We start from the raw sequence: 50,554 nt of genomic DNA, 5'->3' as shown, positions 1-50,554 counted from the left end.
GCCGAAGTTAACATTCCTGAATACGGGGTCGTTAACTTAAACGAATTACAATTAGTGGTCTTTCGTGACCCACAAAACGGGGAGTACAATTCAAAACAAATCTTGACAAGCAGAACAATTCAGCCCTTAGCCTTTTTTGATATTGCCATTTCCATCGATTTGATTCTTAACAGTTAGTTGATTAAAGATGGCAATCCTAAATGATACTAAATCTAATTAAAAAAACTTTTAAAATGAACCGCAGAGGCACAGAGGACGCAGAGGAAAGAGGGAGAAAATATCGAGGTTGTAATAAAACTCCTCCTTCTTCTCTCTGTGTCCTCTGCGTCTCTGTGGTTCCAAAAAATCCCCCGGTATTACTACCAGGGGAAACTTAACAGTGCAAAGCTTTAACCAACAGGTTGCAGCACTAAATCATGCTGTTTCTCTGCGGTGACGACTACCTCGCCAGCTTCGCCAATATCAATAACAGCAGTATCACCTTCTTGAACGCGACCTGATAGCATTGCTTCCGCTAAACTATCTTCTAAAAGTCGCATAATTACCCGGCGTAACTCTCTCGCACCGTAAGCAGGATTGTAACCTTCTTGAACTAAGCGATCGCTAAATCTCTCAGTCACATTCAAAGTAATTCCCTGTTCACTTAACCGAGAAGAAATCTCGCGCAACATAATCTCAGCAACTTGCTTAATTTCATCCTTAGTTAGCTGACGGAAGACGATAATTTCATCAACCCGATTCAGAAATTCAGGACGGAAATATTGCTTGAGTTCATCATTTACCAAATTGCGAACTCGATTATAATTCGCTTCACTTTGATTTTCCGCAAACTCAAAACCTAATCCACCACCACCTTTTTCAATCACCTTAGAACCGATGTTCGAGGTCATAATTAACAAGGTATTCTTGAAGTCTACCGTGCGACCTTTAGCATCAGTTAAACGACCATCATCTAACAGTTGTAACAAGGTATTGAAGACATCGGGGTGAGCTTTTTCGATTTCATCAAACAACACCACCGAGTAAGGTCTGCGGCGTACTGCTTCAGTTAATTGTCCCCCCTCGCTGTAACCGACGAAACCTGGAGGCGAACCAATTAATTTAGAAACAGTGTGAGATTCCATATATTCGGACATATCGACGCGAATCATCGCTTCTTCTGATCCGAATAAATAGGCGGCTAATGCTTTGGCTAATTCGGTCTTGCCAACTCCAGTAGGGCCTGAGAAAATGAAACTTGCGATCGGGCGATTAGCATTTTTCAACCCAACTCTGGCGCGACGAATGGCGCGAGAAACTGCCGTCACCGCTTCATTTTGACCGATCAACCGCTGATGCAATGTATCTTCTATATGTAACAGCAATTCCGATTGAGTTTCCGTCAATTTGCTAACAGGAACACCAGTCCAAGCGGCAACAATTTGAGCGATATCTTCTTCATCAACGATCGGCATTGCTTCAGGATGAATTGGCGCATTTTTATTGTCAGCGATCGCTTTTAGTTGAGCTTCTAACTCTAATTCGCGATCGCGCAATTCGCCAGCTTTCTCAAAATCTTGCTGCTTAACCGCCTCTTCTTTCTCTTTGGTAACTTGACGCAACTCTTGCTTCAATTCCTTAGTTCCAGAAGATTGACTATTTCTCAATCTAACGCGAGAACCAGCTTCATCAATCAAATCAATTGCTTTATCGGGAAGAAAGCGATCGGAAATATAACGATCTGAGAATTTCGCAGCAGAAACCAAAGCTTCATCCGAGATTTTTACCTTATGGTGTTGTTCATAAGCAGAACGCAAACCATATAAAATCTCGATCGTTTCTTCTACAGAAGGTTCACCGACCATTATTGGTTGGAAACGACGTTCTAAAGCAGCATCTCTTTCAATATGCTTGCGATATTCATCTAAAGTTGTCATTCCCATACATTGCAATTCACCTCTCGCCAATGCAGGTTTCATTAAGTTAGCAGCATCCATACCGCCTTCTACACCACCTGCACCAACTAAAGTATGAACTTCATCAATTACTAAAATGATATTTCCAGCTTGACGAACTTCATCAAGAATTGCTTTAATGCGTTCTTCAAAATCACCGCGAAAACGAGTTCCAGCAACTAAAGAACCCATATTGAGACTATAAACCTGCTTGTCTTGCAGCATTTCCGGGATATCTTCGTTAGCGATGCGTTGTGCTAAACCTTCTGCGATCGCAGTTTTACCAACTCCCGGTTCTCCAATCAATACCGGATTATTCTTAGTCCGACGACCTAGAATTTGAACAGCCCGTTCAATTTCCTTTTCCCGACCCACAACTGGATCTAATTTACCTTCTGCCGCTAACTTCGTTAGATTACTCGCAAATTCATCCAAGGTTGCAGTCTTCGTTCTACCACGAGAAAATCCTTGCTGTCTACCACCAGGAGCAACGGTAGCTACATCTCCCAGCATCTTGATAATCTCGCTGCGAAGCATGGCAATGTCAACACCCAAATTTTCCAACACTTTAACTGCAACTCCAGCTTCTTCCTGAATAATTGCCAGCAGTAAGTGTTCAGGGCCAATGTAATTATGTCTTAATTGACGAGCTTCTTGATAAGCTTGCTCAAAAACCCGCTTAACCTTTGGGGTGAAGGGAATTTCTCTGGGGACGAAACGACTACCCCGACCAAGAATACCTTCTACTTCTTTACGTGCTTTTTCCAGAGTAACGCCATTATCTTTCAGGACTATAGCAGGTACTCCTGTTCCTTCTCCAATCAACCCCAGGAGAATTTGCTCGGTTCCCACGAGGTTGTGTCCCAGGCGACGTGCTTCTTCCTGAGCTAGCATTACCGCTTTAACTGCTTTGTCTGTAAAGTACTCAAACATAAGTGGGCTTACCTCGCCGAGCGTTCAATAATATGGATGAATCCTCATCCTGATGTGAACTTTTGTGTACTGATTAAAGGTTAGCTCTGTAGGGTGAGGAATAGCAGTGGTGAGAACCGTATGTTATCAGGGTAGTTGCCGCAAGGGGAAGGCTGAAGGCTGAAGGTAGGAACAATATCTTGCATTAGTGTCAATACCCGCCTGCGAATCAATTCGCAGGCTAATAGCTCAAGTCCACTCAAGTGGACTAAAGCTTTTTAGGACTTACGCAAAGCCTCTACAAGTAGAGTGCGTATAGCCTACGGCATTCAAGAAAAGTGTTACTACATTTAGCTTCACTGCGTAAGTCCTGGCTTTTGATTGTAGATATTTAGTCCTCTTCAGAGGAGTTTCGCTATTAGCCTGCGAATTGATTCGCAGGCGGGTATTGATACTGATGCAAGATCTAAGTAGGGAAGACAAGAGAGGCTAAACTGAGGAAAAAGATTAAAGTTAAGTTTGTTATGAGTTATCGCAACATCATTACTATTGAACCAGGCAAGCGTGGTGGAAAACCCTGCATTAGACAAATGCGAATTACAGTTTATGATGTTTTAGGTTGGTTAGCAGCAGGGATGTCTCATGCAGAAATTTTAGATGATTTTCCTGAGTTGACTGAAGAAGATATCAGAGCGTGTTTAGAATTTGCTGCTGACAGAGAACGTCGTCTAATTGCTGTGGTAGGTAACAATTGAAACTGCTGTTTGACCAAAACTTGAGCCGGAAATTAGTAACTCGCCTTGCAGATATTTTCCCTAACTCTAGTCATGTTCAGTTTCATAATTTAACTCAGGCAGAGGACATCGAAATTTAGGAATTTGCCAAGTCTCAAGATTTTTGTATTGTGACACAAGATGTTGATTTTGCCGATCGCAGTCGTCTTTATGGTTCACCCCTTTTACCAATCAACTATGGCATAGAAGCTATTTTACAGACAGAAAAATTAACAGCAAAATAACTAACAAATATTGCCCTAGTCTATGAAATCGTTGAAGACTGGGGCAATAAGTTAACACTATACCCTGAGTAAGAGCTTGGTTTTTCCATGAATCAATTGAGTCAATAAGCACAAAATTCTATAGAGTTGTAGTTAGTAGTTGACTCAACATAGATGTAGTAATTTCCTGTTACAGGGATAGCATAATCAATTTGAGAAGGTGATACTTTTGTACCAGGAACGCGCCCTCCGGGGCCACGAACATATACATCATATTGAGTTCCGCTGCCAGTATTACGACTTGTGAAATTTTGCCCCTTTCTTAGATGTAAGACAAATTCACGTCCACTAGAAAAATTACCAGAATAAACTCCACAATAACTACCCCGTGCGAATTGAATACGAGTTGCAGCTAAAGCAGGGGATATATTAGTGTAAGCTAAACCGCCAATTAAAACTGCTAAATGTACAGCCCTGACTAGTGACATAGCAAAATATCCTTAATAGTGGTAGTTACTAAAACAGTCTCAATGCAAACCAATTAAATCTTACCAATAAATATGTTTGCAAAAAAGCAAATACTTATTTTATTTACATATAAACATTATTCTTAAACATTCAAAATAAATGGAAATTTTAAAATCATATATTATCTCTACATTCTCATTTTATAAACCGTTTTAATCTAAGAAAAGTTTCCAATCTTAATAATTTCTTCATGAGTCAAGTAGTAGAACAAGTGGTGTTTTTAAGAAAATAAGGAATACTCTAATTTCAGAGATAAGTTCCTTTATCTAGTAGTGAAGTCACAACTCTAGCCAGATAGATACAATTAGGAGAAGAAACTCACTAACAAAGGTGTTACCCAGTGGCTCGAATTATCCTAGAAATACCTGATGAACTTTCCCAACAATTAGCACAACTAGGAGATAGACTCCCAGAACTGCTTACCCTCAGTTTGCAACAGCCACCATTATCAGCTAACATCTATCGTTATATTCTCAACTTTCTTGCCAGCAATCCCACACCTGAACAAATTACCGCTTTTAGTCCCACACCGGAAATGCAAGCACGTCTGCGTGTTCTTTTAGAACGCAGTAAAATGGGTGAATTAACTACACAAGAACGTCTGGAATTAGATGAGTATGAGCAAATCGAACATTTAGTGATTATGCTCAAAGCTGGTAGCTTCTCTTATACGTAGGGTGCGTTACGTTATCACTAACGCACCATCTCTCCTGTGTAACTCCTGATTATTTGTAAAGGTTATATTTCTTTTACCACTCCAGATGCTTCAGAACGCAGAGGAAAGAGAAAGAAGAGTTAATAACTTAAATAGGATTGCGATCGTTAATTAACTATCATTAAGCGAGAATGGTGCGGGCTCTTTCGGGTTGATGGGGAAAATGTTCATTCGTGGTAATGGTGCGTTACGTTGCACTAACGCACCCTACGTTTATCTGTTTTCTAAATACTTTAATCCCCATTCGTGCATTGCATCAAGAATTGGCTTTAAAGTTTCCCCTAATTCCGTCAGCGAATACTCAACTTTCGGCGGAACTTGCAAATAAACATGACGATTAATAATCCCATCTTGCTCTAATTCTCTTAACTGCTGCGTTAACATTTTCTGAGTAATTCCATGCAAAGCTCGGTGTAGTTCTCCGAACCTTTTGATCCCAACAAAAAGTTCTCTTAAAATCAATACTTTCCAACGTCCGCCTATCACTTTTAAAGTGATTTCTACCGAACAAGTCAATCTTTCTGAAGTATCAAACTTTTCCATAGTAACTTTTTGGGAACTATCTTACTTTAAAGTGCATACTTTTCATTTTAGCCTTATAGGTTCTAGAGTAGATATAGAAATAAAACGCAGTAAGTAACAGGAAAGTACTATGATTATCATCCGTCCAGCAGAAGAAAGAGGACACGCAAATCACGGCTGGCTTGATAGTTATCACTCATTTTCTTTCGCTTCTTACTATGACCCTAATTTTATGGGATTTCGTGATTTACGAGTGATAAATCAAGACCGAGTTGCACCGGGAAGGGGTTTTGGTACACATCCTCACAAGGATATGGAAATTGTTTCTTATGTGGTTGAAGGTGCATTAGAACACAAAGATACGCTGGGTACTAGTTCGGTAATTCGTCCGGGTGAAGTGCAAAGAATGAGTGCGGGAACTGGAATTGCTCACAGTGAGTACAATCATTCTGAAACTGAGCCTGTGCATTTTTTACAAATCTGGATTTTGCCGAATGAAAAAGGTATAAAACCAGGTTATGAACAAAAAATGTTTGCTGATGAAGAAAAGCGTAGTCAACTGCGCTTAGTTGCTTCTGGCGATGGTCGCAATGGTTCTGTTACCATTCACCAAAATGTGGATCTCTACGCTAGTTTACTCCAGCCAGGGGAACAGGTGGTGCATACCCTGGAACCGCAACGCCATGTTTGGGTACAAGTAATTAAAGGGCAAATTATGCTTAATGATTTACCTTTGAAAGCTGGCGATGGTGCGGCTATCAGTGAAGAAAATCGTGTGGCTATTGAGGCAACAAATTCTGCTGAATTTTTGTTATTTGATCTAGCCTAAGATTAGACTGGATGCAATAAGGGCGAAGCATTCGGGCAAGAAATTTAGGTTTTAGGTTGTAAATTTTGACCCGAATGCTTCTCCCCTACAAAATCTGCAAACAGTTCACTAATTTTCGCTGGATTAACAAAAATGATGCAACTTACCAAGTTAGGTTTAACTACTGTTTTGGCGGGAAGTTTTTGGGGTTTTCTGAGTTTAGGAAATTTCGCTAAGGCTGATTTAATTGCTCAAACTACTGATTTACAAGAAGTACAACAACTAATTCAACAAAATCCCGCTTTGACTCAACAAGCGCAACAGTTATTACTCGAAAATCCAGAGTTAGTCAAGATGTTGGTGCAACAATTGGTAGAATCAAACCCACAGTTGCTTGACCAAATTCAAAGTAATCCGCAACTTGTGCAACAGGTAGGAAGACAAAATCAACAACTAATTCAGCTATTGCAAAAGAACCCTCAGTTGGTACAACAATTGCAACAAATTATCCAAAATTCTCGCCAAAAGCGATGATTTGATTATATTATGATTGCGCTGAGTAATTAAAAATTGTTCGCACACAAATTGAACAGAAGGAAATAGCATTTATGGCTTACACTCCGAAAATTTTGGCATTTGCAGGCAGCACTCGCAAGGATTCTTATAACAAAAAACTTGTCCAAGTTGCTGCTAATGGTGCGCGTGCAGTGGGTGCCCAGGTGACTTATATAGATTTGCGTGATTTTCCGATGCCTCTGTTTGATGAAGATTTAGAAAAGGAAGAGGGAACACCGGAAAGTGCGCGAAAGTTTAAGGAGTTGATGATTGCTCATGATGGTCTTTTGATTGCTTGTCCTGAGTATAATAGTTCGATTACTCCGGTTTTGAAAAATGCGATCGACTGGGCTTCCCGTCCTGGGGAAAATGAGCCACCTTTGGCAGCTTTTGCTGATAAGGTAGCAGCGATTATGAGTGCTTCTCCTGGTGCTTTGGGGGGTTTGCGGGGGTTGGTGACTGTGCGATCGATCTTAGGTAACATCAAAGTAATTGTCCTCCCCGATCAAATTGCTGTTCCTAAAGCTTATGAAGCTTTCAATGCTGATGGCAGTTTGGTAGATCCAAAACAACAAGAATCAGTGGAAAAACTCGGCGCAAATGTAGCGAATGTTGTCGCAAAATTAAAAGCATAATTGGTGTATGTTGTTGCGCTTTAGCGCTAAAGCGCTGAAGCGCAACAACATACTAATATTTAAACTTAGCTATAATTAATTTACTGAAATTATCTCAACATTAGTACCATGACTGCATCAATTACCACAGTCAACAAAACAATTCTGCATCATTGGCAACCCGCTACTTGGGAAGACTATTTAGTTTATCGGGACGATCGAACTAATAACAGAATGCGGCTATTTTTTCATGAAAACTATATTTTGGTAATTGATATGGGTTGGGAAGGAATTAATCACGCTACTATCAACGAACTGTTCACTTTGATATTCGGTTTCTGGTTCTTCACAAAACCAGAACAAATATACAGCTTGCTAGGCGGTTGCTTGTTAGAAAAAGCGCCAAAACAAGCAGGTGCGCCAGATTTACTGCTTTATTTGGGTGATGATTATCCTCGATGGCAAGAAGGTGAACCGCGTCGAATTGATTTGAATCGGTGGCGAGTACCTAATTTAATTGGTGAGGTTTCTGATACGACTTTGGCAACTGATTTGGATGAGAAGAAAAGGCTTTATGCTGATATGGGAATTCCTGAATATTGGGTGATTGATGTTCAATGTTTAAGGGTTTTTGCGTTTCAGTTGGATGCAAATGGTAAGTATCAGGAATGTGATTCGTCTTTGGCGTTAGAAGGTTTGCCTATTTCTTTGTTGGAGCAAACTTTGGGGCGGTTGAAAGAGGGAACTAATGGTAGTGCTGCGGCTTGGTTTGCTCAACAAATTGCTAGTTTCAAAATAGAATAGGTTATGCAGGGAGAATGGTGCGTTACGCTGTCGCTAACGCACCCTACGAAATAAAAATAGGATAGACTTTGCCTATCCTATTTCTATGCTGCTAAAAGTTGTGGTTGGTTTTTTGAGGTTGGGATTCTTTTGCCGATCGCTTCAGCTACAGGTCTTATACTTTTTACTAGTTGTACCATGTCTTCTAGGGAAAGGGCTTGACGGGCATCGGAAACGGATTTTTCTGGTTCTGGATGACATTCTATGATTAATCCGTCTGCACCACAAGCGATCGCAGCTTTCGCTAAAGGTGCCACTAATTCCCGTTTACCAACGGCGTGCGATGGGTCTACAATTACGGGCAAGTGTGTTAATTGTTTCAGTGCTGCTACTGCACCTAAATCTAAGACATTTCTAGTATAATTATCGAAGCTGCGAATACCTCTTTCACAAAGTACTACATCGGGATTTCCGTGACTTAAAATGTATTCGGCAGCGTTGATAAACTCTTCAATAGTTGCTGCTAAACCTCGTTTGAGTAAAATTGGTTTACCAGCTTGTCCTAATGCTTTTAATAAGTCGAAGTTTTGCATATTTCGGCTGCCAATTTGCAGCATATCGGCATAAGCGGCGACGGTTTCTATTTGACTAATTGACATTACTTCGGTGACTACTGGTAAATTATAACGCTCTCGAATTTGTGTGAATATTTTCAATCCTTCTTCACCTAAACCTTGGAAAGAGTAGGGGGAAGTTCGAGGTTTGTAAACTCCACCGCGTAATGCTTGCACTGAGTTAACTAAATGACTGGCGACTTGTTCCATTTGGGCTAAACTTTCGACGGCACAGGGTCCACCAATAATTACTAAGTCTTTGCCACCTATTTGGACTTCATCTGAAAGTTTAACGATCGTTTGTTGGTTGAGTTCGGTTTGGGATGCTAGGGTTGCGTTGAACATTGGTGTTTCTCCTTCGTGAAAAAGTGTGGTTAATAAAAAACCCGGAACCTTGTTTCATGTTCCGGGGGTGGTTGTCAAGTTGGCGACAGGACATATTTACCCGGAACTGTTTCTGGGCCAAAAATAAAATCCGTAATACCAACTGAAAAGTGATGTACTCATTGTTGTTGTCCTGAAATAAACAAAAAACCGCAGATTTTGTTATCTGCGGTTCACCGATTTGGTTCCAAGCGTTCTTGGATCACTCTCGGTGAACCGCTGGATACCAAAAATAAAAGTAATAAGACTTGGTTAACATTTTGTTTGCTTTTTAGATAGAATGCTTGAGATTGACTATATCTACTTAAATACAACCTTAGCAGAGATAGCTGTTAGCGTCAAGCTCTAATTTGGGATTTATTCATTTTGGCTGAAATTGGTTTGATTTCCGGGAATAGCGGGATGTGAGGGGAATAATTTACGATCGCTCTAAGGTTAACCAAATATTTCTGGATCGCCGCTTTAGTCTTGTTTCCCAATTTCGAGTAATTTTGTGCCAGGATGCCGGATTTTTCGGTAAACAATAGCAGCGACACAGATGCTCAATCTTCTGACTCATAACTCTCATTTTCAGCAGAAAAACCCTCAAATTGCACAAATTTAAGCACTGATTAAAGAAGGTTTTAAAGAAGCAATCAGCAAATCTTTACCCAAAGATGGAATTAAACTGGGAACTTTTCGTTCTAGTAGGGGCATTTCTTGCCAGCAGTGGCGACAAAACCAATAAATTTGATGGTGTCGGATGTGGCGGAGCATTTGATGGGAGCAGCAAGGGCAGTTATTCATAGTAGTTTTTCACCTAAGAGATTAAAGCAACTGATGAGTTGGAATGGAGCTTCCTGAACGATCGGGCAATAAAAAAATTTGATAACGGTTTAAGGGTCTAAAAAATTAGTGAAATATTTGTGAATTTGTAACATTCTTATACAAAAGTTTAATAGCTGTAATTTTACCTAGTCGGCTCCCGGCAAAAATAAAAAGTACGTAATTACAACGGTTTGGCGATTTTGAGTAATTATTATTGATTTTCACAAAAATCACATAAATTTCTTACATCTTTTTGTTAACTTTGAATCATTTAAAACTCTTAACTACTTTTATTCAGTAAGCAGGAAGCTTGGTAGATTCTTATACTATATGCTTTGCCACTTGCGTAAAAACCGAATTAAGGCAGAAAACTTTAACAAAACAAGCGTTTAGCTACTGAATCAAGCAGACAAATTGGAGTAAATAAATTTATGAAGATTCTTTTAGTAGAAGATGATCGAAGCTTGGCGAACTTGCTACAAACAACGTTGAATTGGCAGCACTATCAAGTTGATACTGCTATTGATGGTCAACAGGGATGGGAGTTAGCTGAGGTGTTCCAGTATGACGTGATTTTACTGGATGTAATGTTGCCTAAACTTGATGGTATATCTTTTTGCCAGCAGTTACGGACGGGAGGACATTATGCCATTCATCTTCCCAATCAAGAAACTCCGGTGTTGTTAATGACCGCAGTAGATACTGTAACGAATAAAGTTATGGGTCTAGATGCGGGAGCAGATGATTATCTGGTAAAACCGATTAATTTAGACGAATTGTTAGCACGAATTCGGGCTTTGGGGCGGAGAACTCAGGTGCAGCGATCGTCTAAATTAGAGTGGGGAGAGTTGCAGCTGCATCCGAAAAATTGTGAGGTGACATTTGCCGGAAAGCCGATTTCTCTGACTTTAAAAGAATATCAATTGTTAGAATTATTTTTGCGTTATCCTGAGCAAATATTTAGTCAAGGCAGATTGAGCGAACAACTTTGGGCGCAGCATGAAACGCCAACGGAAAATGCTGTTAGGGCGCAAATTAAAGGACTGCGGCAGAAGTTAAAACAAGCCGGAGTTAAAGATATGATTGAAACAATTTATAAGCTGGGATATCGACTGCGACGACCAAATCAAGAAAGTGGTAATCGGCAGAAATCTTTATCTTTAGATACTGCTGATCCGGCGGCTTCTTCCTTGATGCTTCCTGCCTCAGATCTTTGGGAAATTTGGCAGGAGTGTCGGCAATCTTATGTCGATCGCCTTACTATTATCGAACAAGCAATAAGTGCATTAAATAGAGGTGATTTGACAAGAGAACTACAACATCAAGCGGAACGAGAAGCACATACTTTAATTGGCTCTTTAGGTAGTTTTGGCTTAGAAGAAGCTTCCCAAATCTCGCGTCAAATCCAGCAAATTTTCAAGCAAGAATTGTCTTTGGGTAACTTTGAAGTTAAACAATTAAGACAATTATTTGAAAAATTATGCCGGGAAATATCAGGAGAATGCCAGATAGATAAGCCCCAAGAAATCCCAGAAAATAAAGCTATTTATCTGAATTATACTGACTCTAATTTGCTGATAGTTGATGATGATTTGGTATTAGCGGAACATTTGGCGACAGAAGCGGTTGTTTGGGGTATTCAGGCGGAAGTAGCAACTAATTTGCAGCAAGCCAAGCAGTTAATTTTAAAGCAACAACCTAATGTGGTATTGTTGGATTTAAGCTTTGGGGAAATTGGCGAAAATGGTTTAGAATTTTTGGCTCAATTGCACAGAGAGTATCCAGAGATTGCGGTTTTGGTGTTTACAGCTAGAGATAACATGAGCGATCGCGTCCAAGCTGCTAGATTAGGAAGTAAGGGTTTTTTACAAAAGCCGATCGCGCCTTCTCAAGTACTAGCAGCAATTAGCCAAACTTTGCAACAGTCCCATCAAACTTTATCCAAATTATTAATTGTTGATGACGATCCGCAAATTCTGAAACTGCTAGAAAAGGTTTTAGAACCAGAAGGTTATCATTTAATACTATTGGACAAGGCTCAACAATTTTGGGAAGTTTTGGAACAAACTGCTCCCGATTTGTTGATTCTCGATGTAGAATTGTATGGCTGTTCCATAAATAATGGAATTTCTTCCACCTCGGAATTAAGTGGTTTTGACCTTTGCCAAATTATCCGTAACGATCCTCAATGGCACAATTTGCCGATTCTGTTTTTATCTGCCCATACTGATTCGGAAACGGTTTTACAGGGATTTGAGGCGGGAGCAGATGACTTTTTGCATAAACCAATTGTGCCTACAGATCTGCTAATTCGGGTTAGAAAAAGATTAGAACAGGGAAAAATTCGCCGTCAAACAGAATTAGACTCATTAACAGGAGTGAGTAATCGGGGTAAATCGATGTTGGATATTACTCGATTATTGCGCTTAGCTGTTCGTCAGCAACAACCTTTTAGCTTGGCTGTATTAGACTTAGATCAATTTAAGTTAGTAAACGATCGGTATGGACATCAAATGGGCGATCGCGTTCTCAACTATTTTGGGCAATTACTTAATCAATCATTCCGTATGGAAGATGTCGTAGGGCGTTGGGGAGGAGAAGAGTTTGTGGTGGGAATGTACGGAATTTCTAAACAAAATGGAGTCAAACGATTGGAGGAAATGCTAGATTCGTTCCGAAAAATTAAATTTAGCGCTAGAAATGGCAGTGAATTTCAAGTAACATTTAGTGGGGGAATTGCTCAATTTATAGAAGATGGAGAAGACTTGCAAACACTTTATCGAGTTGCCGATCAAAGACTTTATCGAGCTAAAAATCAAGGGAGAAATCGAGTCATAGCAACTGCAAGCTAAAGGAATTGTAGATTTTAAATTTAAGATGAGCGATCGCCACAAAAGCAAAAAACAATTAATTGCTGAATTGGAGCAACTACGCGCCGAAGTCGCCGCCCTCAAGCAAGACAAAGCAACTGCACCAATTTGCAGAGCAAATATATCTGAAACATCTGATATACCAGAACTTTGTCCCATAGCTTTATCTCCCGAACTAGGAGCAATTTATCAAGCAATTAACCGTCATCCACTGGTTGTTACTCCCGATACAACAATTCCAATTGTTATTCAGCAAATGGAGCAAGCACACTCTAGCAGCGTGTTAGTTATTGATCGAGGATTACTAGTAGGAATTTTCACTGAACGGGATTTGGTAAAGCTGATTTCTGAGCGAATTTCCCTGGATCAATTAACCATTGCTGAAGTCATGACTCGGCAATTAATTGCAATTTCTTTAACAGAATTAGAAGATGCTGTCACTGTATTTAACTTAATGCAACAGCAGAAAATTCGGCATCTCCCAGTATTAGATAAATCTGGCATGATGTTCGGATTAATTACGATGAAAAGTCTGCGCGAGTCACTCCAACCAAGCGATTTGTTGCGCTTGCGCCGAGTCAAAGAAGTGTTAGTGCGACAGGTAACTTATGCGCCTCCCAATAGTAGCTTATTTCAAATAGTGCGATTAATGGCGCAGGAACAAATTAGTTGTGTGGTAATTGCTCAAACAGATAAAGCTGGAATAGTTTTACCTCTTGGTATTATCACCGAACGGGATGTTGTCCGATTTCATACTTTAGAATTGGACTTTTATCAAACTCAAGCCGCAATGGTGATGAGTACACCACTGTTGCCAATTTCCCCAGAAGATTCGCTATTACAAGCATATCAATTAATGAATCGCCATCGAATTCGGCGGTTAGTAGTTTGTGATGAAAAAGGCAATTTAATGGGGATTTTAACTCAGCGTAGTATTTTGCAAGCAATGAATCCAGCGGAAGCATATTCTGTGATTCAAATATTGCGCGAGGAAGTCGATCGCCTGAAGAATGAAAATATCATATTGTTACAAAACTGTAACCGAGAACTGCAACGCCAAGTTAAAGAAACAGGAGCACAATTAGCAGAACAAATTGAGCAAGAACGTCTTTTAGCAGGTTTTACACAACAGATTAATCGCTCGCTAAATCTACCCAAAGTTCTCAATGCCAAGCTTTCTTGTACTATTTTGTTACTTGTAACTCAACAAAGCGATCGCACTCTTTATCAAAAATATCTCAGTCAAGATCAAGAATACAACTATACAATTTTAGAATTTACCAGCCCCCAAGCAACATTAGAGCAGTGTCAACAGATGATGCCAGATTTAATTTTGGTTGATGAACTTTTACCCGATATGACTGCACAAGAATTTCTAATTCAATTGGGCAAATTAATTAAGAAAAACTCGCTTCCCGTAATTGTAATTACTGAGAGCGATCGCACCAGAGTTGTAGTAGATTTGTTGAAAAGTGGTGCCCAAGATTATCTCAAGAAAACTCACTTCACCGCTACCAAATTACATAAAACAATTAAAAGTGTTTTAGAAAGAATCGAATTCACCCAAGAACAACCCAAACAACAGGAACAACAACTGGTTTCTATCACAGCCCTACATATTCGTCAATTCTTAGATTTAAATCAAATTCTAACAGCTACAGTTAATGAAGTAAGGCGTATTTTTGGGTGCGATCGCGTCATTATTTATCGCTTTAAACCAGACTTTAGTGGGATAGTTGTTGTAGAATCAGTTGTCGATCCTGCCTTTTCTATTTTGGGATGGGAAATTAAAGATGATTGTTTCCAAGAACATTGGATACAAGCTTATCAACAAGGGCGAGTTCGGGCGATCGAAGATATTTACACCGCTACCGATCTCAATCAATGTCATGTGGAATTTTTAGCTGGTTTTCAAGTAAGGGCAAATTTAGTAGTTCCCATTTTGCCTGGGGAAAATCTTTGGGGTTTATTAATAGCTCATAATTGTACAGTCCCTAGACATTGGAAAGCCACAGAAATTGATTTTTTATCCCAATTAGCAACTCAAGTTGGTATTGGTATTCAGCAAGCAGTACTAGTTACCCAACTACAATCAGAACTCAAAGAACGTCGAGAAACAGAAGTTGCATTGCAAGCAAGTGAAGCCCACTTTCGTAATGCAATTTTAAACGCTCCCATCCCGATTATGCTTCATGCTGAAGATGGAGAAGTGTTGTTAATTAATGGAGTTTGGGCAGAAATTACTGGCTATACTTTGGCAGACATTCCAACAATCATGGCTTGGATAAATAAAGCCGATCGCCAACAGCGTCATCAATTCCACGCAGATATCCAACAACTTTACCACTCAAAAAATCGCGTTTCCCAAGGGGAATATACTATTACTACTAAAACCTCAGAAACTCGCATTTGGAATTTCTCTTCAGCATTGTTAGGAGAACTTGCCGATGGGAGAAGATTAGTAATTAGTACAGCTTTAGATATTACCGAACAACAAGCTGCTTTGCGCGATCGCCAACAAGCAGAATTACACTTACAAGAAAGTCAACAACGTTTACAACTATCATTAGAAGCCGCCAAAGCAGGTTTTTGGGAATTAAATTTACTCAGCCAAGAATTAATTACTTCCGCTCAATACAAAGCAAATTTCGGAGTTTCTCCAAAAGATGAAATTACCTATCGTCAACTAGTTGAAAAATTGATTCACCCGCACGATCGCGCCATGCAGCAAGGATTCATGCGCCAAGCTTTAAAACAACATACTCGCTATGAAGCAGAATACCGCTGTATTTGGTCAGATGGCAGCGTTCATTGGTTAATGGCAAGAGGACAAGCATATTATCAAGATGATGGTACACCCTATCGCATGATTGGCGTAACCCTGGATATTACCGAGCGCAAACTAATAGAATTAGAACTTTTTGAATTGACTGCTGAACTAGAACAAAGAGTCGCACAAAGAACCGCAGAACTATCTCAAGCCAACCAAGAATTGCTGCAAGAAATAAACGATCGCAAACGCATAGAAAATGCCTTACGAGAAAGCGAAGCTAGATGGCGCAGTTTAGTACAAAATGCCCCGAGTTTTGTCCTCACGATCGATCAAGATGCGAAAGTTATTTTTATTAATAGATTTTTCCCTGAATTTTCAATAAAAAGTGTTATTGGTCAGAGTTTCTATGATTATGTTATTCCAGAATATCAGTCAGTTCAAAGAGCCGCTGTTGAGCAAGTTTTCTGCTTCGGTGAAGCAACTAGCTTTGAAGTTTTAGGCTACAAAGATGCCCAAGGCAATTTAGCTTGGTATGAAACGCGCATTGCTCCAATTTGGCAAGATGGAGAAATTTCAGCAGCAATTGTAATTTCCAATGATATCAGCGATCGCAAAAACACAGAAGCCGCCCTCCGTAAACATCAAGATCTACTCCTAGAAGCACAACGAGTTGCCCACATCGGTAACTGGGATTATGATTTAACCACAGGAAAAATTACTTGGGCAGAAGAATTATTTCACATTCTTAACCGCGATCCAATATTAGGAGAACCAAACTATGAGGAAAATTTACAGCTTTATCACCCCGAAGATCGAGAAAAATTGCATCAAGCAGTACAACGAGCAATTACTACAGGAGAACCTTACGAATTAATCCTAAGAATTCGGCTGCCAGATAATACAATTCGCTACACCAAAGGTATTGGAAGAGTGGGGTATAACACCGCTGGAGAAGTAATTCGGATTTACGGTACTGCTCAAGATATTACAGATCAGATCTTGGCAGAACAAGCCCTGCGAGAAAGCGAAGCTAGGTTTCGCAGTGCTTTTGAAGATGCAGCTATAGGAATGGCACTTGTCATGCCCGATGGCAAATTTTTGCGAGTAAATGCTGCTTTTTGTGAATTTGTTGGCTATTCAGAAGCCGAGTTATTAACAACTAACTTTCAGTCTATTACTCATCCTGATGATTTTCATCTTGATATTGACTATATGCAGCAATGTCTCAGAGGTGAATTAAGAACTTACCAAATGGAGAAACGCTATCTCCACAAACTCGGTTATACTGTGTGGGGTTTACTCAGTGTATCGCTATTAAGAAATGCTCAAGGAGAGCCTTTGTATTTTATCAGTCAAATCCAAGATATTACCGCTCGCAAAAACACCGAAGCAGACTTAAAAGAAAAAAATCGTCGTTGGCGATCGCTCCTAGACAATGTACAACTAATAGTGATAGGCTTAGAGCGACAAACATTAGTAGAATATGTAAATCCCTTCTTTTTGAAACTCACAGGATATACCGAAGCAGAAGTTTTGGGAAAAGCCTGGTTCGACAACTTTGTGCCAAACACGCGAAAATTAGAACTTCGCAGAAGCTTTCAAGAAATTATTCAAGGTGTGAATACTCATAGTTATTTTGTGAATCCGATTGTCACGCTTACAGGTGAGGAGCGAATCATTGCCTGGAGCAACACTTTGTTGCATGATGTACAAGGTAATGCGATCGGCTCAATCAGCATCGGAGAAGATATTACCGAACGCTATAAACTAGAACGGATGAAAGCTGAATTTGTCTCAATTGTCAGTCATGAACTTCGCACACCTTTAACTTCTATGCAAGCTGCCCTTAATTTACTCTCAGAAAACATAGTCGATCCAAGTTCCGAAACTGGACAAAGCGTAATTCAAATTGCCGCCGAAGGAGTCGAGCGTTTGGTACGTTTAGTCAATGATATTCTCGACTTAGAGCGACTAGAATCCGGGAAAATTCGCCTAGAAAAAAGCTGCTGCAATACTGCACAAGTAGTAAAAAAAGCGATCGACCAAATGCAAGAATTGGCAAATCAAAGCGGCATAAAATTAAGTACGACGATGGAAAATTACCAAATTTATGCAGATTGCGATCGTCTCCTGCAAGTCTTGATTAACTTATTAAGTAATGCCATTAAATTCTCTGCCAGTGGCAGTACAGTTTGCCTGAAAATAGAAATAATGCCAAATCATCAACTGAAATTCAGCATCAAAGACCAAGGTAGAGGAATCCCTGCTGATAAACTAGAAACAATCTTTGAGCGATTTCATCAAATTGATGCCTCAGATTCCCGTGAAAAAGGCGGAACTGGTTTAGGTTTAGCCATTTGTCGCAGCATTGTCCAGCAACATGGCGGAGAAATTTGGGTAGAAAGTATTTTAGGTGAAGGTAGTACATTTTATTTCACGTTGCCAATATGGGAGGAAAATTGTTGTGGTAACTAAACGAGTTTTGATAATTGATGATGATTTAGGAATTCGCAAAATCGTGCAAATTTCCTTAGAAGCAGTGGCAGGTTGGAAGGTACTAATTGCCGCTTCGGGAATGGAAGGTATAGAAATTGCTCAAACAGAACAACCAGACGCAATTTTACTAGATGTCATGATGCCAGGAATGGATGGAATTACCACACTGGGAAAAATCAAAGAAAATCCTCATATTCAACAAATACCAGTTATTTTACTGACTGCCAAAGCACAACTAAGCGAACAAAAACAGTTCGCTGAATTACAAATAGCAGGTGTAATTACCAAACCTTTCAAAGCAACAAACTTAGTGGAGCAAATGCGATCGCTCTTACAGTGGCAAGACTAGCACAAAAAGGGACAGGGGACTAGGTACTGGGGACTGGGATCAATATTGAGATCTGAGTATTCCTAAAAATAGTGAGTCGCTACAGGCTAATACCTGTAACGACTTGAATTTAGATAACTAATAAACTAGGAGGTTCTTAGATCGATCGACAGCGCTTAAGATAAAACCAGTAAATTTGCAATCCTAGTTAATACTTATTAATCATGTAAACTTTGATAACTTCATTAGTTCTTCATTTTTCGACCATAAAGTTAAATCATTGCCAGGAAATCATCATTTAACAGCCATTTATCACAAGATTTAGCTAATTTGAGGTTATTATGTCAAATTGTCCTTGTTGCTCTCACACGATGCTCCGACATATCCGTAGTAATCAGGTATATTGGTTTTGTCGCAACTGCTGGCAGGAAATGCCTAATTTTGAACAACACCGCAGCACATCAATATTAGTTCACTTATCAATTACTTTAGGCATTGGAGAGCAACAGGCTGCATTGATTAAGATATAAACCTTTTACAGGCTGGAACGCTTTAAGAAAAAATTCAATATGAAGCTACTATTAATAGAAGACGATCGCGCCACAGCAGAAATCCTTACAGAAAAACTGACAGAGTATCATTGGATTGTAGAACTTGCTGCTGATGGAGAAATAGGGCTTCAATTAGCACAAGCTCAAGAATATGATTTGATTTTACTTGATATTGGCTTGCCGAAAATAGATGGTATTAGCCTGTGTCAAAAGCTTCGGAAAGAAGGGTATAAAAATCCCATCTTATTATTAACTGCAAATGATAGCACGGAAACTCAAATTATGGCACTAGACGCAGGCGCAGATGATTATGTAACTAAGCCATTTAATTTAGATGTATTATTGGCTAGAATGCGGGCGGTTGTACGCAAGGCAAAGACTTTACCAGCGATCGCCACTTATGAAAATCTTCAGCTTGATTCAAACAGAGGTGAGGTAACTTGTGAGGGAAAACCCATACATCTCACCGCCAAAGAATATTGTTTATTAGAACTGTTTCTGCTTAATCCTAAACGTATTTATAGCCGTCGTGCTATTCTTGATTGCCTGTGGAACTTTGCCGACGCACCCGGAGAGGAAACAGTTAATACTCATGTTAAATGTCTTCGGCAAAAACTCAAAGCCGCTGGCGCAAGCGATCCCATTGAAACAGTTTATGGATTAGGATATCGACTGCGCGATCTTCAAGTTGTTACCCCTGTAACCCCGAAAATTCAAAACACACTTCCCTCTGATTCTCAAACTGAAAAATCAGAAAATCAGCAAAAAGCGCTTGCGGTAACATCAAAAGTATGGAATCAGTTTAAAACTAAATATGTTGAGCAAGTCAGGATTTTAACCCAATTAATAAAGGTCTTCAAAACTGGGAATTTTTCGCCAGAACAACAGCAAGAGGCGATCGGTTTAGCGCATAAATTAGTTGGTTCACTGGGGATGTTTGGGTTAATGGAGGCGGCGCAACAAGCGAAACAAATTGAGCTTTTTCTCCAGGAAAATCCTTTAGAAATCAGCCAAATTCAAGAAGCGTTAAAATTAGTTGGTTTGTTGCAGCAAACAGTAGAACAAGCACAAACAAATGCACCTCCCAAAACACAACCAATTCCCCAAAGTTTACCCGCTGCTGTTTCAACTTCCCGAATTTTAATTGTAGATGATGACCTGGAATTAGCCGATCGCTTACGAATCGAAGCCCTCGCTTGGCATCTTCAGGTAGAAATTGCTACCGATCTCAATGTTGCCCGTCTGATGATCGATCGGAGTCCGCCGAGTTTAATTTTGCTGGAGCTCAACTTTCCCGGCGCAGAAGATGGATTGACTTTGATGCAGGAAATTCAGGGGCGATCGCCAAAAATTCCGGTAATTATCTTTACCGCTAGGGAAGATTTATCCGATCGCGTAGCCGCTGCTCGGTTAGGCGCAAATGTATTTCTGCATAAACCCTTACCTGTTTACGAAATCCTCAAAACCATTACCGATGTTTTAAAGCAAAAACCTCAAGAAGCTGACAATAATCGCGTTTTAATTGTCGATGATGACCCAGCTTTTCTCAAGTTGCTATCAATTTTATTGTCATCTTATGGCATGAAAGTCACAACCTCTGCCCATCCCCAAGAGTTTTGGCAAGTGTTGACAGCCAGTAATCCTAATGTCCTAATACTCGACTTAGAAATGCCTGAATTTGATGGCATAGAATTGTGTAAAGTAGTCCGTGCAGACCCCGGATGGCAGCATCTTAAAGTGCTATTCTTGTCAGCGCATACGGGAGCGGATGCGATCGCCAAAGCATACTCCGCTGGAGCCGATGCTTATATCAACAAAGGGATACCAGGAACCGAATTAGCAACGCAAATTTTATACCGTTTGAATCGGGGATAGTGTTAATGAACAAACCTTGATATAATTATTGGCATATTGTATCAGAAATCATTTATCTGGTATAAAAAGCTGTAGTATCTCAGCTATCTTTGATCTCAATGGAGCAAGAAGAGTCGTAGGGGTAATTCATGAATTACCCCTACGACGGTGAGAGTGTCAATTCCGGCTTCTGGCACTAACCTGATAACAGCAACAGTAAACAAAAACTGCATGAATTCCAGAGTGTATCGTCTTTTACTGCCTTATCTGGTGGCGATCGCCTCCACTGGAATCGCTGTGTTGTTGACACTTTGGTTTGAGCCGTTAATCACCCGGACGATCGGTGCATTTTTCTATGTGGCGGTGATTCTAACTACCTGGTATGGGGGAATTCGTCCCGGTATTGTAGCCGTTGTTCTCTCAACGCTGGCGATCGACTGCTTCATTTCACCAATTCACCAAATTGGGATACCCGCTTTCGACGATCTGCTGCGCTTAGGCATCTTTACTGCTGTTGCTCTAATTATTAGTTTGGTCACTGGTAATTTACAGGAAAGTAACCGCAAAGTTGCCCAACTGGGCCGAAAGTTAGAGCAAGAGAGTGCCCAACGCTTAAAAACAGCCCTGAACGCCGCACAAATGGGAATGTGGGACTGGGATCTAGTCACAGGAAAAGTCACTTGGTCGCCAGAACATGAATTTTTGTTTGGTTTAGCGCTCGATAGTTTTGATGGCAGATATGAAACCTTTGATGCTTGTCTTTATCCTGACGATCGAGAAGGATTAGAACGGGCTCTCGACCAATCTTTAAAAAATCGCCTTCCCTATCATCATGAGTTCCGGGTTGTTTGGGGAGATGGCAGCATTCACTGGATTGAAGGTAGGGGAAAGGCTTTTTATAACGAACAGGGGCAACCTGTGCGAATGTCGGGAACGATTATGGCGATCGATGCCCGGAAAAAAGCTGTAGAGACGTTGCAAGCAACGTCTCTACAGCTGCGACACCAATTTGAGCAACAAAAATTGGTATCAGAAATTACAAAACGCATCAGGAATTCGCTTAATTTACTAGAAATCCTGCAAACAACTGTGGATGAAGTGCGGGAATATCTGAAAACCGATCGGGTGATTATTTTTCAATTTACCCCTAGTTGGGGAGGAACGATTGTAGTTGAGTCGGTGGCAGATGAATGGATGCCACTTTTACCACTGCAAATTTATGACCCTTGCATTGGGGAAGAATATGTCGAACCTTTCAAAAAAGGCTTAGTTACAGCTAAATCGGATATTTACAATTCGGGGATTAGTCCCTGTCATATTGAATTTTTGGCACAATTCCAAGTTAAGGCAAACTTAGTAGTTCCAGTGATGAAGGGCGATCGATTGTGGGGGTTACTCGCTGCTCATCATTGTGAAGCGCCTCGCCAGTGGCAAGAATCAGAAATTGACCTGTTGCAGCGGTTAGCCGCCCAAGTCAGCATCGCGCTTGGGCAATCGGAACTGTTGTCACAAGTGCAAACGGAACTAGCAGAACGCAAGCAAGCCCAAGCCGCTTTACAAGAAAGGAAAGCTCTCTTGCGGTTATTTGCTCAGTATGCACCCGCTGGGATTGCGATGTTCGATCGGGATATGCGTTATGTAATGGCAAGTCAGCGTTGGGTAGATGAATATAACCTTGGTGCGGTTGAATCCTTGATTGGTCGATCGCACTACGAAATCTTTCCCGATATTCCCGAACGCTGGCGACAGATTTATCAACGCTGTTTAGCTGGGGCGATCGAGAAATGTGAAGAAGATTTGTTTGTCCGGGCAAATGGCACGCAGCAATGGATCTCCTGGGAGATTCACCCCTGGTATACTGCTACAGGTGAAATTGGTGGGATTATCGTTTTTTCTGCTGATATTACTGGGCGTAAACAGGCAGAAATCGCCCTCCGGGAAAGTCAAAACCAGATTCAGCGACAATTAGCCGAAATCGAAACAATTTACTACTGTGCCCCCATTGGGTTAAATGTTTTGGATACTGATTTGCGTTTTGTGCGAATTAATCAACGACTGGCAGAAATCAATGGGTTTTCTATTGAGGAACATATCGGGCGAACAATCCGCGAGTTACTACCGGATTTGGCTGATACTGCTGAACAACTATTGCGCCCAATTTTGGAAACGGGAGAACCACTATTAAATGTGGAAATTACAGGAGAAACTCCAGCGCAACCGGGAGTAAAACGAGTTTGGTTAGAAAGTTTTTTGCCTTTGAGAGATGGCGAGAAAATTATTGGTATCAATACCGTTTGTGAAGAGATTACAGAACGCAAACAAGCAGAACAAGAATTAGCAAGAGCAGCGCTGCGGATTCAAACATTATTCCATACCTCATTCGATGGCATCGTCACTTTAGATCGACAAGGAAATGTCTTAGAAGCCAATCCCCGATTTTCTGAGATGCTTGGTTATGCACCAGAAGAAATTACGCAGCTGAATGTTGCTGACTGGGAAGTGAATTTTATTAATGAAGAACTTCAGCAATTTTTAGATGATTTCATTAAGTTAAAAAAGGGAATCTTTGAGACTCGTCACCGTCGGAAAGATGGCTCAATTTACAATGTAGAAATCAGTTATAACATAGTTGAATGGCAAGGAGAAATTATCCGATTTTGTGCTTGTCGAGATATTACCGAACGCAAACAAACCCAACTTGCTTTACAACAATTAAATGCCGAACTAGAAGCACGGGTAGCTCAACGATCGGCACAACTAGCGGATCTTTACAATAACGCGCCCTGTGGTTATCACTCTTTGGATGCTGATGGATTCATTGTGCGAATTAATGATACGGAGTTGAACTGGTTGGGTTATACCCGTGAAGAGGTTCTGTACAAAAAGAAATACAGCGATTTAATCGCTCCTGGGAGTAGAGAAATTTTTAACCAGAATTTTTCTAAGTTTAAGCAACAGGGTGGGATCGATAATTTAGAGTTTCAGTTCCTCAACAAAGATGGAACAACTCGCTGGGTAAGCTTAAACGCTACCGCAATTCGAGATCGATCGGGAAACTTTGTGATCAGTCGATCGAGCTTGTTTGATATTAGCGATCGCAAACGCATTGAAGAAGCTTTGCGTCAAAGCGAAGAAAAATTCCGTTCTTTAAGTGAGTTTTCCCCCATTGGCATTTTCCTGAGTGACACTAAGGGCAAATGTATCTATAGCAATCCCTATTGTCTACAGCTCGTCAATTGCACAGCTGAGGAAGCTTTGGGGGATGGTTGGAAAGAATTTCTTCATCCTGACGATCGCGAACAAGTGTGGAAATTTTGGTCAGAGGTAACTGTCACAGGTGACGAAGCGGTATTTAACGAACTGCGTTATCAAGATCGTCAAGGAAAAGTTTGTTATACCCAAGTACGAATCGCCCCTATAAAGTCAAGTGATGGAACAGCAATTTTTTTTGTCGGAATTATTGAAGATATTACCGAAAGACGTAAAATTGACCAGATGAAAAAAGAGTTTATTTCAGTTGTCAGTCATGAACTCAGAACGCCTTTAACTTCTATTCGTGGTTCTCTAGGTTTAATTGCTGGTGGTGTATATGATAAAAAACCGGAAAAGATGCGGAATATGATTGAAATTGCTGCTAGACAAAGCGATCGTCTGGTGCGTCTAGTCAATGACATTCTCGATTTGCGGCGCTTGGAATCAGGACAAACAAAGTTCAACTTCCAGCCGCATCATGCTGCTGAATTAATCGGGCAATCAGTTGATGTGATGCTTCCTCAAGCCGAACAAAGCCAAATTACTTTATGTATTATTCCTTGCGAAGTTGAAGTTTTGGCTGATGGTGATGCCATCTTGCAAACATTAACCAATCTTCTCAGTAACGCCATTAAATTCTCTCCTGAAAACTCCACAATTACCATCAGCGCCAAAGTTATTCCCCAAGATTTAGCCACCCAAAAAAAACTCCCAACTTCCGCGCTTTTCTCAATCCAAGACCAAGGTCGAGGCATTCCAGAAGATAAACTAGAAAGCATTTTTGGACAATTTCAACAAGTCGATGCCTCAGACGCTCGTGAAAAAGGTGGAACTGGTTTAGGATTAGCTATTTGTCGTAATATTATTGAACAGCACGGCGGCGAAATTTGGGTAGAGAGTGTGTTAAATCAAGGTAGCACTTTTTATTTCACAGTCCCTTTATCTAGTTGATCGATCGCTAATTTTTCTACTTACCTGCTGATTATGCCTGCAAAACGAGTTTTAATTGTTGATGATGAAATCGATATTCGAGCAGTTATTCAAGGATGTTTAGAAGACATTGCCGGATGGGAAATATTAACAGCCGATTCCGGCGAACAAGGATTGCAAATCGCCACAAAAGAACAGCTTGATGGCATTTTAATGGATGTATCAATGCCAGGAATTGGAGGGCTAGAAGCATTAAAAAAACTTCAGGAAAATCCCCAGACCCAAACAATTCCAGTCGCTTTATTAACCGCTAAAGTCTTGTTAGATGAACAAGCACAATTTGCCAATTTAGGCATAGTCGGTCTAATCATGAAGCCTTTTGATCCAATGGCGTTAGTAGACCAGGTGAACAGCGTTTTTGGTTGGGAATTCTGAACTCAGATCTTGCAGAGCTTGGAGGTAGAACCCTCGTGTTACCACGTTCTCGTTCCCCGGTTCAACAAATGGAACGAGAAACTCACCAGCCATTCATCTCATCGCTCCTGCTATGGCAGTCAGCGAGAGGCTTCGTCAGTTCAAGCTAAATTCAGCAAATCTTCATAATTTATTTGTAAGGTGAAGAAAGACGAATCTCTCCTTTATGGCGTGATTAATCTTCCAAGTTAACAAAACTACATTAGACATCTCGAAAAACTCTTGTGGGGTAGGCATCCTACCTGCCTTATATATTCTTTGTTGGAGAAGTCTATTGAGATTTAGAAAAACCGCGATCGCAAATATGAAAGCAAGTTCAACTATTGAGATTACACCTTTACAAAGCAATTACCCGGAAATAGGTGGTGTTGCTTCCATGTTTAACGAAGAGATTTTGAGTATGGCAACCAAACGAGTGTTAATTATTGACGATGAACCTGATGTGCGGGCGGTTGTCCAAGGATGTTTGGAGGATATTGCTGGGTGGAATGTTCTCACCTCTGAATCGGGTCGAGAGGGTTTAGCTAAAGTGATGGTAGATCGACCTGATGCGATCGTCTTAGATGTAATGATGCCGGGAATGGATGGCTTTGCTTTCTTAAGAGAGTTGCGAACTCGACCGGAAGGGCGATCGATCCCCGTAGTACTCCTGACTGCCAAAGTCAACCCAACCGATCCACAAGTCCTCTTGGAGTTGAGTATTAAAGGCATAATTTCTAAACCCTTTGATCCCTTTGAATTAACTGAACAGATTGCCTACTTTCTCGGCTGGAAAATGGAAGAATAATAGTTAATAGATTACCCGAAGAGAAAGGCTAACCAATGCAGTTTTTTGATAAGTTGCTGTATGCGATCGAACGTAACCAAAGCTTACTGTACGTAGCCCTCGATCCCGACTTAGACGAGGTAGTAATAGGGCAAAATGGTCAGGAGGGCGATCGCTTGTTAGGACAACTTTGGGAAAGGTTGGACTATATTATTGAACAAACCGCCGATTTAGTTTGTGCTTACAAGCCGATTTTAGGATTTTACCGGGCATTAGGGACACTGGGATTAGAACTACTCAAGCGCACTTTAGAGAAAATACCCCCAGAAATTCCCGTAATTTTGGACGCGAAACACAGCGACATTCACACCAGCACAGTCTTTGCCAAAATGGTCTTTGAACAATGGCAAGTAGATGCTGTCACCTTAACTCCCTTAGCGGGACTGGATCACGTCGCACCATTTTTGGTCTATCCAGATAAAGCCGTGTTTATCCAATGCGCTCATGCTAACGCCAGTGCCGCTGCCTTGCAAGAATTCCCCGATCTTAATAGTCCTTTTTATTTACATTTAGTGCAGCAAGCAAAAAATTGGGGAACTCCTGAACAATTGGGATTAGAAGCGGGTGTGGCGAAATTGGATATTTTGGCTAATCTTCGTCAAGCTGCGCCCGAACGATTAATTTTGTTACAAGAAGGTGTTACCGAAAATTTCGATTTGTCGAGTATTTTAGCAGCTGGTTTAGATACCCAAGGAGAGGGATTGTTAATTCCTGTACCGCCAGAAATTACCGAGGGAACAGGGGAAAACATTAGTAAATCTGTAAAGGAATTGCGAGATTTAGTCAATCAAGAACGTCAACGGATTGTGCAAACAAGTCCCGCTTGTAATCTTTGGGTTTCTGATGTTCCGCAATCTAAATCTCATCCCCATCAAGATTTAATTTTGCAACTTTATGACATTGGTTGCATCATTTTTGGCGATCATGTGCAAGCTTCCGGCGCGGTTTTTCCCTATTACATTGATTTGCGAATCATCATTTCTAAACCACAGATTTTCCATCAAATTTTGAGCGCATATTCAGAAATTCTGGAAAGTTTGGAATTTGACAGAATCGCGGGAATTCCTTATGGTTCTTTACCCACAGCAACAGGGTTATCTTTGCGGTTACATCGTCCGATGATTTATCCGCGAAAAGAAGTGAAAGCACATGGAACTCAAAGAGTAATTGAAGGGTATTATCAACCAGGAGAAAAAGTTGTGGTAGTGGATGATATTTTGATTTCGGGTAAAAGTGTGATGCAAGGTGCCGAAAAGTTGCAAGTGTCTGGTTTAAAAGTGGAAGATATTGTGGTGTTTATCGACCATGAAAAAGGAGTAAAAGATAGATTAAGGGAAAATGGTTATCGAGGACACGCAGTTTTAACTATTTCCGAAATTGCCGAAACTTTGCTTCAAGCTGGTAGGATTAATGAGTCGCAATTCCAAGTTTTACTTCAGACTCACTAATATTAGGCACGTGGGCTTGAGCGCTCTTATCAAGAGTGGTAATAAGAGCGCTCAAGCGCAACAACGTACCCATTTCTTAGTAACTACGCTACTCGCTTTTACTTTTGAGGAAATAAGTTGTCATTTTTCCTTTGCCTTTAACATTAATTTCTTCCCGTTTTTCAAATAAATATTTATGTTTTAACCGTTGATATGTGGCATCTGTAACCTGTATATAACCAGGTATTCCATGAGATTCCATGCGACTAGCAACATTAACTGCATCACCCCATAAATCATAAATAAATTTTTTCTTGCCAATGACTCCAGCTACTACTATTCCTGTGTTAATGCCAATGCGAATTTGTAATTTTTCGTCGATGCTAAGTTGAAATTGCTGCATTACATTTAGCATGGATAGGGCTAAATCAGCGATCGCTTCTGCATGGTCAATTCGCGGAATTGGTAATCCGCCTGCTACCATATAAGCATCACCAATTGTTTTAATTTTTTCTAAGCCTAATTCTTCTACTAGTTGATCGAAGGTAGAAAATATTTCATTGAGTAAGTTAACTAGTTCAATAGGTGGCAGTTTGGTAGAAAGTGAAGTGAAGCCAACAAGATCGGCAAACATAATTGTTACTTCATTAAAACTTTCGGCAATAACTCTGCTATCGTGTTTGAGTCTATTGGCTATAGGTTCTGGTAAAATGTTGAGTAATAATTGTTCCGATCGCTCTTTTTCTAAACGTAATTCTGCTTCGGCTTTTTTGCGTTCGCGTAGCGCAGCTTGCTGTTCGCTAATATCCCTAGCTACCCAAATTACTGAATCTTCAGATTTTGGTGTAATGCTGGCAGAAAACCAATATTCTGTTTCATTAACTAGCAGATTATACTCAAAATTAATGGTTTGTCTTGTCTCTAGTGCTTGGCGAATTTGACTTAAGAAAATCTCGGCTTTTTCACCAACTAAAAATTCTTCTATAGTGGGACTGATAATATCAATGTCAGGTGGATATAAACGTTGGGGATTTGTCGGTGCAACATCAATATTATTGGCTTGAGAGTCAATGACTAATATGATATCAGTCATTGATTCTAAAAGGGCATTTAATTGAGCATAAGAATCGCGTAACTTGTTTTCTAAGATTTTGCGATCGCTAATATCCCTAGCTACCCAAATCACTTGTTCCTTTGACAAAGGCGAAATATTAGCCGAAAACCAAACCTCTTGATTATTGATCGACAAACTATACTCGAAATTGACAGTTTGTTGTGTTGCTAAAGCAGTTTGCACATGATTAAAACAAACATCAGATTGTGCTTTTGGTAGAACTTCCTGTATGGTTTTTCCTACTTGTTCGGATAAAGGTTTAAGCAAAAGTGCTGGATTTGTAGAAACAACTTTGAGCATATATCCTTGGCGATCGACTATCAATATTACATCAGTCATTGCCGCAAATAATCCTCGAAGTTCAGCTTCCGTTGCTACTAAAGTAGCTGTTCTTTCTGCTACTCTAATTTCTAACTCTTCATTCAGCTTTTGTAGCGCTAATTCAGCTTTTCTTCGTTCCGTAATATCCGTACCAATAGCAATAATCCCAATGAAATTACCCTCAGCATCTAATAAGCTTTTGTTTGACCAAGATACCCAAACTTTTTCCCCATTTTTGCGGATATTTTCATACTCATTTTGCTGATATAATTCGGGATGTTTGGTAATATCAATCATCATCGCTGCGATACTTTTTTCTACTGTCTCATTTTGGGCAATAATCGTACCCACTGGACTTTTTCCCAAGATTTCTTCTTCTGAGAAACCAAAGAATTTTTGAGCAAATTCGTTAAAAAAAGTAAATTTACCTTTAGTATCTAGTTTGACAATAATACTGTTTCCGGTTTCTACTAGTTCTCGATATTTAGTCTCACTTTGTCGGAGTAATTTTTCCGAGGAAGCGCGTTCGGTTACTATAGCAGCTAATAACAGGGAGGTCATGGTACTTACTCCCAAAAAAGCTTGTAAAAATAGTATAGCCTGATTAATATTTTCCCCTTTAGCAATAAAAGGGCCTCCTCCATTAATCACTCCCCAAATAGCAATCCAAGAGATCAGAAAGGAAGCAAAAACAGCACCAGGCTGACCCCATTGAATAGCTGCCCAAATAATAAACGGAAAAGGTAAATATTCCAAGGGATAACGGGAAATTTCTGCTTCGGTTTTGGCTGTAAAAACAATCCAACTTACTGTGACTAATAAAATCCCTAAACTGAGCGATGTCAACCAATTTTCTGGTAAATTTATGAGGTTTAATTTATGAAACTTGATTTGGGCTTTTAGCTGAAATAAAATTAATAATAATGGGGTAAATATCAACACTCCCATTGCATCTCCCAAAAACCAATTCCAGCGGACTTCCCAATATTGACTCCAGTCCACAAGTCCGGCTAAACACATTCGGAGAGGCCCAAAAAAGGAATTAATTTGGGTGGAAATTAGCGCACTAATAAAGATAAAATTAATTACATCTCTGAGGTTATTCAGGGAAGAATGAAACCCTAAACGACGCAGAAAAGCCACTGCAAATACTGCTTGTAATGTGGAACCAAAAGCTGCTTGTAATGCTAGGGTGAATAAGGGTTTTATCCCGACAATCTCGAAGAAAAATGTTCCTAAAGCTATTCCAGGCCAATAACGCAGTCCTAATAATAATAGTGCAGCTTGGGCAATTCCGGCGGGAGGCCATACCGAAGAACCTAAGAGTGCGACACCTGGAATGGAAACTGCTAGCTTTCCTCCAACAAAGTAGGCGATCGCAACTAAAGTAACTTTGGCTAAATATTGCCCTATTCTAGATTTAGGGAATCTGTGCGATCGACTTTTATTTGAGTTCATATTAATTAGAATTTGACAGTTTTTCTCAGGGTTATTACACTATTGGCTACAAAGTAGATGCTGAGTTCGGCAATGCAACTGAATAATAAGACATATTATCCAGGAAGCTCATCTATAAATAGAAAGATTTACAAGCTATTTTAAAATGAAAAAGTTGATTTGTCGCTAACATGAAGATAATTAGCGAAAATGAGACAAAGACGCACAATAGTTCTAATAATTAACTAGCTTTTTGCGAAAGCATCATTTGACGTTGCTCTGCTGTGTGAATAAAAGTGCGAAAAATTCGCTGTTGACGGGCATCATTTAAGGATATTTCAGGATGCCATTGAATCGCAAAAGCCCAAGGGTGATTTTGATGTTCTAATGCTTCAATTACTCCATCTGCTGCTTTTGCTGCTAAACGCCAACCTTTGGGTATATTGCTAGCTGCTTGATGATGCCATGAAACAACTTTTGTTTCTTCGACACCCATAATGTTAGCCAGATGAGTTCCCGGAATGATTTGTACTTTATGTTCAGCAGGGCAACTTTGGGCTTGGCGATGGATGATTTTTTCTCCGAATTCATCGGGTAAATGTGGTACTAATTTGCCCCCGCTAGCAACTACTAATATTTCTAATCCGCGACAAATTCCTAAAATAGGAATATCTGTTTCTAAAGCTAATTTTGCTAGGGATAATTCAAAGCGATCGCGTTCCTTATTCACATTATAAATCTCTGGATGCTCTGCACCATTGTAAGTAGCCGGATCGAGATCTCCACCCCCAGAAAACAGAATTCCATCTACCCATTCTAAAATACTATTTAAGTTAGGTTCCCCTGGCGGTATTAACATTGGCAACCCACCTGCTAAACGAATTGCTGTTATATACTCGTGCCTTAGACAGTAGTCATTTGTTTTATTTTGAATCGATGTGGTAACGCCAATTAAAGGTGGGTGAAATTTCATAAAAGTTTTCGTTAAATCGGTGACTGACTTTTGTTCTCTAAGATAGTATTCCCTTATTTGGTTAAATTCTATCACTTGGACTTTATTTATAAAGTTTATATTCTAAATTAATCAATGCTGAGATTTTTGTATCGAGAGATACTAAGCAGCAAGATTCAGGAATAAAAATCATCATCCAAAAAAATTACACCACTAATTGAAATTACATCGTAAATTTATCAATTATGCTGTCTAGAACACGCGAATTTTATACTTGGTTTGCTATGATATTGGTTTATCATACAGAGTCAACTTTATGGAAAAACCCAAAACAACATCTAAATACAAACATATTGTTCTCACATCTCATCCGGGTAGAACGAGTCAAAAACCAGTGTCAATTAATTGGGGAGAAATTGACGCGATGAAACGCGGGCCAATTATTGGAACTTTAACAAATCCTGCCCAAAAAAATGTAATTGGCACTCATTCTGGTTCTTATTCAGTTTATCGCGCTTTAGCGATCGCTTCCGGTTCACTCCAAGCAAATCATCGCCCAGATTTAACTAATACTTCTCCTGTAGTTCATATTGGCCCTTATCCTAGTTGGTCCGATCGAGATAAAATAGTTTCTCTCGATCCTTTTGGTGCCGTAGTCGGCGAAGTTTTCCAAGACTACTATCAAAAAGAATACGACATTCGCCCGACAATTGCAATTACTAAAGCTCATATTAATATGCCAGAATTGCAAGAGGTGGTCAATCAAGGAATTTTGCAAGTTGATGGCAAAATTTTGAAAGACAACGGCAATTTGGTAGTTACCAAAATAGCAGTCGATCCAGTTTGGTATTTACCCGGAATTGCCAAAAGATTAAATGTGCCAGAAAGCTATTTGCGGCAAGTGCTTTTTCAACAAACTGGTGGGATGTTTCCTGAATTAGTAACTCGCCCAGATTTGCAGGTTTTCTTACCTCCAATTGGCGGCAATACTGTTTACATAATTGGCGATGTTGAAGCAATTAGTGACCCGGATAAAGTATTAGCCGTTCGAGTCCATGATGAATGCAATGGATCGGATGTTTTTGGTTCTGATATTTGCACTTGTCGCCCTTATTTAGTACATGGAATTGAAGTGTGTATTCAAACCGCACAAGCTGGTGGTGTGGGAGTAATTGTTTATTTAAGAAAAGAAGGCAGGGCGTTAGGAGAAGTCACTAAGTTTTTGGTTTATAATGCCAGAAAACGACAGGAAGGAGGCGATCGCGCAGATGCCTATTTCACCCGCACTGAATGTGTCGCTGGTGTACAGGATATGCGCTTCCAAGAATTAATGCCAGATGTGTTACATTGGTTGGGAATTACGCGGATCGATCGCCTAGTTTCCATGAGCGATATGAAGTACAATGCCATTGTTAATTCGGGAATTGAAGTAATAGAAAGAATCGCTATTCCTGACGATCGAATTCCTGAAGATGCACAGGTGGAAATTGCGGCAAAACAAGCAGCTGGTTACTATACTCCTAATACTGTGCCAGATGCGATCGCACTTTCTCAAATTAAAGGTAGAAGTTTGTCAGAATAGGTACGTTGTTGCTGTACGTTGTTGCGCTTGAGCGCTATCATTAAGAGCGCTGAAGCGCAACAACATACATACAGCGCTGAAGCGCAACAACATACATACAGCGCTGAAGCGCAACAACGTACATACATACTTGAATATTTAACCGCAGATGAAGAAGTTGATTGATTATTTACGAAGTCCAGAGGCAATTCGGGAAAGGTGCGATCGCATTTTTACTCTAGCACTAGATGACAAATTGCCCTACTTTATTGTTGATTTAAGCAAGTTGGAAAAGTGCGCTGATTATGTTATTCAAGTAATGCGCGATGATTATCCTAATTTAGAAATTCCCTTTCATAGTCGCTGGCGGCATTTTGAGGTAGGGAATGTTTCTCGCATCGCTGAATTAGATGCAGCTTTGGCAGAATTTTCCCCTCTAGAAAAAGCGAAAGTTAAATTTGATTTGGCAATTATTAGTGTTTTATTAGATGCTGGCGCTGGCGCAAATTGGCAGTATTTTGAATCAGAAACGGGGCAAGTATTTCGCCGTTCGGAAGGGTTAGCTGTAGCAAGTTTTCGGATGTTCTCTCAAGGCGCTTTTTCGAGTAACCTAGACTTTCCTTTACAAGCAGATGCTAAAGCACTACAAACTTTAGAGTTAACAACATTGCACAAAGGATTTCAAGTAACAGAGAATAATCCTTTAGTTGGGGGAGAAGGAAGATTAAAATTACTGCAAAGTTTGGGAACAGTTTTAACCCAAAACATCGAAATTTTTGGTCAAGAAAATCCCCGACCCGGAAATATGGTAGACTACTTATTAAAACAGGGAAATCATCAATTAAGTGCTAGTCAAGTATTAAAAGCAGTTTTAACAGGATTAGGCGAAATTTGGCCTGGGAGATTGACAATTGATGGAGTTAATTTAGGCGATGTTTGGATTCATTCTGCTTTGGGGGGAGAGGAAGAAAGCGATCGCTTTATCCCCTTTCACAAACTCTCCCAATGGTTAACCTATTCTCTATTAGAACCTTTGCAAGAATTAGGTTTAGAAATTACTGAATTAAACCAATTAACAGGTTTACCTGAATATCGCAACGGCGGTTTATGTTTAGATCTGGGTTTATTACAACTAAAAAATTCCGAATATTTGCAAAAAACCCATTCTGTAGGGTCAGAATTAATAGTAGAATGGAGAGCGTTAACCGTTAGTCTGCTCGATCGCATTGCTAGCACAATTCGAGAAAAATTAAACATCACTGCCACAGAATTACCATTAGTCAAAGTTTTGCAAGGCGGAACTTGGACTGCTGGGAGAAAAATTGCCTTAGAATTAAGAACAGGTGGCATTCCCCCGATCAAAATTGACAGCGACGGAACCGTATTTTAAAAGGTAGATAATGAAAGAAGTTACTCTAATTGACCATCCCTTAATCCAACATAAACTAACATTAATGCGGCAAGTAGACACCAGCACCGCAAAATTTCGCAATCTTTTAAGAGAAATTGGCATATTATTAGCTTATGAAGTAACTAGAGACTTACCCATAAAATATGTAGAAATTAAAACGCCACTTTCTCCCATGTCTGCACCCATGTTAGCCCCAGAAAAAAAGATGGTAATTGTTTCCATTATGCGGGCAGGACAGGGAATTTTAGATGGGATTTTAGAATTAATGCCCTCAGCTAGAGTCGGACATATTGGACTATATCGAGATCCGACAACATTAATGGCAGTGGAATATTACTTTAAAATGCCCCATGATATTGAACAGCGAGATGTATTAATCGTAGATCCGATGTTAGCAACTGGAAATTCTGCGGTTGCAGCAGTAGATAGATTAAAAGAACTCAACCCTTTATCAATGAAATTTTTGTGTTTATTAGCTGCACCAGAAGGTATCGCCCATTTTCACGAACAACATCCAGACGTACCCATTTACACAGCAGCAATAGATGAATATTTAGACGAACAAGGTTATATTATTCCCGGTTTAGGTGACGCAGGCGATCGCCTTTACGGTACAAAGTAGCAAGCAGACTACAGATCCCCGACTTCTTTGAGAAGTCGGGGATCTCGCTTTCGAGATCCCCGACTTCTTTGAGAAGTCGGGGATCTCGCTTAATAGGTTTTCTGCTTTTGGCAAATAAAAGAGTACCCCAAGCGGGTACTTTCAAAAGCTAAAGTAAGCAACTAAAAAGTAAGTAGCACTCTGAGAAAAGTGTTTTACTAGCCAATAGCAGAATTACCAAATTATGGAACTTTTCCCCATAGATAAAAACGGTCAATTATTCATTTCACCAGATATAGACGACTGGCAGCCTATTATTGACAGTGGTATTAATGTAATTTTCGATCTTGATGGTGACTCGGATGTAGGTGTTCCCTACCTATCTAATCAAATTCTCTATATTTATTTCCCCTTTGAAGATCGAGATTTACCTAATTTAGAAAGGCTGCACTCGCTGGCTAGACTCGGCGCAAGTTTAGTCAAAAGTGGGCATCGGGTACTAGCTCATTGCGGTATGGGACACAATCGATCGGCTTTAGTAGCTGGATTAATTCTGATGTACCTTGGTATGAGCGGTATTGATGCAGTAGCTCTGTTACGCCAAAAGAGACGGGGCGCTCTCTACAACAAAGTTTTTGCTTCCTATTTGCAAACGCTATCTTTAGTTAGTGAAACTTATTTAGAATCGGATGCTTTCCCGGAAGCTGCTTGAGAACTCAACTTCGCTGCTTAACTAACTCCACTGCTAACTCTATAGCTGCTTTCATGCTTGTAGGGTTAGCAATTCCTTTACCTGCAATATCAAAAGCTGTACCATGATCGGGAGAAGTGCGAACAAAAGGTAAACCAATAGTAGTATTAATTGCTCGATCGAACGCCATCAACTTAACCGGAATTAAACCTTGATCGTGGTAAAGAGCCAGATATCCATCATAAGTAGATAAAGAAGAATTACTATGATTACCAAACCAAGCTTGACCCGGTTTTACCCACATTGTATCGGGAGGAATCGGACCATCTAAAACTAAATCCGATCGCCTTTTCCTCTCCCACTCCAACCAAGGATTTAACCAATACTTTTCCTCAATACCTAATTTTCCCTGTTCTCCGCTGTGCGGATTCAACCCTGCAACCGCAACTCTCGGTTGAGCAATGCCAAAATCTTGCTGCAAACACTCTACCAGCAAATCTAATTTCCGACTCATTAATTCCGGTGTCAGCACTTCGGAGACTTGACATAAAGGAATATGTGTGGTAGCAAGTAAAGTGCGGAGAGTCCAGCCAGTGTGAGGCGATCGCGCCACAAACAACATCCCAAAGCGTTCCACACCAGACATTTGCGCCAAAAGTTCAGTTTGACCAGGGTAATCATGTCCTGCCGCTTGCCAAGCAGATTTCGCGATCGGTCCTGTGACAATACCTTGGAACTCGTTTGTTAAAGTTTTGGCGATCGCAGTTTCCAGAAACGCAAAACTGACAGCCCCACTAGCAGCATTACCACAACCAAAAGTAATTTCCCCATCTAAATTGGGAAAATCCACATCCAAAATAGACAGAGAATCTGGATGGGCCAGACTTTCATCAGGCAGCATCTTTTGGAGATGAGAGTAGGTTTTTTGCAAAAGCGATCGGCTACCCACCACAGTCACCCGACAACTCTGGGTCACACTAGGATCAGCCAAAGCCTTCAGAATCACCTCTGGCCCAATACCCGCAGGATCTCCCAAAGTCACCGCCAAACAAGGACGCAAATCATCATTTCTGAGTATCGAGCCACTTTCTGTAAAGAAACTTTGTTTTGTTTTCATTTTTCCCTTCCACCCCAACTCTATTAGGGAGAGATAGCCCTCGCTGTTTTATACTAACTTTGCGGGTTTGAAATCATCACAAAGGCAAAGGAGCGTTTAACTAATGAGCGGTGAAATCTTTAATGCAGCATTCTTGGCTATTGTCCTAGTGCTTGTAGGCTTATCAATGGGCTTTGCATTATTGAAAATCCAAGGCAAAGAAGAATAATTAACGCAGAAGGAGATAGGGAGGTAGGCCCAGTAGAAGAGGTAGTTAAATGATCTCCCGATCTCCCGATCTCCCGATCTCCCCATCTCCCCACCTCCCCAAGAGCAAGCATTAATGAGCAAATTCTGATAACATCTTATAGAAAGTTTAAGATTCTTTACTAAAATTCTGAATGAGCTTATTAATCGTCGGTGCCACAGGCACCTTGGGAAGGCAGATCGCCCGTCGCGCCCTAGATGAAGGACACCAAGTTCGCTGTTTAGTCAGAAGTTCTAAAAGAGCAGCTTTTTTAAAAGAATGGGGCGCACAATTAGTTCTTGGTGACTTGTGTGACCAGGCAAGCTTACCTCCAGCCTTAGAAGGTGTAACAGCAATTATTGATGCTGCTACTGCTCGTCCCACAGACTCCCTGAGCATTAAACAGGTAGACTGGCAAGGCAAAGTAGCCTTAATTCAAGCTGCTAAAGCTGCGGGTGTGGAACGTTTCATTTTCTTTTCCATCTTGGATGCAGAGAAATATCCTCAAGTCCCACTGATGGAAATTAAACGTTGTACGGAACTATTTTTGGCAGAATCAGGTTTAAACTACACCATTCTCCGCCCCTGTGGTTTTATGCAGGGATTGATTGGTCAGTATGCAGTTCCTATCTTAGACAAACAGGCAGTTTGGGTAACTCAGCAAAGCGCCCCCGTCGCTTACATGGATACTCAAGATGTAGCTAAATTTGCCGTTCGCGCCCTGTCTGTTCCCGAAACTGAAAAAGGTACTTTTCCGGTTGTGGGAACAAGAGCTTGGACAGCTGAGGAAATCATTCGCTTGTGTGAACGTTTATCTGGACAAGAAGCTAAAGTTACCCGCCTACCGACGAACTTAATGCGTACAGCCCGTCGTGTGGCTCGGTTTTTCCAATGGGGCTGGAATTTAGCCGATCGATTAGCTTTTGCTGAAGTTTTAGCGACAGATAAACCATTCAATGCTTCAATGGAAGCAGTTTATCCTGTTTTTGGCTTGAATCCAGAAGAAACGACTACCTTGGAAGCTTACTTACAAGATTACTTTAGTCGGATTTTGAAGAAGCTCAAAGAGTTAGATTACCAAGCTAGTAAAACAAAAAATCAAAAGAAAAAAACGTCTTTAAGATTTTAGAGAACTACTAAAATCGTTTATCATATTGACCAAAAAAAACGGACTTTTTCGCGTGCCCAAAGCTGGGATTATTTATAACGACGTTAAACCTGTAGCTTGTCGTGTTGCTGGCGAATTAAAAGACCAGCTAAAAGCTGCTGGATGGGATGTTGTCATCACCACAGGTGCAGGCGGTATTCTTGGCTATGCTAGTCCCGAAAGCCCAGTTTGCCACACACCTATTGACCTATTAAGCCCTCCTGGATTCGACAAAGAAATGTCTTTTGCCGTAGTCTTGGGAGGAGATGGCACAGTTCTATCAGCGGCTCGTCAAGTGGCATCCATTGGAATTCCTTTGTTGACTGTAAATACTGGTCACATGGGATTTTTGACCGAGACATACCTGAATCAATTACCTTTAGCAATGGAAAAGGTAATGGCAGGGGAATATGAAGTTGAACAGAGAACCATGATTGCAGTGCGGGTGTTTCGGGACAATGCACTGTTATGGGAAGCGCTTTGTTTAAATGAAATGGTGATTCATCGGGAACCACTGACTAGTATGTGCCACTTTGAAATTAAAGTGGGTAAACACGCATTGGTTGATGTTGCCGCAGATGGGGTGATTATTTCTACTCCTACTGGTTCGACGGCTTATGCTTTAAGTGCTGGTGGGCCTGTAATTACGCCTGATGTGGAGGTATTACAATTAGTACCTATCTGTCCGCATTCAATGGCTTCCCGTGCTTTGGTATTTGCTAATACTGAGCCTGTGAGTATTTATCCAGTAAATTTAGAGCGACTGGTAATGGTAGTAGATGGCAATGCTGGGTGTTATGTTTTACCAACCGATCATGTTGAGGTGGAAAAGTCTCGTTACAGTGCCCGGTTTATTCGTTTACAATCACCGGAATTTTTCCGAGTTTTACGCGAAAAATTAGGTTGGGGTTTGCCTCATGTTGCTAAACCTACTTCGGTAGAGTTGCCTTGATTAATTTTGTCAGATTCAGGGGATCGAGGGGCAGAAGCTAAAAATCCCCTTGTCCCAAGAGTCCCAAGAGTCCCCTGTCTTAGCCTTTAATTGTGAAGTCGCTTTCACACAATTGGCGATCGCCTTTTTCCAAATTGGGATTATTCTTCAAGTAATCCTTAACCCACTGACTAGTTAGAGGAAAGTTTTTGGGCGATCGCTTTTTCAATTGAGTGAAAGTCATTTTCTAGTTTAACGGCGGTTAATTTCTCGAATTGAGCGATTTGGGTTACTTGCTCATCGGCAACTTCTCCTTGCAAAGCTGCTACAATGCGATCGGCTGTTCTGCCACTACCTGCAACTACGATTAATGGTCGATTAACTCTCATCGTATTACTGGCATCTGTTAAAGTTATTCCTCCTCCATTAATCAAAACTGTTACCGAGGGTGCGCCGTCAGCTAAACTAGTTGCTACGTTAGCAATCCAAGGCGATTCATCTCCCCAGTTATTACCAGGAACAAATACAAAATGTGTATGATTTGGTTCTAAAGGTGCAGCATCAGCAAATGTGTTTTCGCTCTCTGGAAGTATCACAGTTCCAATTGCAGCTACACCAATTAAGGGAAATGTTCCACCTGAATTTAAACGCGCTTTTCCCATTAATTGCATTACGCCAGCATCTGTACCACCATCTACTACATAAGCTTGAAATTTTTCTGCTAAGGGAGCTATTTTTTCTTCAAACAGTCTTTGCAAAGTAGTAAAATACTCCTGGGTTAATCCACTAGCACCGCCGACAATCACTAGAGTAGGGCGCGATCCTTGCAATCCAATTTGTTGTAAAGCATCGGGTAATTCTGTCACCTGTTCAACTTGAATGGCGAGAGCTTTGGGAATATTAGTAATATTAGAAACGCCAGGTTTGTACATCTTGCTAATTGATTAAGTTATCTATGTTTAAGTTGGTTTTCCTAAGCTCAGCAATTAGTAAACTTTGAAATTGCTGGTTAGCCCGGAGCTTGTCCAAATCTGGATCGGTTTTTGCCTTTGACAAATATTCTATATTAAGCCGTAATCATAAGGTGGCAATTCTAAAGCTTTATCATAACTGGCAACTGCCATATTCCAAAGCTTTATTAAAACTCAAAATAGCTTCGGGAAAAATTCCCATTTTTCCCATTGCCACACCCTTAAGCTGGAGCGATCGCACTTTAAACGTGCTAAAACTGATGATGTTACAGTAAGCTCAAGTATTAATGCTTATAAACCGGGGAGTTATGAATACTATTACCATCAACAACAGCCCTTGCGTTTTAGTCATAGAAACTGATGAAGCCTTAGCGCAAAGTGTTAGCCTTGACTTGAAAGAATCAGGCTATGAACCAGTTGTAGCTCACGATGCGAATACGGGAATGCTACAAGCCATAGAACGCCAACCAGCTTTAATTGTAGTAGACCGGATGTTAGCTGGGGATTCTGGTTTAGGTGTGTGTAAAAATCTGCGCCGTGCAGGAAATAGAGCACCAGTATTATTGATGATGGCGCGTGATAGTGTGGACGATCGAGTTGCTTGCCTAGAAGCAGGCGCAGATGATTACTTTCTCAAACCTTATCGATCGGAAACCTTCTTAAAGTTAGTCCGTCTTTACCTCCAGCCCGATAACTATAGCTCGGAACAGTTACGATTCTGTGACTTAGTTTTAGATTTGGCTACGCGCCGAGCCCTGCGTAATGGCAGAATCATTGATTTGACAATGAAGGAATATGATTTGTTGAAGTATCTCATGGAACATCCTCGCGAAGTTTTGACCAGAGAGCAAATTCTGGAAAATGTCTGGGGTGACAATTTTATGGGAGAATCCAACGTCATTGAGGTGTATATTCGTTATTTGCGTCTGAAAATTGAACAAGAAAACGAAAGACGCTTAATTCAAACCGTCAGAGGCGTAGGTTACGTAATGCGGGAAACTTAAAATAGACAGTTAGGAGAAGTGGCACACTCATGAGTAACAGGAAAACTCCTAAGTTACTAGCTTTAGGATTGGGAATTTGGTTGATGGGTTGTTCTACAACTGCGCCAATGAATTCTGGAAATATAGCTTTGATTTCTCAACAAGAAAGCACGAAATCCCCTGATAATCAAGAATTAGCCGAAAACTTGGGTCAAATGTTACCGATTTCAGCTAAAGCTCAGTTTGCTAACGGTGAGGTTGTGGACTTAGAAGTGACTCGCACTCCCGCAGAGCAATCTTTGGGGTTGATGTACCGGAGAAGTTTGCCGGACGATCGCGGAATGTTGTTTTCCTTTTCTTTGCCGCAAAGAGTCAGCTTTTGGATGAAAAATGTGGTGATTCCTTTGGATATGATTTTTTTAAGGGATGGCGTGGTCAGAGCGATCGCCGCTAATGTCCCCCCCTGTAAGGAAGATCCCTGCCCCAGCTATGGCCCTGATGGAACTATAGACCAAGTAATTGAGCTACGTGGCGGTAGAGCCGCAGAATTGGGGATTAAAGTCGGAGAACAGGTGAAAATTGAGTTTTTATCACCTTCAACCCCTAACCATACAAAATCTTTACTATAACTTGTGGAAATCTTATAAGTTTTGAACCTAAATGTTAATATTGGTGTCTATATTGATAAATAACTCTAAGAATTTGCTACGCTGTCCTGGCAATGCGAATTCGAGAGAAAATTGCCCTTGCAGTAGGCAAAACTACCGGAAGTGCAAGATTGAGTCAGTAAAAAAGTAAGTTACTATCAGTAAAGTATGCTTGCTTAAAGTACTGGCATCGTTTAAATTCCATAAGTTCTGAGTTCTGAATCCCTTTGCGGAGCCAATAGGAGAAAAGCCTAAGAATTGAGAGTTAAAGCTTAGTGATATTTCTCTTCCGGCAGATGGGAATTAGGTGTGAGGCGAAAGAAATTAACAGCCAGAACTAAAGGAACCGTGTTCAACACGGAAACTGCCGACTTTGGCGAAAATAACTTTTGGTGAGAGCGTAAAGACTCCCCAAGAGTTAAGTCAAAAAAGCAAAAATTATTAACTAAAGATGCAGGGAATTTCCCACTATACCCCTGTAGATATAGTGGCAGAAGCATTCCGACATCTTCCTTGTTAGAGATGAGGTTAGTTAAAGCACTGAGGTAAAACAAGATCACAATAAAAAAACAACTTTGTTGAGGTTGAAAAGCTGAATAAAAAGCTTTTTTAAATGATGAGTTTTAGCCAAAAAGCTGCTGAACACAATTAAAACTAATCCTCAACTCGTCATCCAAGTTACTCAAGTTTTTTGAGTATTCTCTGTGCTGCCAAGCTCTGATTAAACTTGGGTTTGGGTAAATCGAAAAACAGCACTTTTGCACCCAATAACAGTGACAAAGAGAATACTGTCTACCGGATTTATATGCCGAAGAGACAAATATTAGAAAATGGTGTCTAGTACAGGAGGTGAATGTAGGAGTGGCACCCACAAACTATTCCAGATTTATTAGATTTTTGCAAGAAGAGTTGTCGATTTCCGGCGCATCGCTTTCGCTGGCCCTAAGACACAGCAAACAAGATCCAGGCCCTTTGCCAATGATTCTTTGGCAATATGGTTTGGTAACACTAGAACAGTTAGACAGAATATATGATTGGTTGGAACAAGCTTAGTATTTATTTATCCCCAAGGATCTGGTGATCATGTCAAATCAAGTATTCCTAAGTAAGTTACGACAGAATCGAGGGGTGACACAAAATTCCATACCACAGCAGAGAATGGGTTAGCGATCGCTAACCCATTCTTTTATGCCTAAAACTTAAAATAATAAGGTAAGCACTTACTCAGATCTTGCTCCACTTTTGGAGGAACAACCTCCAAGTTCTCGTTCCCCGGTTCAACCGGGGAACGAGGAAATGAGAAACCGGGTTTCTTAGGGTATGGTGCGTAGTCCGAAAGGTAAGCATTGCCAAAAATAACTTAAAAGTGTTGATTATGCCAAAGCAGCAATTATCTCCATATCTTGTCAGTTTAACTTTGCTACTAATTTGTAAGTTATCTACTATTACTCCCTCACTCACCCAAGCACAAACCACCCCAACTAATCAAAATACATCTAGTCCTTGGGACCAAATAGATAGTTCATCTGCTTATGAACCACCACCAGATATTGGTTCTCCCGGAAGAAGAGAATCAGGTGGCAACCGTCCGGGAGAAATTTCTACTCAATTAAAATGTCCCAACGATTTACAGGTTCCCAATCCACCATTAACAGCTTTAGTCCCAAAAGTTAGCGAACAAACTGCCAACTCACGGACGAAAATTACCCAACTCATGGGATTAACTGTACAAGCACATCCAACATTTCTTGTCTACCTTCCCAAGACAGGTGCTAATACTGTAGAATTTATTCTTAATGATGCTGACGAAAAAGAAGTTTACCGGGCTAATTTCCCTACTCCAAAAGTTCCTGGCATCTTTGGCTTCAAACTCCCAGAAACCGCTCCGGCTCTGGATGTTGGGAAAAGCTACCAGTGGTATTTCGTGATTCGCTGCGATCGGGCAAATAGAAAGAAGGATTTAGTTGTCGAAGGCTGGATTTGGCGGACACAGTTACGTCCAGCAATCAACGAACAAATACAAAAAGCTGGATTACGCGATCGCATTACTTTGTACCGTCAGCACAAAATTTGGTATGATGCTTTGGCTACTTTAGCTCAGTTACATTACTCCTCACCAGAAAATTTACAAGTAACTACTGAGTGGAATGAACTATTGCGATCGGCTGGCCTAAGTGAAATCTCTGAACAAATGTTTATTTCCCCCATAAAGCCTTGATAAACTATTAAGGTTTATCAGTAAATTTGCCGATAAATCTATCACGAAAAAAGCAAATTTTCGATTCAATTCAATCCAGCACAGGCTAAAATAATTCATAAAATAACCTGTTATTCTCACATTTCAGGAATAATTTTATGAACAAAATAGCTGATGTAAGACTCTGGCTAAGAGTAGGGACTTATCTATTTTTTTTAGTTCTATCTCATCCCACCTCAGCACAGATAGTTCCCGACAGAAGTCTACCCAATAATTCCATAGTTACACCAACTAATGACACATCCCCTGAAATCACCACACCCGGACAAGGAACACCTGTAATTCACCTCATTAACGGCGGAACACAAGCAGGTAAAAATTTATTTCATAGCTTTCAAGAATTTTCCCTTCCCACAGGACACACCGCCAACTTTAACAACTCAGTAGATATTCAAAACATCATTACTCGCGTTACAGGTAACTCGATTTCTAATATTGATGGATTAATTAAAGCCAACGGTAGCGCCAACCTTTTCATTTTAAATCCTAACGGCATTATTTTTGGGCCAAATGCTCAATTAAATATTGGTGGAGCATTTATCGCCAGTACCGCCCAAGCAATTAACTTTGCCGATGGCACACAATTTAATGCCAATTCTACAGGAAACACACCCTTATTAACTGTCAGTGTTCCTCTTGGTTTGCAAATAAATTCACCCGCAATTTCTTCCCCTGGAATTACAGTGCAAGGTTCAAACTTGCAAGTGAACTCTGGTCAAACTATATCCTTAGTAGCTAATCAAATAAACTTTATTGGTGGCAACCTGAAAGCAGAAAATGGCAGAATAGAATTAGTGTCAATAACCAATGGTTCATGGTCACTATTTAGTAACATTCAACCAACTACAACCCAATTAGGAGACATTCAACTTTCCCAAAAAGCCACAGTTGATTCTAGTAGTTTTTTGGGTGGGGGTAATATTTTGATTCAAAGTAGAAGTTTAAGATTAACTGATGGTTCCCAAATCAGAGCCAACACTTTCGGCGCAGGACTCGGAGGAAACTTAACAGTAAATGCCTCTGAATCTGTAGAAGTAATTGGTAGATTAGCAGACGGAACTCCCAGCGCCTTGCAAGCCAGAGTTGAGACAAATGCCACTGGAAATGGTGGAAATATCAACATTAATACGAGGAATTTGCGAGTCGAAAGTGGGGCGAGAGTAGCCGCTTCTTCCTTAACAGATGCACCAGCTAACGCCGGAAATATTTCTGTACTAGCGACAGATAAAGTAGAAATAATTGGGGTAAAAGATGTTACCCAAAACGAACAAAATATAATTTACCCAAGTGCATTATCAACCCAAACCACAGGCGCAGGAAATGCTGGAAAGATAAACATTGAAACCGGAAATTTAGTGACTCGTGAAGGCGGACAAATAACTTCCGAAACCTTTGGGAGTGGAAATGCAGGAAACATTGATATTCAAGTCAGTAAAATTCAAATTGATGGTAGGTCATTTGATGGTAAAGAGCCTAGTGGAATTTTAGCGAGAACTGAAACAGAAGCTACCGGAACTGCCGGAAATATCAATATTAATACTGAAAGTTTGACAGTGACAAATGGCGCAAGAATTGCAGCCGCTTCTTTAGGCGCAGGAAAAGCGGGAAACTTAACCATTCTTGCCCAAGATTCAGTAGAAGTAACGGGAGTGGGCAAAAATATTGATGGTTCAGTTAATCCTACTCAAATATCAGTTTTAACTACTGGAAGTGGCGAAGCTGGAACTTTAGACATTGAAACCAGAAAGTTAACTGCTGAAAATGGAGGTCAAATAACTGCTTCTACTCAGGGAATTAGTAATGGGGGAAATTTAACTGTAAAAGCTGAAGAAGTGCAATTAATTGGTCGTTCTACCGATGGTCGTTTTCCCAGTGCTTTATTAGCGAGAGTTGAACCAAAAGCAACTGGAAATGCGGGAAATGTGGTGATAGAAACCCAAAGTTTAAGCCTCACCAATGGCGCAAGAGTCGCAGCATCTTCTTTGGGGGAAGGAAAGGCGGGAAGTTTAACAATTCGTGCTGGGGAAAAGGTAGAAGTTAATGGAGTGGGAAAAAATGTAGATGGAAGTTCTAACCCAACGCAAATTTCTGTATTAACAAATGGAACAGGCGAGGCTGGTTTTTTAAATCTTCAATCTAGGGAATTAACTGTAGGAAATGGAGGTCAAGTTACTGCTTCTACTACAGGAAGTGGAAATGGAGGAAGTTTAACTGTTAAAGCGGAAAATGTGCAGTTAAATGGTCGTTCTCCCGATGGAATTTTTCCCAGTAGTTTATTAGCAAGAGTCGAAGGAAAGGCTACAGGAAATGGCGGAGATTTATTTGTAGAAACAGGAAGTTTAACTGTTAGAGATGGTGCAAGAATAGCAGCAGCTTCTTTAACTCAAGCACCATTAGATAAGCCATTAGAACAAGGGAAAGCGGGAAATGTGACTATTCGCGCTAATAATTTAGAAGTAACAGGAGTTGGTAAGAACGCTGATGGAGGTGCTAACCCTGCACAAATTTCGGTGTTATCTACCGGAGTTGGAACTCCGGGTAATTTAAGGATAGATTCTCCGAGTATTTTGCTGAATAATCAAGGTAGTATTTCGGCTGCATCGCAAAAAGGTACAGGGGGAAATATTACTTTCAATTCGCAAAATATTGTTTTACGCCGTCAAAGCGTGATTTCTGCTGATGCAGGCGCAGGGGGAAGTGAGGGAAATATTAACATTAATACTCAAATTATGGTTTTGTTAGGAGGAAGCAAAATCATTACTGATGCAGAATCTCCCACTGGTGGAAGTAATATTAACATTTCTGCTCCTAGTGGTTCAGATTTATTATTGTTGGTTTCACCAGATAGTATTATTAATGCTCGTGGAGAGTTGATAATTGAAGGCGAGGTGGAAGTGAAAGCACCAGAATTGCCTAAAGTGGAAGTGGTGGATGCGACTAATTTAGTTGCTCAAACTTGTCCTGAAGGTGAAGAAGTTAGTACTTTTTATGTGACTGGAAGGGGTGGTATTCCTACTAATCCTAATGAACCTTTAAGTGGTGATTTGTTTTGGGAAGATTTACGCATTCCGCAAGTAAGTAAGGGTGTAAACCAGCAGGGGAGGAAACCAGCAGGGGAGAGTTACCAATCTCCAACTATTGTCGAAGCTCAAGGTTGGGTAATTGGAAGTAAAGGTGAGGTGATTTTGACTGCTGAAACTGCTAATTTTACCTTGCATAATGCGCCTTTTAAATTACCTGCTTGTCGTCCAAGGTGACATAGGTTTGTTGTGAGGACTTTAGTCCTTCTATTTTGCAAAGAAACGACTTCAGTCGTTACAACGGACTTTTACGACTGAAGTCGCTACTACGAACGAGTTTTAGGAAAATGTTTAAACCTTTTAAATTCAGTTTAGCTTTATGCTTGGGACTAGTAATTTTCCTCTCTTGGGAAAACTTGATTCTCCCATCTCCAGCAATGGCGAATTTCTCTTCTCTGTGTAACTCTTCTCTGCGTTCTCTGCGTCTCTGCGGTTCCATTTCTTCTAATTTTAATTCCTCGCAATTACTCCAACAGGGAAAAACTTTATACGAAGGAGAACAATTTGCGGAAGCAATCAAAATTTGGCGAGAAGCAGAACGAAACTTTGCTGCTCAAAAAGATACTTTAAGCCAATCATTAACTCTGAGTTTTCTTTCTTTAGCTTACCAGAAATTAGGCGATCGCCAATCCGCCCAATCCACAATTGACCAAAGTTTAAATTTATTACAAACAATTCCTGACTCAAACCCAGAAAAAAATCAGGTTTTAGCAACAGTTTTAAACACCAAAGGACGCTGGCAACAATCTTTAGGACAAACGGAAGAGGCTCTTTTAACCTTACAAAAAGCTACCGCTGCTTACCAAAAAGCTGGTGATGAACAAGGGAGAATTGGCAGTTTAATCAATCAAGCACAAACTTTACAAAGCTTGGGTTTTTATCAGCGATCGGCTAAAATTTTAACACAATTACAGCAAAATATTCAACAGCAAACCAATCCGCAGCTAAAACTTAAAGGTTTACTTAGTTTAAGCTCAATTCTTCGCACTAATGGAGATTTAGAAACCTCACAAGAATTAGGTAAACAAGCTCTAGAAGTTGCTGAAAAATTAGCCTCTCCATCTGCTTTAACTACGGCTTTAATTAATTTGGGTAATACAGAATTAGCTTTAGCTAGAAGAGTTGAAGCAGTAGCGGAGGATACAGCAGATAATCAACAAGTGCAACAAAGAAAGTTAGCAGCTTTAACCTATTATCAAAAAGCTACAAACACAGCGAATTCTGGTAATCAAAAGCTGCAAGCGCAAGTCAATCAAATGCGTCTTTTGCTTGAAACTAAACAATGGAGAGAAGCGGAAAGTTTATGGCGAGAAATCCAAAGCGAACTTGCTCAAACTCCGACTAGCAGAAGTAAAGTATTTGCTCAAATTAATTTAGCTAATTCTCTGTTAAAATCTCCTAATTCCAATTGGGAATTTATCCAACCGCAGAGTATAGGAAAGTTGCTGGCGAATGCAGTGCAAGAAGCGAAAAGTTTAGCAGATAAACGCGCCGAATCATATTCTTTGGGTGTGTTAGGGGAATTATACGAAAAAACCGGACAATTTAGGGATGCAGAACAGTTAACTAAACAAGCTTTACAACAGGCTAATTCTATTAATGCAACGGATATTAGCTATTTGTGGGAATGGCAATTGGGGAGACTTTACAAAGTTCAGAAAAATTGGGAAAATGCGATCGCATCCTACACCACAGCCATTAACACCTTAAAATCTCTCCGCAGCGACTTAGTAAACATTAACCCAGAAGTGCAATTCACTTTTCGGGATAGTGTTGAACCTGTTTATCGGGAGTTAGTTGATTTACTGTTACAACCTTTTACCCCCCCTTCCGTCCCCCCCGTTGACGGAGGGGAAAGAGGGGGGGTTACTCAAACAAAACTTATCCAAGCGCGTCTAGTAATTGAATCTTTGCAGTTAGCTGAATTGGATAACTTTTTCCGAGAAGCTTGTTTAGATGCTAAACCTGAACAAATTGAAAAACTGGATGTAAAAGCAGCCATAATTTATCCAGTAATTCTTCCCGATAGATTGGAAATTATCGTTAGTTTACCGCAAAAACCCCTAAAGAATTATAAAATATCGATTTCGCAAAATCAAGTTGAAAGCACTATTAATCAACTGGAACAAGCTTTAGCTATTCGCCATTCTAACCAAGAAGAACGTTTACAAATTTCTCAGCAAGTATATGATTGGTTAATTCGCCCCATGAAAGCAGATTTACAGGCGAGTGGTGTACAAACTTTGGTGTTTATATCAGATGGTTCTTTGCGAAATATCCCAATGGCGGCTTTACATGATGGGCAACAATATTTATTAGAAAAATACAATATTGCCCTAACTCCGGGGTTACAATTATTAAGAACTCAGCCTTTAAATCGGGAAAGATTACGGGCATTAACGGGAGGTTTAAGTGAAGAAAGGGAGGGTTTTTCAGCATTACCAGGAGTCAGAATGGAATTACAACAAATAAATGCCGAAGTTCCCGGAATCACACTTTTAAATCAAGATTTTACGAGTAGAAGTTTGTCACGACAAGTAGCAGAATTGCCTTTTCCTGTGGTTCATTTAGCTACTCACGGACAGTTTAGTTCTAACTTTAAACAAACATTTATTTTAGCTTGGGATGGGCCGATAAATGTGAAACAATTAGATGATTTACTCAGAAACAGAAATCCCAATTTACCCAGTGAAATTGAATTATTAGTATTGAGTGCTTGCGAAACTGCAACTGGCGATAGTCGGGCGGCGTTAGGGCTTGCAGGTGTAGCAGTTAGGGCGGGGGCACGCAGTACTTTGGCGACTTTGTGGAAAGTTAGTGACGAGTCTACTGCTGTATTAATGTCCGAATTTTATCGGGAGTTGGCAACACCTGGAACCACAAAAGCTGAAGCTTTACGTCTTGCTCAAATTAGTTTATTAAATAATCGGCGTTACCGAAATCCCTATTTTTGGGCACCTTATGTTTTGGTGGGAAATTGGTTGTAAATGGTAGTTGGTAGCGGGAAAAATTCCCCTTACTGAGATATTGTAGCTGTGATGCGAGCCCGCCCGGAAATCAATTTCCGGGCTAATAGCGCAAGTCCATTAAAATGGACTAAAAGCCTTTGAATATGAAGAATATTAAATATTTAGTCCTCTTTAGAGGAGTTTA

General features: G+C 40.4%; 39 protein-coding genes and 1 pseudogene. 30 read left to right on the top strand and 10 right to left on the bottom strand.

The genetic code is table 11. From position 1 onward, the window contains the following. Positions 1 to 389 precede the first annotated feature (389 nt). Complete coding sequence (locus tag ACE1CC_RS20040; protein WP_413272201.1) at positions 390 to 2,867, bottom strand: ATP-dependent Clp protease ATP-binding subunit; 2,478 nt, start codon at positions 2,865 to 2,867, stop codon at positions 390 to 392. A gap of 503 nt (positions 2,868 to 3,370) precedes the next feature. On the opposite strand from ACE1CC_RS20040, the gene ACE1CC_RS20035 reads away from it, so the two are divergent. Together ACE1CC_RS20035 and ACE1CC_RS20030 are read left to right on the top strand one after the other, a co-directional pair. Next, positions 3,371 to 3,601 (top strand): DUF433 domain-containing protein, encoded by a 231-nt coding sequence (locus ACE1CC_RS20035; protein ID WP_413272200.1) that lies wholly within the window; start codon positions 3,371 to 3,373, stop codon positions 3,599 to 3,601. Further along, positions 3,598 to 3,801, top strand: a pseudogene (locus ACE1CC_RS20030) (DUF5615 family PIN-like protein); the annotation flags it as partial. The gene ACE1CC_RS20035 and the pseudogene ACE1CC_RS20030, both read left to right, overlap by 4 nt. 164 nt (positions 3,802 to 3,965) lie before the next feature. Here ACE1CC_RS20030 and ACE1CC_RS20025 read toward each other — a convergent pair. Then, entirely contained in the window at positions 3,966 to 4,331 is a 366-nt protein-coding gene (locus ACE1CC_RS20025; RefSeq protein ID WP_413272199.1) for a hypothetical protein, read from the bottom strand. A 380-nt stretch (positions 4,332 to 4,711) separates the two neighbouring features. On the opposite strand from ACE1CC_RS20025, the gene ACE1CC_RS20020 reads away from it, so the two are divergent. Beyond that, positions 4,712 to 5,047, top strand: coding sequence for a hypothetical protein (locus ACE1CC_RS20020; protein WP_413272198.1), 336 nt, complete (start codon positions 4,712 to 4,714; stop codon positions 5,045 to 5,047). A gap of 252 nt (positions 5,048 to 5,299) precedes the next feature. Here the strand turns inward: ACE1CC_RS20020 and ACE1CC_RS20015 are convergent, their stop codons facing one another. Continuing rightward, entirely contained in the window at positions 5,300 to 5,629 is a 330-nt protein-coding gene (locus ACE1CC_RS20015; RefSeq protein WP_413272197.1) for a winged helix-turn-helix transcriptional regulator, read from the bottom strand. 109 nt (positions 5,630 to 5,738) lie between these two features. Here ACE1CC_RS20015 and ACE1CC_RS20010 point away from each other — a divergent pair, with 109 nt between their 5' ends. From ACE1CC_RS20010 to ACE1CC_RS19995, 4 genes are all read left to right on the top strand, one after another. After that, complete coding sequence (locus ACE1CC_RS20010; RefSeq protein WP_413272196.1) at positions 5,739 to 6,437, top strand: pirin family protein; 699 nt, start codon at positions 5,739 to 5,741, stop codon at positions 6,435 to 6,437. A gap of 132 nt (positions 6,438 to 6,569) precedes the next feature. Next, positions 6,570 to 6,950, top strand: a complete 381-nt coding sequence (locus ACE1CC_RS20005) for a hypothetical protein (protein WP_413272195.1) — start codon at positions 6,570 to 6,572, stop codon at positions 6,948 to 6,950. 74 nt (positions 6,951 to 7,024) lie between these two features. Continuing rightward, the gene (locus ACE1CC_RS20000; protein WP_413272194.1) at positions 7,025 to 7,606 is read left to right on the top strand and encodes an NADPH-dependent FMN reductase; all 582 of its coding nucleotides are present in this window, start codon (positions 7,025 to 7,027) and stop codon (positions 7,604 to 7,606) included. A 108-nt stretch (positions 7,607 to 7,714) separates the two neighbouring features. After that, entirely contained in the window at positions 7,715 to 8,389 is a 675-nt protein-coding gene (locus ACE1CC_RS19995) for a Uma2 family endonuclease (protein ID WP_413272193.1), read from the top strand. A gap of 83 nt (positions 8,390 to 8,472) precedes the next feature. On the opposite strand, the gene aroF is transcribed toward ACE1CC_RS19995, so the two are convergent. Next, positions 8,473 to 9,327: a 3-deoxy-7-phosphoheptulonate synthase gene (aroF, locus tag ACE1CC_RS19990; protein ID WP_413272192.1), complete on the bottom strand. Its 855-nt coding sequence runs from the start codon at positions 9,325 to 9,327 to the stop codon at positions 8,473 to 8,475. A gap of 443 nt (positions 9,328 to 9,770) precedes the next feature. On the opposite strand from aroF, the gene ACE1CC_RS19985 reads away from it, so the two are divergent. Further along, on the top strand, positions 9,771 to 9,893 hold the full coding sequence (locus ACE1CC_RS19985; protein WP_413272191.1) for a hypothetical protein: 123 nt from the start codon (positions 9,771 to 9,773) through the stop codon (positions 9,891 to 9,893). Between the two features lie 73 nt (positions 9,894 to 9,966). On the opposite strand, the gene ACE1CC_RS19980 is transcribed toward ACE1CC_RS19985, so the two are convergent. Beyond that, on the bottom strand, positions 9,967 to 10,152 hold the full coding sequence (locus ACE1CC_RS19980; RefSeq protein WP_413272190.1) for a hypothetical protein: 186 nt from the start codon (positions 10,150 to 10,152) through the stop codon (positions 9,967 to 9,969). A gap of 452 nt (positions 10,153 to 10,604) precedes the next feature. On the opposite strand from ACE1CC_RS19980, the gene ACE1CC_RS19975 reads away from it, so the two are divergent. The 8 genes from ACE1CC_RS19975 (at position 10,605) to ACE1CC_RS19940 (ending at position 27,975) form a co-directional block, all read left to right on the top strand. Further along, entirely contained in the window at positions 10,605 to 13,025 is a 2,421-nt protein-coding gene (locus ACE1CC_RS19975) for a response regulator (protein WP_413272189.1), read from the top strand. A 25-nt stretch (positions 13,026 to 13,050) separates the two neighbouring features. Then, a complete protein-coding gene (locus ACE1CC_RS19970; protein WP_413272188.1) occupies positions 13,051 to 18,291 on the top strand; it encodes a PAS domain S-box protein in 5,241 nt (1,746 codons plus the stop codon). Then, complete coding sequence (locus tag ACE1CC_RS19965) at positions 18,281 to 18,661, top strand: response regulator (protein WP_413272187.1); 381 nt, start codon at positions 18,281 to 18,283, stop codon at positions 18,659 to 18,661. Before ACE1CC_RS19970 ends, ACE1CC_RS19965 begins: the two co-directional genes overlap by 11 nt. 548 nt (positions 18,662 to 19,209) lie before the next feature. Further along, a complete protein-coding gene (locus ACE1CC_RS19960) occupies positions 19,210 to 21,066 on the top strand; it encodes a response regulator (protein WP_413272186.1) in 1,857 nt (618 codons plus the stop codon). A gap of 210 nt (positions 21,067 to 21,276) precedes the next feature. After that, positions 21,277 to 25,248 carry a PAS domain S-box protein gene (locus ACE1CC_RS19955; protein WP_413272185.1) on the top strand — a complete coding sequence of 1,324 codons (3,972 nt, stop codon included), beginning with the start codon at positions 21,277 to 21,279 and terminating at the stop codon, positions 25,246 to 25,248. A gap of 33 nt (positions 25,249 to 25,281) precedes the next feature. Further along, complete coding sequence (locus ACE1CC_RS19950; protein WP_413272184.1) at positions 25,282 to 25,662, top strand: response regulator; 381 nt, start codon at positions 25,282 to 25,284, stop codon at positions 25,660 to 25,662. 343 nt (positions 25,663 to 26,005) lie between these two features. Continuing rightward, complete coding sequence (locus ACE1CC_RS19945; protein WP_413272183.1) at positions 26,006 to 26,488, top strand: response regulator; 483 nt, start codon at positions 26,006 to 26,008, stop codon at positions 26,486 to 26,488. 35 nt (positions 26,489 to 26,523) lie between these two features. Then, a complete protein-coding gene (locus ACE1CC_RS19940) occupies positions 26,524 to 27,975 on the top strand; it encodes a bifunctional orotidine-5'-phosphate decarboxylase/orotate phosphoribosyltransferase (protein WP_413272182.1) in 1,452 nt (483 codons plus the stop codon). A gap of 88 nt (positions 27,976 to 28,063) precedes the next feature. On the opposite strand, the gene ACE1CC_RS19935 is transcribed toward ACE1CC_RS19940, so the two are convergent. Both ACE1CC_RS19935 and ACE1CC_RS19930 read right to left on the bottom strand, forming a co-directional pair. Beyond that, positions 28,064 to 30,847 (bottom strand): adenylate/guanylate cyclase domain-containing protein, encoded by a 2,784-nt coding sequence (locus tag ACE1CC_RS19935; RefSeq protein WP_413272181.1) that lies wholly within the window; start codon positions 30,845 to 30,847, stop codon positions 28,064 to 28,066. Between the two features lie 220 nt (positions 30,848 to 31,067). Continuing rightward, complete coding sequence (locus ACE1CC_RS19930) at positions 31,068 to 31,799, bottom strand: gamma-glutamyl-gamma-aminobutyrate hydrolase family protein (protein WP_413272180.1); 732 nt, start codon at positions 31,797 to 31,799, stop codon at positions 31,068 to 31,070. A gap of 295 nt (positions 31,800 to 32,094) precedes the next feature. Between ACE1CC_RS19930 and ACE1CC_RS19925 the strand changes: the two genes are divergently transcribed. The 4 genes from ACE1CC_RS19925 (at position 32,095) to ACE1CC_RS19910 (ending at position 36,063) form a co-directional block, all read left to right on the top strand. Then, entirely contained in the window at positions 32,095 to 33,360 is a 1,266-nt protein-coding gene (locus tag ACE1CC_RS19925; protein WP_413272179.1) for a GTP cyclohydrolase II, read from the top strand. A gap of 148 nt (positions 33,361 to 33,508) precedes the next feature. Continuing rightward, entirely contained in the window at positions 33,509 to 34,729 is a 1,221-nt protein-coding gene (locus ACE1CC_RS19920) for a URC4/urg3 family protein (RefSeq protein ID WP_413272178.1), read from the top strand. Positions 34,730 to 34,739: 10 nt separating this feature from the next. Then, on the top strand, positions 34,740 to 35,372 hold the full coding sequence (gene upp / locus ACE1CC_RS19915; RefSeq protein ID WP_413272177.1) for a uracil phosphoribosyltransferase: 633 nt from the start codon (positions 34,740 to 34,742) through the stop codon (positions 35,370 to 35,372). A gap of 223 nt (positions 35,373 to 35,595) precedes the next feature. After that, positions 35,596 to 36,063, top strand: a complete 468-nt coding sequence (locus ACE1CC_RS19910) for a protein-tyrosine phosphatase family protein (protein WP_413272176.1) — start codon at positions 35,596 to 35,598, stop codon at positions 36,061 to 36,063. A 4-nt stretch (positions 36,064 to 36,067) separates the two neighbouring features. Here ACE1CC_RS19910 and pdxA read toward each other — a convergent pair whose 3' ends face one another. Next, positions 36,068 to 37,159: a 4-hydroxythreonine-4-phosphate dehydrogenase PdxA gene (gene pdxA, locus ACE1CC_RS19905; RefSeq protein WP_413272175.1), complete on the bottom strand. Its 1,092-nt coding sequence runs from the start codon at positions 37,157 to 37,159 to the stop codon at positions 36,068 to 36,070. Positions 37,160 to 37,262: 103 nt separating this feature from the next. Here pdxA and petM point away from each other — a divergent pair, with 103 nt between their 5' ends. From petM to ACE1CC_RS19890, 3 genes are all read left to right on the top strand, one after another. Further along, positions 37,263 to 37,367, top strand: coding sequence for a cytochrome b6-f complex subunit PetM (gene petM, locus ACE1CC_RS19900; protein ID WP_073594361.1), 105 nt, complete (start codon positions 37,263 to 37,265; stop codon positions 37,365 to 37,367). 172 nt (positions 37,368 to 37,539) lie between these two features. Then, positions 37,540 to 38,514, top strand: coding sequence for an SDR family oxidoreductase (locus ACE1CC_RS19895; RefSeq protein WP_413272174.1), 975 nt, complete (start codon positions 37,540 to 37,542; stop codon positions 38,512 to 38,514). 52 nt (positions 38,515 to 38,566) lie between these two features. After that, on the top strand, positions 38,567 to 39,484 hold the full coding sequence (locus ACE1CC_RS19890) for an NAD(+) kinase (RefSeq protein ID WP_413272202.1): 918 nt from the start codon (positions 38,567 to 38,569) through the stop codon (positions 39,482 to 39,484). Positions 39,485 to 39,654: 170 nt separating this feature from the next. On the opposite strand, the gene ACE1CC_RS19885 is transcribed toward ACE1CC_RS19890, so the two are convergent. Then, positions 39,655 to 40,395, bottom strand: coding sequence for a hypothetical protein (locus ACE1CC_RS19885; RefSeq protein ID WP_413272173.1), 741 nt, complete (start codon positions 40,393 to 40,395; stop codon positions 39,655 to 39,657). A 152-nt stretch (positions 40,396 to 40,547) separates the two neighbouring features. On the opposite strand from ACE1CC_RS19885, the gene ACE1CC_RS19880 reads away from it, so the two are divergent. The 3 genes from ACE1CC_RS19880 to ACE1CC_RS19870 are packed head-to-tail and all read left to right on the top strand — an operon-like array spanning position 40,548 to position 42,046. After that, positions 40,548 to 40,709 carry a hypothetical protein gene (locus ACE1CC_RS19880; protein ID WP_413272172.1) on the top strand — a complete coding sequence of 54 codons (162 nt, stop codon included), beginning with the start codon at positions 40,548 to 40,550 and terminating at the stop codon, positions 40,707 to 40,709. Positions 40,710 to 40,742: 33 nt separating this feature from the next. Further along, on the top strand, positions 40,743 to 41,438 hold the full coding sequence (gene nblR, locus ACE1CC_RS19875) for a response regulator transcription factor NblR (protein ID WP_413272171.1): 696 nt from the start codon (positions 40,743 to 40,745) through the stop codon (positions 41,436 to 41,438). A 29-nt stretch (positions 41,439 to 41,467) separates the two neighbouring features. Continuing rightward, positions 41,468 to 42,046, top strand: coding sequence for a DUF192 domain-containing protein (locus tag ACE1CC_RS19870; RefSeq protein WP_413272170.1), 579 nt, complete (start codon positions 41,468 to 41,470; stop codon positions 42,044 to 42,046). Between the two features lie 290 nt (positions 42,047 to 42,336). Here ACE1CC_RS19870 and ACE1CC_RS19865 read toward each other — a convergent pair whose 3' ends face one another. After that, positions 42,337 to 42,564 (bottom strand): hypothetical protein, encoded by a 228-nt coding sequence (locus ACE1CC_RS19865; RefSeq protein WP_413272169.1) that lies wholly within the window; start codon positions 42,562 to 42,564, stop codon positions 42,337 to 42,339. Positions 42,565 to 42,925: 361 nt separating this feature from the next. Between ACE1CC_RS19865 and ACE1CC_RS19860 the strand changes: the two genes are divergently transcribed. From ACE1CC_RS19860 to ACE1CC_RS19845, 4 genes are all read left to right on the top strand, one after another. Further along, complete coding sequence (locus ACE1CC_RS19860; RefSeq protein WP_413272168.1) at positions 42,926 to 43,117, top strand: DUF2949 domain-containing protein; 192 nt, start codon at positions 42,926 to 42,928, stop codon at positions 43,115 to 43,117. 322 nt (positions 43,118 to 43,439) lie between these two features. Next, entirely contained in the window at positions 43,440 to 44,282 is an 843-nt protein-coding gene (locus ACE1CC_RS19855; RefSeq protein WP_413272167.1) for a DUF928 domain-containing protein, read from the top strand. 137 nt (positions 44,283 to 44,419) lie between these two features. Next, positions 44,420 to 47,578, top strand: a complete 3,159-nt coding sequence (locus ACE1CC_RS19850) for a two-partner secretion domain-containing protein (RefSeq protein ID WP_413272166.1) — start codon at positions 44,420 to 44,422, stop codon at positions 47,576 to 47,578. A gap of 110 nt (positions 47,579 to 47,688) precedes the next feature. After that, complete coding sequence (locus ACE1CC_RS19845) at positions 47,689 to 50,388, top strand: CHAT domain-containing protein (protein ID WP_413272165.1); 2,700 nt, start codon at positions 47,689 to 47,691, stop codon at positions 50,386 to 50,388. Positions 50,389 to 50,554: the final 166 nt, after the last annotated feature.

The sequence above is a fragment of the Floridaenema aerugineum BLCC-F46 genome, assembly GCF_041929345.1.
Lineage (GTDB): Bacteria > Cyanobacteriota > Cyanobacteriia > Cyanobacteriales > Aerosakkonemataceae > Floridanema > Floridanema aerugineum.
The sequence above is the reverse complement of the archived record's forward strand: the minus strand, read 5'-3'. Positions and strand labels throughout refer to the sequence as shown.

What these genes read in the sequence shown, in the direction of transcription:
- ACE1CC_RS20040 (WP_413272201.1), bottom strand. Translation starts at nt 2,867, where the DNA reads ATGTTTGAGTACTTTACAGACAAAGCAGTTAAAGCGGTAATGCTAGCT.
- ACE1CC_RS20035 (WP_413272200.1), top strand. Translation starts at nt 3,371, where the DNA reads ATGAGTTATCGCAACATCATTACTATTGAACCAGGCAAGCGTGGTGGA.
- ACE1CC_RS20025 (WP_413272199.1), bottom strand. Translation starts at nt 4,331, where the DNA reads ATGTCACTAGTCAGGGCTGTACATTTAGCAGTTTTAATTGGCGGTTTA.
- ACE1CC_RS20015 (WP_413272197.1), bottom strand. Translation starts at nt 5,629, where the DNA reads ATGGAAAAGTTTGATACTTCAGAAAGATTGACTTGTTCGGTAGAAATC.
- ACE1CC_RS20010 (WP_413272196.1), top strand. Translation starts at nt 5,739, where the DNA reads ATGATTATCATCCGTCCAGCAGAAGAAAGAGGACACGCAAATCACGGC.
- ACE1CC_RS20005 (WP_413272195.1), top strand. Translation starts at nt 6,570, where the DNA reads ATGATGCAACTTACCAAGTTAGGTTTAACTACTGTTTTGGCGGGAAGT.
- ACE1CC_RS20000 (WP_413272194.1), top strand. Translation starts at nt 7,025, where the DNA reads ATGGCTTACACTCCGAAAATTTTGGCATTTGCAGGCAGCACTCGCAAG.
- ACE1CC_RS19995 (WP_413272193.1), top strand. Translation starts at nt 7,715, where the DNA reads ATGACTGCATCAATTACCACAGTCAACAAAACAATTCTGCATCATTGG.
- aroF (WP_413272192.1), bottom strand. Translation starts at nt 9,327, where the DNA reads ATGTTCAACGCAACCCTAGCATCCCAAACCGAACTCAACCAACAAACG.
- ACE1CC_RS19980 (WP_413272190.1), bottom strand. Translation starts at nt 10,152, where the DNA reads ATGAATAACTGCCCTTGCTGCTCCCATCAAATGCTCCGCCACATCCGA.
- ACE1CC_RS19975 (WP_413272189.1), top strand. Translation starts at nt 10,605, where the DNA reads ATGAAGATTCTTTTAGTAGAAGATGATCGAAGCTTGGCGAACTTGCTA.
- ACE1CC_RS19970 (WP_413272188.1), top strand. Translation starts at nt 13,051, where the DNA reads ATGAGCGATCGCCACAAAAGCAAAAAACAATTAATTGCTGAATTGGAG.
- ACE1CC_RS19960 (WP_413272186.1), top strand. Translation starts at nt 19,210, where the DNA reads ATGAAGCTACTATTAATAGAAGACGATCGCGCCACAGCAGAAATCCTT.
- ACE1CC_RS19955 (WP_413272185.1), top strand. Translation starts at nt 21,277, where the DNA reads ATGAATTCCAGAGTGTATCGTCTTTTACTGCCTTATCTGGTGGCGATC.
- ACE1CC_RS19950 (WP_413272184.1), top strand. Translation starts at nt 25,282, where the DNA reads ATGCCTGCAAAACGAGTTTTAATTGTTGATGATGAAATCGATATTCGA.
- ACE1CC_RS19945 (WP_413272183.1), top strand. Translation starts at nt 26,006, where the DNA reads ATGAAAGCAAGTTCAACTATTGAGATTACACCTTTACAAAGCAATTAC.
- ACE1CC_RS19940 (WP_413272182.1), top strand. Translation starts at nt 26,524, where the DNA reads ATGCAGTTTTTTGATAAGTTGCTGTATGCGATCGAACGTAACCAAAGC.
- ACE1CC_RS19935 (WP_413272181.1), bottom strand. Translation starts at nt 30,847, where the DNA reads ATGAACTCAAATAAAAGTCGATCGCACAGATTCCCTAAATCTAGAATA.
- ACE1CC_RS19930 (WP_413272180.1), bottom strand. Translation starts at nt 31,799, where the DNA reads ATGAAATTTCACCCACCTTTAATTGGCGTTACCACATCGATTCAAAAT.
- ACE1CC_RS19925 (WP_413272179.1), top strand. Translation starts at nt 32,095, where the DNA reads ATGGAAAAACCCAAAACAACATCTAAATACAAACATATTGTTCTCACA.
- ACE1CC_RS19920 (WP_413272178.1), top strand. Translation starts at nt 33,509, where the DNA reads ATGAAGAAGTTGATTGATTATTTACGAAGTCCAGAGGCAATTCGGGAA.
- upp (WP_413272177.1), top strand. Translation starts at nt 34,740, where the DNA reads ATGAAAGAAGTTACTCTAATTGACCATCCCTTAATCCAACATAAACTA.
- ACE1CC_RS19910 (WP_413272176.1), top strand. Translation starts at nt 35,596, where the DNA reads ATGGAACTTTTCCCCATAGATAAAAACGGTCAATTATTCATTTCACCA.
- pdxA (WP_413272175.1), bottom strand. Translation starts at nt 37,159, where the DNA reads ATGAAAACAAAACAAAGTTTCTTTACAGAAAGTGGCTCGATACTCAGA.
- petM (WP_073594361.1), top strand. Translation starts at nt 37,263, where the DNA reads ATGAGCGGTGAAATCTTTAATGCAGCATTCTTGGCTATTGTCCTAGTG.
- ACE1CC_RS19895 (WP_413272174.1), top strand. Translation starts at nt 37,540, where the DNA reads ATGAGCTTATTAATCGTCGGTGCCACAGGCACCTTGGGAAGGCAGATC.
- ACE1CC_RS19885 (WP_413272173.1), bottom strand. Translation starts at nt 40,395, where the DNA reads ATGTACAAACCTGGCGTTTCTAATATTACTAATATTCCCAAAGCTCTC.
- nblR (WP_413272171.1), top strand. Translation starts at nt 40,743, where the DNA reads ATGAATACTATTACCATCAACAACAGCCCTTGCGTTTTAGTCATAGAA.
- ACE1CC_RS19870 (WP_413272170.1), top strand. Translation starts at nt 41,468, where the DNA reads ATGAGTAACAGGAAAACTCCTAAGTTACTAGCTTTAGGATTGGGAATT.
- ACE1CC_RS19865 (WP_413272169.1), bottom strand. Translation starts at nt 42,564, where the DNA reads ATGCTTCTGCCACTATATCTACAGGGGTATAGTGGGAAATTCCCTGCA.
- ACE1CC_RS19855 (WP_413272167.1), top strand. Translation starts at nt 43,440, where the DNA reads ATGCCAAAGCAGCAATTATCTCCATATCTTGTCAGTTTAACTTTGCTA.
- ACE1CC_RS19850 (WP_413272166.1), top strand. Translation starts at nt 44,420, where the DNA reads ATGAACAAAATAGCTGATGTAAGACTCTGGCTAAGAGTAGGGACTTAT.
- ACE1CC_RS19845 (WP_413272165.1), top strand. Translation starts at nt 47,689, where the DNA reads ATGTTTAAACCTTTTAAATTCAGTTTAGCTTTATGCTTGGGACTAGTA.